The organism is Peptococcaceae bacterium 1198_IL3148 (genome assembly GCA_036763105.1).
Taxonomy (GTDB): Bacteria; Bacillota; Desulfotomaculia; order Desulfotomaculales; family Desulfohalotomaculaceae; genus JBAIYS01.
Window position 1 is genome coordinate 57,672 of the sequence record JBAIYS010000008.1, and the last position, 57,671, is coordinate 115,342.

At 42.9% G+C, this 57,671-nt stretch carries 61 protein-coding genes, 1 tRNA gene, 1 riboswitch and 1 other annotated feature (2 of these 64 cut by a window edge); of the genes, 17 read left to right on the plus strand and 45 right to left on the minus strand.

Translation table 11 applies throughout. The annotated features are described in order from the left end of the window. Both V6C27_09055 and V6C27_09060 read left to right on the plus strand, forming a co-directional pair. Nucleotides 1–202 carry the 3' portion of a hypothetical protein gene (locus V6C27_09055; protein ID MEG6616560.1) on the plus strand. It extends 416 nt beyond the left edge of the window, so only the last 202 of its 618 coding nucleotides appear in the window; its start codon lies beyond the left edge, outside the window; its stop codon occupies nucleotides 200–202. 169 nt (nucleotides 203–371) lie between these two features. After that, a complete protein-coding gene (locus tag V6C27_09060) occupies nucleotides 372–611 on the plus strand; it encodes a hypothetical protein (GenBank protein MEG6616561.1) in 240 nt (79 codons plus the stop codon). Nucleotides 612–708: 97 nt separating this feature from the next. Here V6C27_09060 and V6C27_09065 read toward each other — a convergent pair whose 3' ends face one another. Then, nucleotides 709–1,581, minus strand: a complete 873-nt coding sequence (locus tag V6C27_09065) for a DegV family protein (GenBank protein ID MEG6616562.1) — start codon at nucleotides 1,579–1,581, stop codon at nucleotides 709–711. Between the two features lie 25 nt (nucleotides 1,582–1,606). After that, nucleotides 1,607–2,662, minus strand: coding sequence for a type 2 isopentenyl-diphosphate Delta-isomerase (fni, locus tag V6C27_09070; protein MEG6616563.1), 1,056 nt, complete (start codon nucleotides 2,660–2,662; stop codon nucleotides 1,607–1,609). 194 nt (nucleotides 2,663–2,856) lie between these two features. On the opposite strand from fni, the gene V6C27_09075 reads away from it, so the two are divergent. Then, nucleotides 2,857–3,120, plus strand: coding sequence for a ribbon-helix-helix domain-containing protein (locus tag V6C27_09075; protein MEG6616564.1), 264 nt, complete (start codon nucleotides 2,857–2,859; stop codon nucleotides 3,118–3,120). A gap of 328 nt (nucleotides 3,121–3,448) precedes the next feature. Then, the gene (locus V6C27_09080) at nucleotides 3,449–4,216 is read left to right on the plus strand and encodes a hypothetical protein (protein MEG6616565.1); all 768 of its coding nucleotides are present in this window, start codon (nucleotides 3,449–3,451) and stop codon (nucleotides 4,214–4,216) included. A 56-nt stretch (nucleotides 4,217–4,272) separates the two neighbouring features. On the opposite strand, the gene V6C27_09085 is transcribed toward V6C27_09080, so the two are convergent. From V6C27_09085 to rarD, 4 genes are all read right to left on the minus strand, one after another. Beyond that, nucleotides 4,273–5,688 carry an HD domain-containing protein gene (locus V6C27_09085; GenBank protein MEG6616566.1) on the minus strand — a complete coding sequence of 472 codons (1,416 nt, stop codon included), beginning with the start codon at nucleotides 5,686–5,688 and terminating at the stop codon, nucleotides 4,273–4,275. A 33-nt stretch (nucleotides 5,689–5,721) separates the two neighbouring features. Next, nucleotides 5,722–6,789, minus strand: coding sequence for an endospore germination permease (locus tag V6C27_09090; protein MEG6616567.1), 1,068 nt, complete (start codon nucleotides 6,787–6,789; stop codon nucleotides 5,722–5,724). 144 nt (nucleotides 6,790–6,933) lie between these two features. Then, on the minus strand, nucleotides 6,934–11,253 hold the full coding sequence (locus V6C27_09095; GenBank protein ID MEG6616568.1) for an acyl-CoA dehydratase activase-related protein: 4,320 nt from the start codon (nucleotides 11,251–11,253) through the stop codon (nucleotides 6,934–6,936). 160 nt (nucleotides 11,254–11,413) lie between these two features. Next, complete coding sequence (rarD, locus tag V6C27_09100; GenBank protein ID MEG6616569.1) at nucleotides 11,414–12,361, minus strand: EamA family transporter RarD; 948 nt, start codon at nucleotides 12,359–12,361, stop codon at nucleotides 11,414–11,416. 163 nt (nucleotides 12,362–12,524) lie between these two features. Here rarD and V6C27_09105 point away from each other — a divergent pair, with 163 nt between their 5' ends. The 3 genes from V6C27_09105 to V6C27_09115 are packed head-to-tail and all read left to right on the plus strand — an operon-like array spanning nucleotide 12,525 to nucleotide 14,420. Further along, on the plus strand, nucleotides 12,525–12,977 hold the full coding sequence (locus V6C27_09105; protein ID MEG6616570.1) for a MarR family transcriptional regulator: 453 nt from the start codon (nucleotides 12,525–12,527) through the stop codon (nucleotides 12,975–12,977). Nucleotide 12,978: 1 nt separating this feature from the next. Further along, on the plus strand, nucleotides 12,979–13,593 hold the full coding sequence (locus V6C27_09110; GenBank protein MEG6616571.1) for a hypothetical protein: 615 nt from the start codon (nucleotides 12,979–12,981) through the stop codon (nucleotides 13,591–13,593). Nucleotides 13,594–13,616: 23 nt separating this feature from the next. Continuing rightward, the gene (locus V6C27_09115) at nucleotides 13,617–14,420 is read left to right on the plus strand and encodes a glycosyltransferase family 8 protein (GenBank protein MEG6616572.1); all 804 of its coding nucleotides are present in this window, start codon (nucleotides 13,617–13,619) and stop codon (nucleotides 14,418–14,420) included. Nucleotides 14,421–14,466: 46 nt separating this feature from the next. Here the strand turns inward: V6C27_09115 and V6C27_09120 are convergent, their stop codons facing one another. Then, entirely contained in the window at nucleotides 14,467–14,832 is a 366-nt protein-coding gene (locus V6C27_09120) for an ACT domain-containing protein (protein MEG6616573.1), read from the minus strand. A gap of 99 nt (nucleotides 14,833–14,931) precedes the next feature. Next, nucleotides 14,932–15,681 carry a hypothetical protein gene (locus V6C27_09125; GenBank protein ID MEG6616574.1) on the minus strand — a complete coding sequence of 250 codons (750 nt, stop codon included), beginning with the start codon at nucleotides 15,679–15,681 and terminating at the stop codon, nucleotides 14,932–14,934. A gap of 453 nt (nucleotides 15,682–16,134) precedes the next feature. Between V6C27_09125 and V6C27_09130 the strand changes: the two genes are divergently transcribed. From V6C27_09130 to selB, 6 genes are all read left to right on the plus strand, one after another. Then, nucleotides 16,135–17,247 (plus strand): ABC transporter substrate-binding protein, encoded by a 1,113-nt coding sequence (locus V6C27_09130; GenBank protein MEG6616575.1) that lies wholly within the window; start codon nucleotides 16,135–16,137, stop codon nucleotides 17,245–17,247. 87 nt (nucleotides 17,248–17,334) lie between these two features. After that, a complete protein-coding gene (locus tag V6C27_09135) occupies nucleotides 17,335–18,225 on the plus strand; it encodes an ABC transporter permease (protein MEG6616576.1) in 891 nt (296 codons plus the stop codon). Nucleotides 18,226–18,237: 12 nt separating this feature from the next. Continuing rightward, on the plus strand, nucleotides 18,238–19,023 hold the full coding sequence (locus tag V6C27_09140) for an ABC transporter ATP-binding protein (protein MEG6616577.1): 786 nt from the start codon (nucleotides 18,238–18,240) through the stop codon (nucleotides 19,021–19,023). A 33-nt stretch (nucleotides 19,024–19,056) separates the two neighbouring features. Continuing rightward, on the plus strand, nucleotides 19,057–20,205 hold the full coding sequence (locus tag V6C27_09145; GenBank protein MEG6616578.1) for a double-cubane-cluster-containing anaerobic reductase: 1,149 nt from the start codon (nucleotides 19,057–19,059) through the stop codon (nucleotides 20,203–20,205). 198 nt (nucleotides 20,206–20,403) lie between these two features. Beyond that, on the plus strand, nucleotides 20,404–21,096 hold the full coding sequence (locus V6C27_09150) for a hypothetical protein (protein ID MEG6616579.1): 693 nt from the start codon (nucleotides 20,404–20,406) through the stop codon (nucleotides 21,094–21,096). 51 nt (nucleotides 21,097–21,147) lie between these two features. Next, nucleotides 21,148–23,046, plus strand: a complete 1,899-nt coding sequence (gene selB, locus V6C27_09155; protein ID MEG6616580.1) for a selenocysteine-specific translation elongation factor — start codon at nucleotides 21,148–21,150, stop codon at nucleotides 23,044–23,046. A gap of 66 nt (nucleotides 23,047–23,112) precedes the next feature. On the opposite strand, the gene V6C27_09160 is transcribed toward selB, so the two are convergent. Together V6C27_09160 and yedE are read right to left on the minus strand one after the other, a co-directional pair. Next, nucleotides 23,113–23,325, minus strand: coding sequence for a sulfurtransferase TusA family protein (locus tag V6C27_09160; protein MEG6616581.1), 213 nt, complete (start codon nucleotides 23,323–23,325; stop codon nucleotides 23,113–23,115). Beyond that, nucleotides 23,285–24,391 (minus strand): YedE family putative selenium transporter, encoded by a 1,107-nt coding sequence (gene yedE, locus V6C27_09165; protein ID MEG6616582.1) that lies wholly within the window; start codon nucleotides 24,389–24,391, stop codon nucleotides 23,285–23,287. The genes V6C27_09160 and yedE overlap by 41 nt, the downstream gene beginning before the upstream one ends. Before the next feature lie 405 nt (nucleotides 24,392–24,796). After that, a riboswitch (guanidine-I (ykkC/yxkD leader) is annotated at nucleotides 24,797–24,893 on the plus strand. Between the two features lie 65 nt (nucleotides 24,894–24,958). On the opposite strand from yedE, the gene V6C27_09170 reads away from it, so the two are divergent. Both V6C27_09170 and V6C27_09175 read left to right on the plus strand, forming a co-directional pair. Continuing rightward, on the plus strand, nucleotides 24,959–25,300 hold the full coding sequence (locus tag V6C27_09170; GenBank protein MEG6616583.1) for a multidrug efflux SMR transporter: 342 nt from the start codon (nucleotides 24,959–24,961) through the stop codon (nucleotides 25,298–25,300). After that, on the plus strand, nucleotides 25,300–25,614 hold the full coding sequence (locus tag V6C27_09175) for a multidrug efflux SMR transporter (protein ID MEG6616584.1): 315 nt from the start codon (nucleotides 25,300–25,302) through the stop codon (nucleotides 25,612–25,614). Before V6C27_09170 ends, V6C27_09175 begins: the two co-directional genes overlap by 1 nt. Nucleotides 25,615–26,205: 591 nt before the next feature. Here the strand turns inward: V6C27_09175 and V6C27_09180 are convergent. The 13 genes from V6C27_09180 to V6C27_09240 all read right to left on the minus strand — a co-directional run bounded on the left by V6C27_09180 (nucleotide 26,206) and on the right by V6C27_09240 (nucleotide 35,699). Next, the gene (locus tag V6C27_09180) at nucleotides 26,206–26,781 is read right to left on the minus strand and encodes a hypothetical protein (protein MEG6616585.1); all 576 of its coding nucleotides are present in this window, start codon (nucleotides 26,779–26,781) and stop codon (nucleotides 26,206–26,208) included. After that, a complete protein-coding gene (locus V6C27_09185) occupies nucleotides 26,762–27,562 on the minus strand; it encodes an ImmA/IrrE family metallo-endopeptidase (protein ID MEG6616586.1) in 801 nt (266 codons plus the stop codon). The genes V6C27_09180 and V6C27_09185 overlap by 20 nt, the downstream gene beginning before the upstream one ends. After that, entirely contained in the window at nucleotides 27,555–27,905 is a 351-nt protein-coding gene (locus V6C27_09190; protein ID MEG6616587.1) for a helix-turn-helix transcriptional regulator, read from the minus strand. Before V6C27_09190 ends, V6C27_09185 begins: the two co-directional genes overlap by 8 nt. A 278-nt stretch (nucleotides 27,906–28,183) precedes the next feature. Next, entirely contained in the window at nucleotides 28,184–28,540 is a 357-nt protein-coding gene (locus V6C27_09195) for a YvrJ family protein (GenBank protein ID MEG6616588.1), read from the minus strand. A gap of 152 nt (nucleotides 28,541–28,692) precedes the next feature. Continuing rightward, complete coding sequence (locus V6C27_09200) at nucleotides 28,693–29,421, minus strand: hypothetical protein (GenBank protein MEG6616589.1); 729 nt, start codon at nucleotides 29,419–29,421, stop codon at nucleotides 28,693–28,695. Nucleotides 29,422–29,497: 76 nt separating this feature from the next. After that, nucleotides 29,498–29,572, minus strand: a tRNA-Thr gene (locus tag V6C27_09205). Next, nucleotides 29,563–30,156, minus strand: coding sequence for a hypothetical protein (locus tag V6C27_09210; protein ID MEG6616590.1), 594 nt, complete (start codon nucleotides 30,154–30,156; stop codon nucleotides 29,563–29,565). The genes V6C27_09205 and V6C27_09210 overlap by 10 nt, the downstream gene beginning before the upstream one ends. Before the next feature lies 1 nt (nucleotide 30,157). Beyond that, entirely contained in the window at nucleotides 30,158–30,670 is a 513-nt protein-coding gene (locus tag V6C27_09215) for a methylated-DNA--[protein]-cysteine S-methyltransferase (GenBank protein ID MEG6616591.1), read from the minus strand. Between the two features lies 1 nt (nucleotide 30,671). Next, nucleotides 30,672–31,604 carry a DMT family transporter gene (locus V6C27_09220; protein MEG6616592.1) on the minus strand — a complete coding sequence of 311 codons (933 nt, stop codon included), beginning with the start codon at nucleotides 31,602–31,604 and terminating at the stop codon, nucleotides 30,672–30,674. Nucleotides 31,605–31,934: 330 nt separating this feature from the next. Further along, on the minus strand, nucleotides 31,935–32,891 hold the full coding sequence (gene cysK / locus V6C27_09225) for a cysteine synthase A (protein ID MEG6616593.1): 957 nt from the start codon (nucleotides 32,889–32,891) through the stop codon (nucleotides 31,935–31,937). Between the two features lie 86 nt (nucleotides 32,892–32,977). Continuing rightward, the gene (groL, locus tag V6C27_09230) at nucleotides 32,978–34,603 is read right to left on the minus strand and encodes a chaperonin GroEL (protein ID MEG6616594.1); all 1,626 of its coding nucleotides are present in this window, start codon (nucleotides 34,601–34,603) and stop codon (nucleotides 32,978–32,980) included. A gap of 13 nt (nucleotides 34,604–34,616) precedes the next feature. Continuing rightward, a complete protein-coding gene (gene groES, locus V6C27_09235) occupies nucleotides 34,617–34,904 on the minus strand; it encodes a co-chaperone GroES (protein MEG6616595.1) in 288 nt (95 codons plus the stop codon). Nucleotides 34,905–35,207: 303 nt separating this feature from the next. Continuing rightward, a complete protein-coding gene (locus V6C27_09240; protein ID MEG6616596.1) occupies nucleotides 35,208–35,699 on the minus strand; it encodes a MogA/MoaB family molybdenum cofactor biosynthesis protein in 492 nt (163 codons plus the stop codon). Between the two features lie 93 nt (nucleotides 35,700–35,792). Here V6C27_09240 and fdhD point away from each other — a divergent pair, with 93 nt between their 5' ends. After that, nucleotides 35,793–36,581: a formate dehydrogenase accessory sulfurtransferase FdhD gene (gene fdhD, locus V6C27_09245; GenBank protein MEG6616597.1), complete on the plus strand. Its 789-nt coding sequence runs from the start codon at nucleotides 35,793–35,795 to the stop codon at nucleotides 36,579–36,581. Here fdhD and V6C27_09250 read toward each other — a convergent pair. Genes V6C27_09250 through V6C27_09265 form a run of 4 tightly spaced genes read right to left on the minus strand, consistent with a single transcriptional unit; the run spans nucleotide 36,571 to nucleotide 40,298 of the window. Continuing rightward, nucleotides 36,571–36,933 (minus strand): LysR family transcriptional regulator, encoded by a 363-nt coding sequence (locus V6C27_09250; protein ID MEG6616598.1) that lies wholly within the window; start codon nucleotides 36,931–36,933, stop codon nucleotides 36,571–36,573. The two genes, fdhD and V6C27_09250, sit on opposite strands and share 11 nt — an antisense overlap. Continuing rightward, nucleotides 36,917–38,851 (minus strand): molybdopterin biosynthesis protein, encoded by a 1,935-nt coding sequence (locus V6C27_09255; protein MEG6616599.1) that lies wholly within the window; start codon nucleotides 38,849–38,851, stop codon nucleotides 36,917–36,919. Before V6C27_09255 ends, V6C27_09250 begins: the two co-directional genes overlap by 17 nt. Nucleotides 38,852–38,866: 15 nt before the next feature. Continuing rightward, on the minus strand, nucleotides 38,867–40,090 hold the full coding sequence (gene glp, locus V6C27_09260; GenBank protein MEG6616600.1) for a gephyrin-like molybdotransferase Glp: 1,224 nt from the start codon (nucleotides 40,088–40,090) through the stop codon (nucleotides 38,867–38,869). 28 nt (nucleotides 40,091–40,118) lie between these two features. Further along, entirely contained in the window at nucleotides 40,119–40,298 is a 180-nt protein-coding gene (locus V6C27_09265; protein ID MEG6616601.1) for a hypothetical protein, read from the minus strand. A 247-nt stretch (nucleotides 40,299–40,545) separates the two neighbouring features. Here V6C27_09265 and V6C27_09270 point away from each other — a divergent pair, with 247 nt between their 5' ends. Beyond that, nucleotides 40,546–40,743 carry a hypothetical protein gene (locus tag V6C27_09270; GenBank protein MEG6616602.1) on the plus strand — a complete coding sequence of 66 codons (198 nt, stop codon included), beginning with the start codon at nucleotides 40,546–40,548 and terminating at the stop codon, nucleotides 40,741–40,743. A 55-nt stretch (nucleotides 40,744–40,798) separates the two neighbouring features. On the opposite strand, the gene tatC is transcribed toward V6C27_09270, so the two are convergent. From tatC to V6C27_09360, 18 genes are all read right to left on the minus strand, one after another. Further along, the gene (gene tatC, locus V6C27_09275; GenBank protein ID MEG6616603.1) at nucleotides 40,799–41,557 is read right to left on the minus strand and encodes a twin-arginine translocase subunit TatC; all 759 of its coding nucleotides are present in this window, start codon (nucleotides 41,555–41,557) and stop codon (nucleotides 40,799–40,801) included. A gap of 35 nt (nucleotides 41,558–41,592) precedes the next feature. Then, nucleotides 41,593–42,411: a formate dehydrogenase accessory protein FdhE gene (locus V6C27_09280; GenBank protein ID MEG6616604.1), complete on the minus strand. Its 819-nt coding sequence runs from the start codon at nucleotides 42,409–42,411 to the stop codon at nucleotides 41,593–41,595. Between the two features lie 77 nt (nucleotides 42,412–42,488). Next, complete coding sequence (gene hybB, locus V6C27_09285; protein ID MEG6616605.1) at nucleotides 42,489–43,637, minus strand: Ni/Fe-hydrogenase cytochrome b subunit; 1,149 nt, start codon at nucleotides 43,635–43,637, stop codon at nucleotides 42,489–42,491. Nucleotides 43,638–43,676: 39 nt separating this feature from the next. Continuing rightward, complete coding sequence (locus V6C27_09290; protein ID MEG6616606.1) at nucleotides 43,677–44,489, minus strand: 4Fe-4S dicluster domain-containing protein; 813 nt, start codon at nucleotides 44,487–44,489, stop codon at nucleotides 43,677–43,679. Between the two features lie 13 nt (nucleotides 44,490–44,502). Continuing rightward, nucleotides 44,503–47,541 (minus strand): formate dehydrogenase-N subunit alpha, encoded by a 3,039-nt coding sequence (gene fdnG, locus V6C27_09295; GenBank protein MEG6616607.1) that lies wholly within the window; start codon nucleotides 47,539–47,541, stop codon nucleotides 44,503–44,505. A gap of 35 nt (nucleotides 47,542–47,576) precedes the next feature. Then, nucleotides 47,577–47,786: a twin-arginine translocase TatA/TatE family subunit gene (tatA, locus tag V6C27_09300; protein ID MEG6616608.1), complete on the minus strand. Its 210-nt coding sequence runs from the start codon at nucleotides 47,784–47,786 to the stop codon at nucleotides 47,577–47,579. A gap of 449 nt (nucleotides 47,787–48,235) precedes the next feature. Beyond that, complete coding sequence (locus V6C27_09305; protein ID MEG6616609.1) at nucleotides 48,236–48,667, minus strand: ACT domain-containing protein; 432 nt, start codon at nucleotides 48,665–48,667, stop codon at nucleotides 48,236–48,238. 21 nt (nucleotides 48,668–48,688) lie between these two features. Further along, nucleotides 48,689–49,984 (minus strand): phenylacetate--CoA ligase, encoded by a 1,296-nt coding sequence (locus V6C27_09310; GenBank protein ID MEG6616610.1) that lies wholly within the window; start codon nucleotides 49,982–49,984, stop codon nucleotides 48,689–48,691. Nucleotides 49,985–50,150: 166 nt separating this feature from the next. Further along, nucleotides 50,151–50,400: a binding site (T-box leader), on the minus strand. Between the two features lie 61 nt (nucleotides 50,401–50,461). Further along, the gene (locus tag V6C27_09315; protein MEG6616611.1) at nucleotides 50,462–51,823 is read right to left on the minus strand and encodes a DUF512 domain-containing protein; all 1,362 of its coding nucleotides are present in this window, start codon (nucleotides 51,821–51,823) and stop codon (nucleotides 50,462–50,464) included. Between the two features lie 83 nt (nucleotides 51,824–51,906). Next, nucleotides 51,907–52,929, minus strand: coding sequence for a tRNA (adenosine(37)-N6)-threonylcarbamoyltransferase complex transferase subunit TsaD (tsaD, locus tag V6C27_09320; protein MEG6616612.1), 1,023 nt, complete (start codon nucleotides 52,927–52,929; stop codon nucleotides 51,907–51,909). 17 nt (nucleotides 52,930–52,946) lie between these two features. Further along, nucleotides 52,947–53,408, minus strand: coding sequence for a ribosomal protein S18-alanine N-acetyltransferase (gene rimI, locus V6C27_09325; GenBank protein MEG6616613.1), 462 nt, complete (start codon nucleotides 53,406–53,408; stop codon nucleotides 52,947–52,949). Beyond that, nucleotides 53,398–54,129, minus strand: a complete 732-nt coding sequence (tsaB, locus tag V6C27_09330) for a tRNA (adenosine(37)-N6)-threonylcarbamoyltransferase complex dimerization subunit type 1 TsaB (protein ID MEG6616614.1) — start codon at nucleotides 54,127–54,129, stop codon at nucleotides 53,398–53,400. The genes rimI and tsaB overlap by 11 nt, the downstream gene beginning before the upstream one ends. Beyond that, on the minus strand, nucleotides 54,110–54,583 hold the full coding sequence (gene tsaE, locus V6C27_09335; protein ID MEG6616615.1) for a tRNA (adenosine(37)-N6)-threonylcarbamoyltransferase complex ATPase subunit type 1 TsaE: 474 nt from the start codon (nucleotides 54,581–54,583) through the stop codon (nucleotides 54,110–54,112). The genes tsaB and tsaE overlap by 20 nt, the downstream gene beginning before the upstream one ends. 115 nt (nucleotides 54,584–54,698) lie before the next feature. Continuing rightward, nucleotides 54,699–55,106 (minus strand): response regulator, encoded by a 408-nt coding sequence (locus V6C27_09340; GenBank protein MEG6616616.1) that lies wholly within the window; start codon nucleotides 55,104–55,106, stop codon nucleotides 54,699–54,701. Nucleotides 55,107–55,236: 130 nt separating this feature from the next. Further along, complete coding sequence (locus V6C27_09345) at nucleotides 55,237–56,364, minus strand: amidohydrolase (GenBank protein MEG6616617.1); 1,128 nt, start codon at nucleotides 56,362–56,364, stop codon at nucleotides 55,237–55,239. A gap of 101 nt (nucleotides 56,365–56,465) precedes the next feature. Next, nucleotides 56,466–57,194, minus strand: coding sequence for a gamma-glutamyl-gamma-aminobutyrate hydrolase family protein (locus V6C27_09350; GenBank protein ID MEG6616618.1), 729 nt, complete (start codon nucleotides 57,192–57,194; stop codon nucleotides 56,466–56,468). Nucleotides 57,195–57,286: 92 nt separating this feature from the next. Continuing rightward, entirely contained in the window at nucleotides 57,287–57,637 is a 351-nt protein-coding gene (locus tag V6C27_09355) for a type II toxin-antitoxin system PemK/MazF family toxin (GenBank protein MEG6616619.1), read from the minus strand. Further along, nucleotides 57,638–57,671, minus strand: partial view of a ribbon-helix-helix protein, CopG family gene (locus V6C27_09360; protein MEG6616620.1) — the 3' end only. 233 nt of this gene lie beyond the right edge of the window; the window shows 34 of its 267 coding nt (coding positions 234–267); the start codon falls outside the window, past its right edge; its stop codon occupies nucleotides 57,638–57,640.

Here is a 57,671-nt window from a genome sequence, read left to right on the forward strand (position 1 = left end):
CATTCAACAACAACGTCAGCCACAGCAACAACCCTTTAGCCAATATAACCAGATGGGATTGCAAAATCAACAGCAGTATGGCATTCAACAACAACCGCGTCAGCCACAGCAACAACCCTTTAGCCAATACAATCAGTTGGGCCAACAGCAAAGGTTTGGCACCAACCAATACAGCAGTACCGGTTATGGTTATCAATATTGATAATTAAGCCCGCGAGGCCCTAGGCCTCGCTTTATTTTTTTATCCCGCACTATCTCAACAAAAGCTATTAGCTTTTGACATTTATTCCCCCTTAACAATTTTTTCCATAAATCTTATAATTGTTGTAATAAATTAAAATAATGAAGTAGCCGACTTGGGAGGGGATAAAATGGCCAAGGTTTTAAAGGAAGGGGTAACCTATAATCAAAAGGACGTGATTGATGTTTTATCAGAATTCTCTAATTTTAAAGATCGGGTGGATAAGCGGTATAAGGATGTGTCTCACGAATTAAGGGGAAAACCCAATGAACATGAGCTTTGGGTTAGCATTTATTTAATTGCCAGCGAGTATGCCGAAGAAAGCCACAACAAACGTCAAAAACAGGACGTGGTGCAAAAGATTTCTTAAAGATCATTTGAACTACTATAAGAGGGCGGTCTCCAAAAGACCCGCCCCCTTATTTAAAAACTAGCCATTCAAAATTCAAAATTCCAGCAATTTCCGCTTACTCCATGGCTTCGTAAAAAGCCACGCCAATTAGGCCTGGGCCGGCATGAACCCCCATCACAGGACTAATTTGACCGAAACCGCGAATGTCTATGTTAGGCGATGTAAGCTTTTCCTTCACTCCCCGGGCTTCTTCCTCGGCATCGCCATGCATCACTGCAGCGATAATGTTTTTACCCGCTGCCTGTTCTTTAATGATTTGCACCAGCATATCTAAGGATTTCTTTCTGCCCCGCACCTTTTGGTAGGTATAGTATTTGCCTTCCTCATTGATGGAGATAATTGGTTTAACATTAAGCATTTCACCAATGGTGCCAGCCACATAGCCAATGCGGCCACCTTTTCTTAAAAACTCCAATGTTTTCACCACAAAAAACACCTTAATCCGTTGTTGCAGTTGGCGCACCCTGGTGACAACTTCTTCAAAACTGCGGTCGCTACTGATCATACTTTGGGCTTCCAATACTAAAAAGCCTAAACCCAAAGAAAGTGCCTTGGAATCAACAACTTCAATATTAATTTTATCTTTCATCTGCTGGGCCACCGCTTTAACCATTTGATAGGTGCCACTTAAACCACTGGATATGTGAATGGAGATCACATCAGTGAATCCCTCTTGGGCCAATTGCTCAAACATTGCCCGCGCTTCGCCCGGTGATGGCATCGAAGTTGTGGGAATTTCTTTTTCAAAGCTGGCATACACCTCATCCGGTTGAATGGTCACTCGGTCTATGTATTGTCTATCACTATATACAACTTTTAATGGTAACAATTTAATATCATATTCCTTTATTTGTTGCTCTGAAAGATCGCCGGTACTATCTGTGACCACAGCTATTTTTTGTTTGTTGTCAGTAGTCAAAAGATTCACCTCCTTAATGTTTTTGCCTGTGAAACTATTTTTGTGCATATTTGTTTATGTCTATACCTCGCACCCGCAGCCATTGGGAGGTCTGGCCAGTAATAATGGCCGGCACGTTGGCTAACTCGGCAACATTTGCCGCCCCGCACATTAACATTATTTTACGCAACCCAATAATTAATTGTCTAACATGCTGGTTAAGTTGCTCCTCGCCTTTATCCATCAAGGTTTGTAAAAGCGGCCTCGAAATGCCAGCCACACGCGCGCCCAGCGCTAACGACTTGGCAATGTCATGGGAACTGCGCACCCCCCCAGAAGCCACCACTACCAGGGGCAAATCCGTCTCCATTGCTTCAATAATACTGATCACCGTTGGTATACCCCAGTCGCTAATATCACCGGCATAATCTGTCACGCAATCATTGTGGCGACCTTCCTCAATGGCAATAAAATTGGTGCCGCCGCTACCACTAATATCAACAATTCTGACGCCTGTTTGATAAATCTGGCTCACTGTTTCCCGGGACATACCAAAGCCTACTTCTTTAATAATCACCGGAACCGGCAGCTGGTTAGCAATTTCAGCCACATTGGCCAATATTCCTTTAAATTCTCTATCACCTTCGGGCATGGCCAACTCTTGGGGCACATTTACATGCAACTGAATGGCGTCGGCCTGTACCATCTCAACGGCCCTTTGGGCCTCTGCCAATGAACAGCCAGCACTTAAATTTGCTATCACCACACCATCGGGGTTTTCTTCCCGCACCACTTTAAAGGTGTTAGCAACGGAAATATCCTCCAATGCTGCCCGCTGTGATCCCAGGGCAATGGCAATGCCCGCCTGTCTGGCGGCCTTGGCTAAACTGCGGTTGATTTCTGTAACCGCCGGATGACCACCGGTCATGGCGTTAATTAGTATTGGCGCCGATAGTTTTTTGCTTAAAAACTGACAAGATGTATCTATGTCATGCCAATTTAGTTCCGGTAGTGAACAATGCAATAATTTAACATCAGCAAAACCGGCAGCCTGTTTATCTACGTTTGCTAGAGCAAAATTAATATGATCAATTTTACGGGACTGTCTCATAATGCGAGAACCCCTTTCCATCACTACACTGACAACTATTTTAACTTTTTTCTACTATATTTGACAAGGTTTTTGAAATAAGTTAACTGCGAAATATTCTAAAAATGATGGGTTTTTAATTAAAGGTTATTTTTTAATAGCACAGTTTCATATACCTTATATAAAGCAAGTAAATTTTGGAAAGGGAGGTACCGATGAGAAAAAACAAAACCATCACCATTAGCCTACCCATAGATTTGGTGGATTATTTAGACCGACGTATACAGGAAATCAATCAGGACACTTTTGAAGAAACTAACCGCAGTAAATATATCCGGCTGTTAATACGCAAAGATATGACTTCTACAGAGGATAAACCAGAAATAAAAAAAGCCGTCAATGGTGGTTTAAATAGTGGTACATCTGCCGACGAAGATTATTATAACTCCCTACTTCAGTTGGGAGGTTATAAAAGGTAGTGCTGTCAACAATCCCCTAACCATTAGTGGGCGGTAAATGTTCTAAAGCACTTTGTTTGGTCATATATTAAAATTAAGAAAAAGGGAGGTGAATCTATAGAGTAAAATTAAAATCATACCATATATCATTATGTAATCCTTTTAAATAACAATTAGTTAATGGTAAGTAAATACTACTTATATGAATATGTTAAATCAATGTGCAATGTGAGTCAATCAAAGGGGCCGTTCTGATTAAAGGAACGGCCAAATTAATGTTCATTTAATTACTCCCTCTGTAATAGATTTATAAAGGTATTTCATTATTATAGAGGGGTGTACAGCGTCAATGTTTTTCAAAAGAACGTTGGTCTTTGTGCTGGTACTGGTTGTACTGGGTGGCACTGGTTGTGTCAACTGCACCATCAACATAAAGGAACACCATGATCAGTCAGCAGATATTCAATATCAAGTCAGTATCAGTGCGTTGGCAACGAGATTAATTAGCGATCAAGGGGCCAATCCCATTGAAGATTTAAAACAATTGGCGTTGTTAAATGGCTTTTCGGTAAAGGATTTGGTGACGGATAACGCCGTTGGCTACACAGCCGAAAGACATGTGGATTCTGTGACACAAATTCCTGACTTAACAAGTGTTTTGGGTTTAGGTCGCACCGGCAATAATGCCCCCATTCAAATCAACAAAGGCCTTTTTTATCACTGGTTACAGTTAGATACCAATATTGATTTATCTAATATATACGGCCAAAGGGGTTCCGAAGAGGAGAAATTGGCAAGAATTTTAATTAAAGACGCCAATTTAAAATTGATGTATACCACCAGTAAACCTATGGTAAAGCATAACGCTACCCATGTGCTGCCGGGCAATGGAGAAGATAAGACCTATGTATGGGATATTCACTTGGGTGAGCAAAACAAAATTACCCTGACCACCAAACACTTACAGACAGGTAGCATTGCCGCCGTGGCAACACTGGGAGTGATTATCGGCTATTGCATATTAATGTACATTTATTTAGCTAAAAAGGAAAAGGAACAACAACCGGCTGCGCAAATTGATCAAGAGAATGCGTACCTTAATAGTACTGATATGTAAACAAGCGGGCATCTCTATGCCCGCTTGTTTTGTGTCATGTAGTATGATTTATTATTTTATTTAAGTTTAGTCTTGATATACGCCAAAGCCTGTTCTCTACTTTGGACAAGCCCTTCAACCTGGGCCAACGAAATCTCATCCAACAACTGTCCCACTTCTTTGGAACTGGTTAACCCCAGGTGCTGCATTAAATCGTGACCGGTCACCAGCTTAGGGGGGTGAACATATTTTTCCGGTTCATTGATGGCTAAGTGAAACATTTGCCCAATGTATTGCCGGTACTGATCCAGTTTTTCAAAATTATCGGTGGATAAATAGGTGCTGGTGACGTCAGCCAACGAGAGCAGTAGACAATGGTTAATCAAATTATCCAGTTTACTAAACAAACGGTACATGGCCCCGGCGGATACTTTAGGCTGGTTAAATAGCGCCAGCGGCCGCATGTGGTATTCCACCAATGTCAGTAGTGCACTTTTTTCTACCTTGCTGAGCTTAATCCGCTGGGCAAAATCCTTAACAAATTTAACCCCCGCTTTGTCATGGCCGTAGAAGGTAATGCGTCCGTCTGGGCGTCTGCCTTGGGTGATTGTCTTGCCCACATCATGGAGCAGACAAGCCAATTTTAACACCACTAAATAAGAACGATTTGCGGCCAGCTTTCTGTTTATATCTGCCGCCACTTCCGACCAGATGCTGTGGTTGAGGGGTGGCGAAGCAATAATCCCTTCTAATTGGCAAAGGGTCTTTAGACTGTGTTCCCAAACGTTATCCCGATGATAAAAATTTTGCTCCGTCCCCCTCATCTCATTTACCTGGGGAAAAATATACCGCCATAAATCTACGCGGTCGTTAGCCAGTCGTATATACTGATAACTGTCAGCATTTAACAGCAACTGACTTAGCTCTTCCCATATCCTTTCACCACTGATGGCACTGATTTTTTCCGCACTGACAGCCATGGCCTTTAATGTTGCTTCATCTATCTCCATATCTAAATGGGCTGCCAGCCGCAGGGCGCGCAATATGCGCAGGGGGTCGGCGGCAAAGGCCTGGGGACTGACCATCCTTATTTTTTTAGCCTTTAAATCACTTCTGCCTTGAACATCATCTATCAATTGGTTGCCATCGCCCATTAAAGGTATAGCCATGGCATTAATGGTAAAGTCACGATGTTTGAGATCCTCTTCAATGGTGGCACCTTTAAGGGCAGAAAAATCTAGGTGTAACGTTCTGCCGGACTGTTGTTTTATAGCCACCCGGGCCACTTGGTTTTCTCGATCCAGCACGATCAAGGTGCCGGCCAGCTTCTCTGCCACCGCCCGGGACACCACAAATACATCTTTATCCACCACAATGTCTAAATCATTGGTGTCAATTTGCAACAACCTATCCCGCACGAAACCGCCGACAATATAACCGGTGGCACCGTAATCATGCAACGCACTTTTTATAACAGTCATTATCCTTAGCATTGCCAAACCCTCCTTAGGGCCATTCTATCACATTCATGGTTTGGGTTGCTGCTTCTTTGTTATAGTAATCACCGCCAGCAGTACAAAGGGTAGTACAATATGTATAAAAACACCGACATAGGCGATATTGGTGCTTAGCTCTCCCACTTCCACCAGGTTTCGGGGCCAGACACCGATGGTCATCGCAATCACCGCTGAGGGCAATAGTATCGAACGATAATCCTTCAGTTTAAGAACCTCCTTTAGCGCCTCGCTGGCGATATACAAGCAACCGGCAATGACACTAAAGGCATTGGTTACCCACACCAGCATAAAGGGCGCGTCCATGGGAAATGGCGCCGCCCGAATAAAGGATATGGTGGGCCAAATTTCCCGGGACACTTCACAACTATTAAATAAAGCAATTGTAACCACTGTCATTTCCACATAGGCAATGGTAACCAGCAGTAGCGCCAAAGAGGCCATCTTCCCCGTGCCCCGGTGGCTATTTAGATAAGGATATAAAAAGGCCAAAATGATAAACCCCGAATAGGCTGATTGAATATTAACCAAACCCTCTGCCCAGGGTAACGATCCGCGATCCCAGAGGGGCAACAGGTTGTCACTGGCAAGCGCCGGTATGGTCAGTAGTGTTAATATTATTATTGCCATCAACTTTAGCACAAACAGCACTGTGTTGGTCCGGGCCAGCACTTCTATGCCCTGATAAACGGCATACACCGCCACTGCCATAACCAGCGCCATTAGCACCACAATGGGCGTTTGGGAATAAACCGAAGTGATGGCAATATTGACCACCCCTCTGGCCACATTTCCGGCCTCGAATATAAAGTCAATGCCAATAATTAACCCCACTAAAGTACCAATCACGCCACCAAAGACCCGCTTGTTTAAGTTGACAAAACTGGCATCTGGGAACTGGCGGCATACCTTTACCAACGCAATTACCGCCAATATAGACCCCAGACCCTGCAATAGTACAATTATCCAGCCACCGGGCCCTGCCAATCCCGCCGCCAGCCGGGGTAAAACGTTTAGTCCATTGGCCAGCATGGTGCTAAAAACCATAACCATTAGTTGGAAGTTGGAAATTTGAACCATCGGATACAATAACCCCCCATGGTTATCATTTCCCATCTTAACTTTAATTACTATATGTTGAAAATGTCAAAAAAAATCAACGGATCTAATATATATCCGTTGATTAGACAAATCTATTTATATAAGTAATCAGTTGATTGACCACTACAAAAGTTGTTCCTTAGCATTGGCCTGGGGCAGTAGGTTTGTAGTTAATTTTTGGCTAACTTTTTCGCTGTGATAGGTTGGGTTATTTTTTTGCCCCAAATTCTTAAAGGCCGTTGACAACATCAGTTTAATTCTGTTTAACTGATTGACTTCACTGGCTCCGGGGTCATAGTCTATGGCCGCTATATTAGAGCTGGGATACGACCTTCTCAGTTCTCTGATCATCCCCTTACCCACAATATGGTTGGGCAGACAGGCAAAGGGCTGTAAACAAACAATGTTATTGACCCCACTGTGAATAAGTTCTACCATTTCACCCACTAAAAACCAACCTTCTCCGGTCTGATTGCCCAGCGACAGGTGCTTTTCAGCATATCTGGCTATCTCATCAATGGTTTTGGGCGGTTCAAAACGTTTGCTGGCGGCCAGTGCCTTTCTCATTTCTTTGCGATAGGATTCCAAGCGGTAAATAGAATATTTGCCGCCAACCATTTTCCAAAAACCTCCTGATAATTGCTGGTACTTTATTTTCTGATCATAGGCGCCGTATAGGAAAAAGTCTAATAAATCCGGCACCACCGCTTCGGCTCCCTCGGCCTCCAACAGTCTTACTATATTATTGTTGGCTGTGGGGTGATACTTAACCAGAATTTCTCCCACTACCCCTACCCTAGGTTTAACCACATCTTCGTTAATGGGCAAGTTATCAAAGTCATTGACAATTTGATGAATATTAGCTGCAAATTGTTTTTTATCACTGTCATTTAATGCTGCAATACACTTATCAACCCAGTGATGGTATAACTGGTCGGCGGAACCAGGCACCTTTTCATAGGGCCGCACCCGATACAGCACCCGCATCAGCAAATCGCCGTACACAATCCCCATCAGTAAATCGTTAAACATTGGCACGGTAATTTTAAAGCCAGGGTTTTTTTCTAGCCCGGCGGTATTGAGGGAAATTACCGGAATATGCCCCCAACCCACGTCCCGAAGGGCCTTTCTAATGATGGCAATATAGTTGGTGGCTCGACATCCCCCACCGGTTTGGGTAATAATTACCGAGGTGTTGTTTAAATCGTATTTACCGGATTGCAATGCTTCCATCAGTTGACCAACCACAATGATGGTGGGATAACAGGCGTCGTTGTGCACATATTTTAGACCCACATCGACGGCCTCTTTGTCCACCTCCGGTAGCACCTCAATGTTATAGCCAGCCTTTCTAAAACCAGTTTTTAAAAACTGAAAATGAATGGGTGACATTTGGGGTGCCAAAATGGTGTGATTTTTCTTCATTTCTTCAGTAAAGATTGTTCTGGCCGGCAGTTGGTATAGCTTACGGGGTTGGAAGTTATTCTTGTCCCGTTCGTTAATGGCGGCAATTAAAGAACGAAGGCGAATTCTGGCCGCACCCAAGTTGTTGATTTCATCTATTTTTAACACAGTGTATATCTTGCCATAGCAATCTAAAATCTCTTTAACTTGGTCTGTGGTCACCGCATCTAAACCACAGCCAAAGGAGTTAAGTTGAATTAACTCTAAATTTTTATGTTGGGCCACATAACTGGCGGCTGCATAAAGTCTGCTATGGTAAACCCACTGATCCACCACCCGGATCGGTCTTTCAACCTTCCCTAGGTGTCTGATGGCATCCTCAGAAAGCACCGCAAAGCCGTAGGAGGCAACCATTTCCGGCACACCGTGGTTTATTTCTGGGTCGATGTGATAGGGCCTGCCCACCAGCACAATCCCTTTAATGCCATGCTCTTCAATGTATTTAATGGTTTCTTCCCCTTTGGCCCGCACATCTTGCTTAAAGCGTTCCAGTTCAGCATAGGCTTTGTGAACGGCCTTAGCCAGTGCAAGGCGGGGTAAATTTTCCGCTGCCAATTCTTCCGCCAAACGTTTGATCATGCGCTTGGGCATATCAATGGGTAAAAATGGCTTATAATAAGTGACATTATTTTCGCGAATGATATCCATATTGGCGCTAATGGTTTCTGGATAAGAGGTTACAATAGGACAATTGAACTTATTATCCGCCTCTGGATCTTCCGGAATATTGTAAGGTATGCAGGGGTGGAAAATCTTTTTAACCCCTTTATTAATCAAGTCCACCACATGTCCGTGAACCAACTTAGCTGGATAACAAGTCGATTCCGACGGAATGGTATCCATACCCAGTTCATAAATTTCTTTGGATGACCGACCGGAAAGCACCACCCGATATCCCAGCTCGGTAAAAAAGGTAAACCAGAAGGGATAGTCCTCATACATATTTAGCACCCGGGGTATACCGATGGTTCCCCGGGGGGCGTCCTCTTCCGCCAGCGGTTTGTAGCTAAATAGGCGCCGATACTTATATTGATAGAGGTTGGGAATGTCACTTTTAACCCGTTCTTTGCCTTCGCCCCGCTCACAACGGTTGCCAGAGATAAATTCTCCGCCGTTGGAAAAATGTTTAACGGTCACCAAACAATTGTTGCCGCATAAGCCACAGCGTCTCATGGTGGTTTCGGTGGTTAATTGTTTTAACTCCTCACCCTGTAAAAGATCTGTTTGATAACCGGCTTGATAACGCTCCCGGGCAATTAGTGCCGCTCCAAAGGCACCCATAATACCCGAAATATCCGGGCGAATAACCTCTTTACCAATAATTTGCTCCAACGCCCGCAACACTGTGTCATTGTAAAATGTACCGCCCTGAACAACTATTTTTTCACCCAGTTCTTCAGCGGTTTTTAATCTAATTACTTTAAAGAGTGCATTTTTAATCACCGATATGGAAATACCAGCAGAAATATCGTTAACGGTAGCCCCTTCCTTTTGGGCTTGTTTTACTTTGGAGTTCATAAACACGGTGCAACGGGTACCCAAGTCCACCGGGTTTTCAGCCCTAACCCCCAAGTGAGCAAAATCTTTAACTTCCATATTGAGGGAACGAGCAAAGGTTTCGATAAAGGATCCACAGCCCGAAGAGCAAGCTTCATTCAACATAATGGAATCGATGTTGCCATCTTTAATCACCAGACTTTTCATGTCCTGGCCACCAATATCCAACACAAACTCCACGCCCGGCAGGAAAAATTCCGCAGCCTTATAATGGGCCACCGTTTCAATTTCCCCAATGTCTATTTTGAGGGCCGCTTTAATCAAGTGCTCCCCATATCCGGTGACAGCAGAATTTACTATTTTAACAGCATCACTCTTTTGCTGATACAAATCAGCCAAGGCCTCGATGGTGGACTCCAGTGGCCTACCCTGATTGCTGCCGTAATGTGAATAGAGTAAAGCACCATCTTCACTAATCAAGGCCAATTTGGTGGTGGTGGAACCGGCATCGATCCCTAAGTAAGCATTGCCTTGATAATTGGCCAAATCCACCCTTTTTACTCGATGCTGGCCGTGCCGGTGTTGGAATTGTTGATATTCGTCCTGGCTGGCAAACAAAGCTGGCAGTGTCTTCTCTTCTTCATTTTCCCAGTTGTTAATTTCTGTCAATCTCTGGTATAAATCCTTTGGGAAAATAGGAGTTTCTTTTTTACCGGACAAGGCGGCCCCTAGGGCCACAAAGAACTGTGAGTAATCAGGATAAATTACTTCATCGTCCCTTAGCTTTAATGTCTTGACAAACAATTTTCTTAATTCAGGAATAAAGTGTAACGGACCACCCAAAAAGGCCACACGGCCTTTAATGGGTCTACCCTGGGCTAAACCACTGATGGTTTGGTTTACCACCGCCTGTAAAACCGAAGCAGCAATATCCTCTTTGTTGGCCCCTTCATTTAATAACGCCTGAATATCAGTTTTTGCAAAAACACCACATCTAGAGGCAATGGGATAAATGTTTTGGTGTTGAGCAGCCAATTCATTTAAACCAGCAACATCAGTCTGTAACAGGGCAGCCATTTGATCAATAAATGCACCGGTGCCACCGGCACAGGTTCCATTCATCCTTTGCTCCACCGAATCTCCCAAATATGTAATTTTAGCATCTTCGCCACCCAGTTCGATGGCCACATCTGTCTTCGGTATGATGCGTTCTATGGCATTGGTACAGGCAATGACCTCTTGTATAAAGGTAACCTTTAGCTTTTTAGAGGTATTGAAACCGCCGGACCCGGTAACCATCAAAGTTATCGGGTTATTCTTTAGCACCGATTTAGCCTCTTCAAATACAGCTACCACTGATTTTTTTACATCTGAAAAATGTCGGAAATAATTTTTGAAGATAACATGACCCTCTTGATTTAATACAACTATTTTTGTAGTTGTGGAACCAATGTCCAGTCCAACATTTAACCTTTTATCCATTTAGCTCCTCCAGTTGATTGCATACTAACTATTTGATTAGCTTTACCTTTTCCATATATTATCATCTATTCTTTACTAGGTTCAATAATTATCGTCAATTTTAACTATACTTAAAATGTTGATAAAAAGGAAGCATCTAAAATCTAGAAAAAGAGAAACCCTAGTATGTTTCCCTTTTCCCAGTCATTATTCTTTTTACAAGCAGCGATTCCAGTTGGATAAAATAATTTGTTTTGGACAGAGAAAAGATTATTAATGCTGCCCAAATAAAAACAAATGACACCAAATGTACCTTTGTAAAGGGTTCGTGATACAAGAACACCCCTAACAGCAGGGCAATGGTGGGGGCGATATACTGAATAAAGCCAACCACCGAAAGGGGTAACCGTTTGGCCCCGCTAGCAAACAAAATTAATGGTATCGCAGTCACTACCCCGGCACCCATTAATAAGGCTGAAATCTTTAAACCACCAAAGGCACCGCCCCCCTGATTGTGAACATAAGTTAAAAATATCAGCGCAAAGGGGGTGATAAATAGCGTTTCTAAGCCTAATCCGGTCAGCGCACCGTAGCTGATGGTCTTTTTAAGCAAGCCGTATAAACCAAAGCTGATGGCCAATGTTAAGGCAATCCAGGGCACACTGCCAAAATGAAGGGTAACTATTAACACTCCAATTAGTGCCAAACAAAAGGAAACCATTTGCCAAAGGGAAAGTTTTTCCCTTAGCACAATAACCCCTAACATAACACTAATTAATGGATTAATATAGTAGCCTAAACTGGTTTCGATTACATGATTACTGTTAACAGCCCATATGTATGTAAGCCAATTGACACTGACAATGGCCGAAGCGGCAAAAACTAAAAAAAATTTTTTGGGGTGGTGAACAATGTCCACAAAATCCGCAAAAAAGGCTTTTATCTGACCGCTAACCAATAAAAGGGCCAGCACAAAAATGAAGGACCAAAAAATTCTATGGGCCAATACCTGGGTGGCAGGGACGCTTTGGACAAACTTCCAATAGATGGGCAATATTCCCCAAAAAAAATAGGCAATGGCAACGGATAACACACCTAATGTTTGCTCACTTTGCTTTTGTAACTTCATAGCATTTACCTCAACATCTTTTAATTTTTAAAGCAATAAAGTTATTTTAATTTTATATCAGTATTATTGCAACCAAAAAACTTATATACCAGTCCCCAAATTTGACAGGAAATATATATTATATATACTATAAAATATATATAATTTCAAACGGAGGGGTCCAATGAAAGTTTCTGATTTCAAAAACACCATGTGGGATTATACCAGAAAAATTGCCGAAAGTATGAACAACGCCTTTAGCCCAGTGTGTGAAGAACATCACCTTACAATGATGCAGGCCAGAATACTTATGGAATTATATCATAATAAATCTCATACTGTGGGCAGTTTAGCCAATAGTCTCAGCGTTGCCGGAGCTAATATTTCCACCATGTGTAAAAAATTGGAGAGTAAAGGTTATCTAGAGCGGGTTAGAGATCAGGAGGATGAAAGGGTAGTTAAACTGGCATTAACCAACCGGGGCAAAAAAACGGTGCTCGCAATAGATAAATCCCTCAATGAAAAAATATCCCAACAAGTAGTTGGTGAAGCGAAAAAGGATTTTGATGATATTATCTTGGGCTTAAAAAAGCTTAACAGCTTATTACAAAAAATAAGTATAGTTGAGAAGGAGTAAAATGGGCAAATCTAATAAGAAAAATCTATGGATTTTTATTGTTATCCGTCTTTCAATAATAATTGCTGGACTAATAGCAATCATAGATAAAAATTGGACCTATTTGGCCATGGCCATTTTGACGTTACTGGTTATGTTACTGCCTTCTATTGTGGAGAAAAAATTTAACTTACAAATACCCAGTGAATTTGAGATAGTTTTGATTTTGTTTATTTACGCCGCCATCTTCCTCGGGGAGTTGCACCAGTTCTATGACCGGTTTTGGTGGTGGGACAAAATGCTGCACAGCTTTTCCGGGCTAATCCTTGGCAATATTGGATTCTTAATCGTTAGTTATTTAAATAGCAGTACCAAAATGAACATTCAGTTAAGCCCTGTTTTTGTGGCTTTCTTTTCCTTTTGCTTTGCGGTGGCCATGGGGGCCATCTGGGAAATCTACGAATATTTTATGGACAAGTGTTTTGGCTTCTTCATGCAAAGGGGCAGTTTAGATGACACCATGACGGATATTATTTTAGATACCTTGGGAGCATTAATATTTGCCATCTTAGGTTATTATCAACAAAAGGGCAAAATAAATATTATTTCTAAGTATTTAGTGAAATTTGATCAGTAAAGAATTATGGGGAGAGGGATAGCATGAATATTCTAGTGACATTGGATGCAAATTATATCAGGCCCTTGAAGGTAATGCTTAAATCACTGTTCATTAACAATCCTGAGGAACAATTCAACATTTATTTGATGCATTCCAGCATCAAAGAACAAGAACTGTCGGATATAAAGCAATTTGTTACCAAGCATGAACATCAGCTTTTTGTCATTACCATTGGTGATCAGTATTTTAATGACGCCCCCATCATCAAGCATTACACCAAAGAGATGTATTATCGGTTATTGGCCTTTAAATTCTTGCCGGAAAGTCTGGATAAAATTTTGTACCTCGATCCAGATATCCTGGTGATAAATAAAATCAGCCAGCTGTATCATACCGACATCAGCAATAGTCTGTATGCGGCAGCATTTCATAAAATCTCGGTGAAAGAAATCAACAAATTACGGCTATTTCCCTATGAAATCGAAGAATATTTTAACTCCGGAGTTCTTTTAATGAACCTCACTTTACAAAGGAAAAAAATAAATGAGCAGCAAATCTATGAATTTGTTGACAAAAATAAAAATAGACTGATCCTGCCGGACCAAGATGTCATTAACGCCCTCTATTCAAAGGACATTAGACAAGTGGATGAAATCTTATACAACTATGACCCTAGATATTACTGGTACTACAAAATTTCTAGCAAAGGTATCATTGATATGGACTATGTCATTAACCACACTGCAATTATCCACTTCTGCGGCAAAAGAAAGCCCTGGAAACAAAATTACACCGGCAAATTCCATTCATTATACAAACATTATGAAAAATTAGCATTGCAGTAGCGGGACAAGGGACTTTCCTTGTCCCAGCCGCTCTAATAAATTTCTTCTATATAAATCTATATCCCGCTGCGGTTAATACTTCAATGGCGGAAGTAAGGTTATCTTCTTTTACAAAAATATAATCTGTATTATATGTAGAAACAACAAAGATGCCAATTTTGTTGTCCGCCAATATTTTTGATATCTTTGATAGAATGCCAATCAAAGAAAAGTCCAACTCACCATTTATCCGAAAGGCGCTCCATCCCTTTTCACACTCAACACAATTACCTGGAACATATTTGGTTTGACAAACCAAAGAAATTTCTTCGTCAGTCTTTGCTAAGAAAACATATTCATCGTTAAAATTCACTTTTGAAAGATCTATTACTTTACATATTGAAAAGCTTTTTTCTATAAGTTTTAGTTCCACCTTGACACCTCACTAAATTAATAATATACAGGACAAGGGGACAGGCTCCTTGTCCCACCCGCTCTAATGAATCAAATATCTATTAAAGCCAAAACAACACTACTCATAAGTTTGAAATTCAATTGATTTTGCTTGGTACATTTCATCTTTATATTCATACTTGATAACAACATCGCCTATAAAACTCGCTGGGGAAACCTGTGCGCCGATATTAGCGATAAGTTGATTGTCTTTTACATGATACCTAATTATACTACCGAAACCCACTTCATTATTTAAGTATTCTGGTTCCGCTTCTAAACCTACAGCTACCTGTTTATCCGCTATATTAATTTTCGCTTCATTAGGCAATAAAGTAGATTTTACATTTTTGAGCACAATAGCCATTGGATTATCCACAAGTAACTCATTATGAAAGTTATTTTCCATATGATATACATGTGCTTCTTGTATCAGCGTACCGGTACCATATCCATGCGTTAAAATAATAATTAACTCCTTTGTCCCATCGCCACTTATATCTTCAACGATAATTTGCGGTGGCCGACTTGGACTTGTTACATTCATCCAAAATGGTTCATTAAATGAACTATTATTATGGTCAATCTTAAAATCATAATATAGACCATCCATTTCTTTAGCGTAAATCGTTATACCTTCTTCATCCAAACTTGCTACCACTTGGTAATCCTCATTTATTGTTTTATTCGCTTGTTGTTCTTGTTCTGTGATTACACCTTTGTTTTCGCTGGCTTTAACAGTTTCTTCTGATAAGCCAATTTGATTACATGCAGTTAAAATGCTCGCTGTGATTACTGCCGTTATTAACAAGAAAAATATCCGCTTCATACTCCACTTCCTTATCACCATAATTATGAGCTATTTATTAACGTATTTACTATCTAATGGGCAATTCACTATTGCCATTGAGCATGATTACACCTCATCCTTGGGGCCAACTAGTTAAAATTATTTACTATTATTCAGGTTAAACAAAAGTAAGAAAAAACCTCTATTTATTAGAGAAAGTATAGGCATGTTTGGTTTCAAACATTTCCATATTAAATACTTTCATAAGGTCACGGTCACATTCATAAATTTACCTCCTAGATATTCACGTCTTTTGTATGAAGCAACTTTATAACTAACTAAATTAATGGTTATATAACAAAATATTATATTTGGTATAACGTTTGTTATGGTAGAATGTTTACAAATAATTGTTTATTCCATAATTTACTTAAAAGGGTGATTAAAACTTAATCGGCCTAAAGCTAAAAATTTAAGATTAGGAGGTTACCCATGAGCAAAAAAGTACTAATTTTAACATTGTTGGTTTTTATGTTGATGATCAGTGGCTGTGGCGGAAGTGATACCGCCGCCACTAATGATGAAAACCAGGTGCCAACACTTAACGTTGGGTACATATTTACTAACCACCAAACCCCTTTGATGGTGGCAGCCAATAAAGGGGAAGCATTTAGTAGTAACGGTACATATTTAAAACCAATAGTTGAGAGAGAGAAATATGAGTTAATCGCTGATGGCGAGAAAGTGGCAAATATAAATCTAGTTGTTAACAAAAGTGGTTCAGAAACCACCACACTGTTTGCCCAAAAGCATCTAGATTTGGCCCTGGGCTCGATCACCGCTATGATCACTGGTGTTGATACTGATGTGCCCATTAAAGTAATTAGTCCACTGCAAACCGAAGGTATGGCTTTGATCTTCCCTCAAGACAGTGCGATTAATAATTGGGATGAATTTTTAACCTTGGTAAAAGAGAGCGATCAACCGGTAAAAATAGGTTACCACTCACCCACCAGTGCACCAAAATTTGTTTTAGAAGGTGCCCTTGATGCTGCCGGTTTAAAAATAACCGGTGATGCCACCGATATGTCTGCGGATATTTTGCTGGTTGACTTAAAAGAAACCTCTAACTTAATTCCCGCCCTGCAGAGTAAACAGGTTGATGGTTGGGTTGGACCATCCCCATTTCCAGAAGTGGCTGTAACCGAAGGTGTGGGTAAAGTAATTATTGAACTGCGCGACTTGCCACCGGAAGGTCATTGGCACGATTTCCCCTGTTGTGTATTGGCAGCCAGGGATGAAATTATTGCATCAAACCCAAAGGAAGTGCAAGCCTTTGCTAACTTAATTACCGAAGCCAGTAAATGGTGTAATGAAAACAAAGAAGAAGCAGCCATTATTACCGCTAACTGGATTGGTATTCCCGAAGAAGCAGCTAAAGCATCCACACTTAATTACACAACCGATCCTTCTGAAAACTGGCTGCGTGGAGCAGGTATCCACGTTGAAACATTGGGAGCTTTAGATAAGCTGAGTGGAAAACTTAATGGCAAAAACTTTGCAGATGTGGAATCTGAACTATTTGATTTCCAATTTGTTGATTAATTAGCATAACAGTTACTAAAGAGGTTCCTTACGACTGTGGTCCTGGGGAACCTCTATTACTGTATCCCTTTAAAAGGATGTGATTACTTGCAAAAGGAAACAACGACCGTTCCCCCGACCAGCCACTATGATTTTTCGATATTTAAAAGGGCCATTACTGGTTTTGGGTTAGCAATTATCGTACCCCTGCTTTTTATTGTTACTTGGAATATGATTGCCCAGAACTTAGAAAACCCAGTTATACTGCCGGAAGTGGGTGCAGTAGTAAATTTGCTACTGCACCCCACTGAAAGTTTAATTAGTATGGGTTCATTGCTGCAAAACATTTTTGTAAGTATCACCAGAGTGCTGGCTGGCTATTTGCTGGCAGTGATCATTGCCATTCCCCTAGGGGTGCTGATGGGTTACTACAGCCTGGTGTATAAACTGTTAAATAACTTTTTGGGCATGTTTCGACCGATTCCACCACTGGCCTGGGTGCCACTGGTTTTAGCCTGGTTTGGAGTATCCAGCATGGCCACTGTAACCGGAGTTGAATCTGGGACCTTATATGTATACCTAAATAACTTAAAGCTATCGATGATCTTTATTATTTTCATTGGGTCTTTTTACCCGGTGTTAACCAGTACAATCTACGGTGTGCGAAGTGTGAAAAAAACATTAATTGATTCTGCCCGCGTGCTGGGTGCCAGTGAATACGATATCTTTCGGAAAATATTGTTGCCCGCAGCAGCGCCTTCAATAGTAAACGGCATGAGAATAGGCCTGGGAGTTGCCTGGATGTGTTTAGTTTCGGCCGAGATGTTACCGGGTAGTTTATCCGGAATAGGGTATTTAATCACCCACGCCTACACCATTGCCAGGACAGATATTGTAATCGCCGGCATGATTTGTATTGGGGTTGTGGGTACTTTGCTAGACTTAGGCTTTGGCTACTTAGAAAATAAAAAGTTTGCTTGGCAGCGTCTGGCCAGATAAAGGGGTGAAAGCATGAAAAAAGCTATTATCGCAATTGAAAACTTAAACAAAACCTATGTTACCGATAGAGGAAATAATGTAGAAGCACTGCAAAACATTAGTCTAAACGTACAAAATAATGATTTTGTATGTATTGTTGGGCCATCGGGCTGTGGCAAATCGACGCTATTAAGAATAACAGCCGGTTTAGATACCGCCACATCGGGTTTTGTCTATTACCAGGGAGAACAGGTTAATAAACCAAATAAGGAAATTGGCATGGTATTTCAAGAATACTCTTTATTGCCCTGGCGATCTGTTTTAGACAATGTTGCTTTGGGCTTGGAATTTTCCGGCAAGTCAAATCAAGAATGTCAACAGTCAGCTAAAGAATACTTAAGCCTAGTGGGATTGAATGCCTTTGCCAATGCGTATCCCTACGAGCTTTCCGGTGGCATGCAACAACGGGTGGCCATAGCCCGGGCATTGGCTAACAATCCCCAGGTGCTACTAATGGATGAACCCTTTGGTGCCCTTGATGCCCATACCAGAATACTGATGCAAAGGGAACTGCTAACCATTTGGCAAAAGAACCGTAAAACAATTCTCTTTGTTACCCACAGTGTAGATGAAGCCATTTACTTAGCTGATTATATAGTTGTTATGTCTGCTCATCCAGGGAGAATAAAAGAAATAATTAAAGTTAATATGCCACGCCCTCGGGATCGAGCTAATCCTTACTACGGGCAACTGTCTGCAAAAATACTGGACATGTTGGAAAAAGAATCACAGTCAGCTAAAGCAATTGCCTGTAGTTAACACAGATGTTTAAAGGAAAAGGAGGTTGTGTGCGTGCGCCCAGAATCGATGTCAATTATTGGAGATATGCGGGATCAAAATATTTTAGCATTGGAACATGCTAAGAAAAACAACCATAAAATAGTGGGTATGTATTGCGCCTATTCACCCCAGGAGTTGATTATAGCTGCCGGTGCTGCCCCGGTTAGCCTGTGTGGCACTAAGCAAGAACCGATAGCCCAGGCAGAAAAACATTTACCCAGAAACCTCTGCCCATTGATTAAATCCAGTTTTGGGTTTGCTGTTTCCGATACCTGTCCCTATTTTAGACACTCTGACTTTTTAATCGCAGAAACAACCTGTGATGGCAAGAAAAAAATGTATGAGTTGTTAAGTCAATATAAACCAATGCATGTAATGCATTTGCCCCAGGGCACCAATAGATCTGGCGCTCTGCGCTGGTGGCTAGAAGAAATATATATCCTGAAAGAGCAGTTGGAAAAGAACTTAAATGCAACCATTACCGAGGATAAATTGCGCCAAGCGATTAAGCTAGTTAACCGCGAACGGGTGGCAATGAGAAAACTGCATGAAGTAAGTAAACTAAAGCCCTCACCTATATCGGGTATAGATATGCTCACTGCCATTTGGATGAAGGGTTTTAACGTTGATAAAGAGCAAGGCATAAAACTGATTAATGAATTAACTAGTGAAATAATGGAGCTGGTTGAAAAGGGTCAATCACCGTTTACACCAAATACACCAAGGCTTTTAATCACTGGCTGTCCAGTCGGCATTGGCTCGGAAAAAGTGGTGCGCATTGCTGAAGAAAGCAGCGCCAATGTAGTGGCCTTTGAGAACTGTACCGGTTACAAAACACTGTATTCGCTGGTAGATGAAGATGAAAACAGGAATCCCTACGAGGCAATAGCTGAACGGTATCTTAACATTCCCTGCTCCTGCATGTCACCCAATGCCGGTAGATATGAACTAATCAAAGAAATGGCAGCAGAATACCAGGTAGACGGTGTCATCGACCTGACCTGGCAAGCCTGCCACACCTACAACGCCGAGGGCAAACTGCTGCGGCACTATGTAGAAAATGAACTGGACTTGCCCTACTTGCATATAGAAACCGATTATTCCCAGGCAGATTTAGAAACGCTGCGGGTGCGGATAGAAGCATTTCTTGAGATGCTCTAGTGGTTGAAGAATGTCCCTCTGTTATACTAAACAATTGTCATATGAAAAACAGAATAATGTTGTAGGGGCGACCTAAGGTCGCCTTCTTTGGAAAACGTTTCCCCTTGTCATTATTTAACAGCCAATGATAACACTTTGTTATTTATAATATTACATGTGGTAATATATAATATAAATATGTCGAAAGGGGGCGCAGTTTTGGAAAGAATAGCTTTATCCACATCAGCTTTTTGTTTGTGGGATATTGGAGCGGTTGATAAGATAAATATTTGCCAAAGGTATAATTTATCAAGAATTGAGGTAGCGATAAGTACTTTTAAAATGTTAAAACAATTATTAGCTAACGAGCAAGCACTTAATATGCTTAAGTCCTTTGACAATGTAACTATCCACGCCCCATGGTGTGGAATAAAATATGGCAACAATAAAAAAAGTAGAGAAGCCATTGCTTTAATAAAGGAGTTAGACCGTTATCTCAATGTGGAGGCCTTTATATTTCATCAAGACACTATAAAAAACTTTAGTGAATTTAGTAAAAACAATTTTAACTATTATATTGAGAATTCCGCCATACCCGGTTCCTGGCCCGAATTTAACCAGTTAATGGAAGAATACAAATTCCCCTGTGTTTTAGACATTAACCGGGCCACAAGAAACGACAACTATCTGGAACCATTCCTAGACAAATATATGGAAAATATTACCGAGATACATGTGAGTGGCTTTGCAACGGAGTGCTATCGACTGCCTATAACCACCACCAATCAAAGTTCTTCATTAAATAGTATCACAAATTTAAGCGTACCAATTATAGTGGAAGGGTTATTTAAACCCTTGGATTACAAGGGCATAGCTGAGGAGATTAATGTGATAGCAGAAAAAATATCTTAAATAGACAATTTATAGTGCTGGAAGGCGGGGATAAAAATAAAACATGTCATTATTGGTACTGCCGGACACGTCGATCATGGAAAATCAAATCTTATTAAAGCGCTGACCGGCATTGAAACCGACAGACTGCGGGAAGAAAAGGAACGGGGCATATCGATTGAACTGGGGTTTGCTTACCTGACACTGCCTGGAGGCCGCCGGGCAGGCATAGTGGACGTGCCGGGGCACGAGCGTTTTATTAAAAATATGCTAGCGGGAGTCAGCGGTATTGACTTGGTACTGTTGGTGATAGCGGCAGACGAAGGTGTAATGCCCCAAACCCGGGAGCACTTTGATATTTTACAACTATTGCGGGTAAAAAAAGGCATTATAGTGCTGACAAAAGTAGATTTGGTAGACGAAGATTGGCTGGAACTAGTGAAGGAGGAAATTAAAGAATTTTTTTCGGGCACATCCTTTGAAAATGCCCCGATGATCCCTGTTTCCTCAGTGACAGGGGAAGGCTTACCAACGTTACTGGAAACTATAGACAGCATGGTGCAGAATGTTGAGGAACGGACAGATATTGGCAAAGTGCGGTTGCCGGTGGACAGAGTTTTTACCGTGCCTGGCTTCGGCACAGTGGTCACTGGCACCATGGCATCGGGCAGACTGAGTATTAGTGACGAGGTAGTGCTGATGCCAACCAATATTTGCAGCCGGGTGCGAGGCTTGCAGGTGCATGGGAATAAAGAGGAATTTGCTCAAGCGGGGCAGCGACTAGCGGTAAACCTGGCCGGTGTTGAAGTGGCAGAAATACAGCGCGGTAACGTGCTTTGTACCCAAGGCGCGTTAAAACCCTCCTACCGACTGGATGTAAAAATACATTTGTTGGCTAATACCGTAAAACCACTGCTACACCGGGCCAGGGTGAGACTGCACATTGGTACAGACGAAATAATTAGCCGCGTGATTATGTTTGATCGAGATCAACTGCGACCCGGCGAAGACGCATACGTACAACTCCAGCTAGAAGATACTGCTGTGGCCAGCAAGGGCGATCGATTTGTAATTAGGAGACTATCGCCGATGCAAACCATTGGCGGCGGCGTGGTCATTGACCCTTTGGCGCAAAAACATAAGCAATACAAAAAAGATGTTATTGAAATATTAAGAACTAAAGAAAAGGGTACTGCCGATGAACTGCTACAGCAATTTTTAGCAACACATCCTCTACCGGTAACTGAGGCTATAGCCGCTGAAGAAGCCAACGTGGCAGCAGCAGACTGGGACGATGCATTGCATAAACTACTAAAAGAAGACAAGGTTAAGCTGGTTTTAGCAGACAACGAAAATATGCTGATTTATAAAGAAAGATATCTTTGCTGGGTGGAGCAAATAACTGTTGCTCTTAAGGAATACCATGATAAATATGCATTGCGGGAGGGTTACCCTAAAGAAGAATTGCGATCTCGCATGTTTGATAAGCTTAACACCAAAGTTTTTCTGTACCTGTTACAACAAATGGACAACGATGGCTACATTAAAGTCAATCCGCAAACTCTCAGGCTACCAGAATTCAGCGGTTTGCCGACAGGCAAGGATGCCGAATTGATCACTACTATAGAACATATATTAAAGAAAAATATTTTTCAACCGCCCAACTGGAACGAGATAGTCAAACAATTAGTGCTAAAGCCAGATCAAGCTGCAGAGTATCAAGCATTCCTGCTGCGGACTGATAAGATAATAAAAGTGGAAGATAATATCTACTTTCATATTGATGGTATCAACAAGGCTAAAGATGTAATTGCCCAGTATATTAACGAGACAGGAAAGATTAACTTGGGGGAAACCAGAGACCTATTGAAAACCTCCAGAAAATACGCTCTACCGTTGTTGCTATACCTTGACCGAATCCGCTTTACTCGCCGCATAGGGGATGACCGTGTTCTGGGCGCTAAGGCGTAATGCTAACCAGATTACAAAAACCCCTATAGTAAACAGACTATAGGGGTTTATAATAGCTATATCGCCTTACTTGCTAAGATTTAATATAATGTCTGTGCCTTGCATTTCTACAACAACCTGCCAACCCATACTTTCCGCAGCACGGGTTACATTTTCTTTGGCTGTATTATTATCCACAAGTACTTGCACTTTACCTTCTGTGGTTTGACTTAATAATTGACGAGTTAATATTACCGGCTCAGGACAGGACAGACCCCGAGCGTCTACTGTCTTTAGCATCCACATTACCTCCTAATGCTTTACTTCCTTGCAATCCAATTATTGCAATTGCCAGCACCACTAATAAGCCGATAATTACAGCTATCTGACCTGAACCAGGAACCCCTGATCCACTGGCAGCTAAACCAAAATTATGAGCAAAGGCGGCACCGGCTATAAAACCTAAAACGGTAATAACAGAATCGGTGTTACCTTCACTGGCAGAAATAATTTGACGCAGTGGGCAACCTCCCAGCAGAATAGCTGCAAAACCTGCTAGCGTCATGCCTAAGAAATTCCACAATCCATCATTATGAGCTATGGGCTGTTGTTCAAAACCTAGGGTGAAATTGCCCATTATTAAATTTCCAATGGTGGCAACCACTAACATCACCACAAAACCTGACAATAGGTGGGTGTCCCGGAAGAAAATCAAATCACGAATGCCGCCAACCATGCATAAGCGGGAACGCTGGGCTAAAACCCCAACCAGTAAACCTGCCGCTAAAGATATTATTATTGGTGCGTGCATAGAAGCGGGACCTTCTTGACTGAAAAATATAAAGGCTGGTTTTATCAATAAAAAACCCAATAAAATAATAGCTATAATCGGGAATATGTAACCTGCACCTTTATTTTGTGGTATAGCCCTGCCCAAAGAATAGCCCTGCTTTAAGAACATTGTGCCAATGACTATCCCCACTATTAAGCCTGCAAAACCAACCAAGGCATTTAAATCTCCGCCCGCTAACCTGTATACCATGCGCAAGGGGCACCCTAAAAACACTAACATGCCAATTATACCAAAAAAGGCTAGTGTAAAGCGGGCTAGCGTATTTGAGCCTCCCACAACTCTAAAGTCTCGACTGACAAGGGCAGAAGCAAAGGCGCCCAGTACTAAGCCAATGATCTCGGGCCGTAGATATTGAACTGGTGCTGCCCGGTGTAGTCCCAGAGCCCCCGAAATATCCCGCAAAAAGCAGGCAATGCAGTAGCCCATGTTAGCTGGGTTTCCTAGGGCGACCAGCATTACGCCTAAAAGCCCAACAACCCCCCCAGCAGCTACAATAAGTATTTTGTTTCTCATTAGAAACCTCCTTTGGAAAATATTTCTTATAATCCATTAGACATTTATACTTAACCTCCTGTTATATTATGTATAAAATATTGTAATATGTAAGGCCGGTTAATACTATGTATGCCAATTGGTAATATCAATGGTTTGCCAATTGCTATAGGGAAACCCACCGCAATAATAAAGGTGACAAGACAGATATTTTTGATTTGGTTTAGCATTTTTCTGCTCAATAAGTAAAACTGTTCGGCATTAGTTTCGTTTAACCGTTCAGGGTAATTATGCACCTCAGGATATTTTTTAAATAGTTGCATGAAAATGATTATAGAGTGTTATTTATAGCATCCGTTAGTTTTTAAGGTTTTTTCTCTTCAAATTTTAATTAAAATTGTGTATAATCTATGATAATTGCATATGTAAAATGTTTTCTAGGGTTCCGCAACAAATTGTTGGTCTGGTCCGAGAGAAAACTCACAGCTTTGCTGTGACACGGAGGGATAAAAGCCTGGGAGATAACCGATAAACTGTTCTCTTAGGCTTTTTTGTTTTGGAGTAAAATATATTGGGGGTGTCATTTAGATGAGTAGAAACTGGCTTAAAGTATTTGTCGCAGCCTTTTTAGAAGTTTTTTGGGTGATTGGATTGACTCACTCCTATGATTTTTGGACATGGTCCGGGACTATTATCGCTATTATAGGCAGTAATTATTTAATGATTACCGCAGCACAAGTACTTCCAGCGGGAACGGTCTATGCCATTTTTGTGGGCTTAGGAACTGTAGGTACTGTCATTGCAGAAATTCTTTTCTTTGGCGAACCATTCAAATTGGCAAAAATTCTTTTAATAACAATACTATTGGCCGGTGTCATTGGTTTGAAACTAGTCACAGACGATGCGGTCGAGAGAGGAGCTGAGTCTTGATGGCTTGGTTTGCTTTAATTTTAGCAGGTTTATTGGAGACCTTTGGTGTTGCAATGATTAATCAATTGTCTGTAAAGCGAAATTGGCAAACTGTCATGTTATTGATTTTGGGGTTTTGCGCAAGCCTTGCATTACTCAGTTATTCATTGCAATTTATTCCTATGGGAACCGGTTATGCTATTTGGACAGGAATTGGTGTCGTTGGAGGCACCTTAGTAGGGATGCTATTTTTTAGAGAATCAAAGGATTGGAAAAGGATCGTCTTCATAGCTATGATTCTAGGTGCTGCGGTTGGACTAAAACTTGTTTCATAATTTAAGCAATGTACTGCGCCAACAAACCGCACCATACAATTATTTAAAAGAATATAACTGCACCCTGAAGCACAGATTAGAGCTCTAAGTCGGAACGAACATAAGTGAACGCTAGAAGTGACATGCAACTACAATGAAGGACACACATTGTACAGCCAACCCCAGATAGTGCTAACATTAGGGCTGTACTATGTGTGGTTACCGTTTACTGCATCTAAGGCAACAGCCTTTTTAACCTTAAGCGGCAACTGCCGCTCACCCACCAAGAACGCAACCGCTTACAAAACATTAAAGAAATTACGTTACCCATTTTAAAAAATTATGGAATCGCTAAGGCATATATTTTTGGTTCGGATTACCGCAAGATTTAAGCAGAAGCCAGCATGACCATTTAAGAGAGCAGTTGGAGAAAATTCTTAACCTAGTAAAACAGTAGGACACTACAGTCATCAGTAACGCTATGGAAAGGTCACTGGCCTCTGGCACCTTTGGATATGGCATCCTAAAGAGGATAATCGACAAACAAATCAAAGCACCCCATAGCTTATCTAATCCCCAAACACGTTAGTCATTAGGCTATTGACTACCCTTTTAGATTAATCCAAGTTGAGTAAACTTTTTCTTCGTTCTTTTAACTATTTCTTCAAAAGTTAGTTTAGTTGGTCGCCTTATTGCATTAATTTCATCAAATATTAGTTTTCCTTCTTCTAGGTTTAAAATGTTAACAATACAACAGAGGCTAATTATTTCAAATAGACTTATACAGTTAATATCCGTAAATTCTTCTATGTATTTTTTAGCTTCTTTATCATCACTAACCAACCAATTAATATTCTTTTCGTTAGCAAGAGCAGCTGCTTTTAATTCACCAGGCCCAAGAAAGCAATCGTAAGATTCGCAAAATATTTTAATACTATTTAACTCATCAATTGTTAGATCTGAAGCAGTATCTATATTAATAACTTGAAGCCACCGTTCAAGCTGTGCATCTCTCAATGACATTCCTTTTCCCCGGGTAGCAATTTTCTTTTGGGCTTCCCTTAGAACCTTATCTGGGATAAGCACCTTATCAAACACTTTCCCCATTAATTCTAAATGCCCGGTTAAACTTAAGTTAACCAAGACGTCTGCATCACTAACACATATTTCAATCATCGTAGTAGTCATGAGGCTCCAAACCATAATCACTTGGAGTTTTGCCCCAAAGTTCCAGAAGGCTTTCGAGCTTTCCATAGGTGATTATGCCATTTTCAAAATTGCTTGTTACTGCTTCTAAAAAAATATGAGGAAAGTAAGGGGAAGTTGGTTCATTCAGTTCAGATGTATATCCTAGCCTTTTAGTTTGAAATTTTAATTCCTCGGTATTTTCGATATTGCCGAGTTTTTTGAGTTTGCCATATATAGAACCATTTTTTAGTATGCCTGCTTTAAACAAGGAATAAGCCATAGCAGCATAGCTAACCTTAAAGAATTGTTGCATTTTAATAATATGCTTCTCAGTTATAATTGTAGGATGACCAAAAAACTTTCTGAATGAATCTTCTAAACCTTCAATAGGCATTAAAAACTCACCTGCAAAAGCATCAGCAATAATTTCTATTTCATCATCGTTATTTTTACTGTTTCCTGGGTCGCAATAAATGCCTTTCAGACTATTTCTATCATAGAGAAAGTGGCAAAACTCATGTGCAGCCGAAAAATATTGTCTGCCTAATGGTTCATCTGAATTAATAAATATAACTGGATGACCTTTGATTTCAGCAAAAAAGGCATGAAGCCTAGGATCTGAAGCTTTATGCCTTAGTAGTAAAATCTTATGCTGCTCAATTATACTAAATATGTCTGATATTGGGCCTTTTCCTAATCCTAGGGCACCTCTTGTTTCTCTTGCCCTTTGAATACCAATTGATTCCAATTCCTTGCGTTTACTACTCTTTAGCCTAGGCATTATTATTACTCCTTAAACTTATTTGTGTTATCATGGTTTTAAAGATATATTCTATGCTATTTACTGCTTGTAAGAAACTTGCATCATCATGGCCCTGGCGAAACTTAGCAACCAAAGTTTCTTCTTCTACCGGCCTTGTTAATTCATCTACAGATACAGCTAATAAGTCTGCAATTTTTCTTAGTTCGATGCTATTAATGGCTTTGTTGCCATTTTCTATCTTTGTTACGACTGGGCGGGATACTCCCAATTCCTTAGCTAAGTGTGCTTGGTCATAACCTTTTGATGTCCTTAAAGCTCTTATTCGTTCACCGATCTCCATGAACGTAGGCATCCTAGCCATAATCTAATCCCCCCTTTATTAGTTTATTCTATACGTAACATATTCAACATTATATTTAAAAAAGCCTTTATTTAGGTTCTATTTTGTTACCTTATATTATATGGTTAATTTGCAATTTTGTATACCTAATTTTAGTTTATTATTGTCAAGCTCATTGTTTTTATTTTTAAATTTCCTAAATCTAATACTAGCACGCTCCAGCATTGTGATTAGCTTAATATTTATCCGCACCATGCCACAACAGCGGCAGGCAAATTTCTGCTCGCTAAAATGATCACTCAGGCGCCGCCCCTTTTAATGTCCAGTATTTGCTGCATCTGCTCCATGTCTATGTCGGATTGCTTGGCCACTACCATGGTCAGTAAAGTGATGGACTTCTGCAAATCTTTAATTACTGGTTCCAACCGTACTAAAAGATAACCCGCCATCACCATCGGGAAGCCGTAGTTTGCCGACAAAGTGTGTTGCTGCAATCCGCCCAATACCTGGGATACATCGTACATGTCCTGCTCGGTGGCGTCCGCCTTAATGTTCCTGTAGGTAATCTTACCTAAGATGAAGTCCCCTAAGGCATTTACCCCCTTTTTCACTTGCAACTGCAGCGCCGAGGTTACCAGATTTTTGGTAATCCCCATCCTACCATTCTCCCTTTTAGTTTATTTGTCTGTGGCAGGGAGGCTGGACCCTGCCACAAACAGAAATGGCCAAGAAACATCTAATATTTCCCAGCCAATTCAAACATACCATAGGTGGTATAACGTTTCAAGGGTTAGTTTTAATAAATTACCTAATAATGAGTTTGTCCCCCAATATCCCCTGCTCTTAGATGTTCATAGGTTTCTACCAACATTAAGTCCATTAGTGTTTCTCTAAATTTCTCATCATCCAAAATCCGCACAAAGAACTTTTGGTTTTGGCTCATTCTGTCCACTGTTTTATCCATGAACTTTTTATAATAGCTATATTTAAAGTTATCTAACGTGTTGGTTTTAGCCTTTCTCGCCAGTTCCTCATCCTGGAAGAAGTCTTCTTTTAGTTGTTCAACAGACAGTTGGTCTGCAGGAGAAAAGTCTGTGCCAAACCGATCGTTTAACTTTTCAATAATGCTAGACAGTGGTGCCTTTTCCAGGTCTTTGGCGGTTCCTCCACCATCTCCCGGTTTTTTTAGTTCTGTAGCATCTTCCTTGACCAATGAAATACTGCCGTCAAAGGTTTTTTGGTTGCGATAGTATTCCAGTGCCACATCATCTGCCAGGTTTACTGTCTCGCTGATACTCCTAGGCAGTTTCTTCAGCAGGAAGGTCAGATAGATGTAGAGTTTATGCAAATCCACATCTGCAAAGGGGCCAATTTGCAGGATGAATGAATACAGCCGCACATATTTAGCACCGGCACTTTTAAATTCATCCTGTTCAATGTTGGGGCATAGTTCAACTAATATTACAAATGACATATATTCCCACGTTTCAGTTTCCATGCAGGATGAAGCCGCCAGCATAGTCGGCGGCGCTCTCAAAAGAGCCAGATTGCCCGTAGATTGCCCGCGATAAGAAAATTTGGTTCCGAGAAAACCCCGGAACCCTTGGCATGTATGGAGCCAGAGAACGGATTTGAACCGTCGGCCTACGCATTACGAGTGCGTTGCTCTACCACTGAGCTACTCTGGCAGCTTAGCACAATATATTTTATGATTTTTTAGTTTTGCTGTCAAGAGCAACTGACTATATATCTCATCCCAGTTGCCACAGCGTTTGCCAGGCCAGGGCCAATGTAAATTGTGGGGAGCGTTAAATAATATCACTTCAATCCCCGCTGCTGCCAACTGGACTGCGTTGTGGTAGTTATCTTCCACCATCACGTCCACCACCAGTTCTTTGCAAATATCTACCTTGTCGTGGCTGTTTAACAAGTGCAGACCGTGATAGGGAAACTGGTGTTTCTCTAACCACCGCCGGGTACAAAACTCATGCATTTGGTTGCGGGCGGTGATGATATGCAGTTGATGTTCATTAACCAGTTGTTTGAAATACCGGGCAGCGCCTGCAATCTCAGGCGATTTTTCAATAATGTTTGCTTCTCGCTGCTGCATCAACTGCGTAAACTGTTCCCGCGTCAGATCATAAACCTTGGTCACATCATAGTCCTTAATGTCATTTATATTAATAACCTGCCCGGTGAAATTATTTAACTCCTCAATTAATAAGGGCAGGTTGTCGCATATTGTGCCATCTAAATCACAGCCAATAATCATTTTAATCCCTCTCAATAGCTAAAAACTTTCGTTTCCAATCACTGTTTTCGATGCCGCCAAAGCCACCCAGCGAACCATCACTTCTGATTACTCGGTGACAAGGTAATACCAACAGCACGCGGTTGTTACGCAATGCGCCGCCAACGGCCCGGCTGGCAGTTGGTTTACCAATCATTGCCGCCACTTGCTGATAGGAGCGGGTTTCACCATAGGGTATGGTGCTGATACTTTCCAACACCTGACGTTGAAAGGGGGTACACCAACTCAAGTCTACTGGAAAGTTCAACTGGCACCGCTGACCACCGAAATATTTGCTCAGCTCTCGCCGTAAGCATAAAACCTGTTCGGTATCAGCGTCCCCTGCGATCAGTTGAGTTGGGTCCACATAGTCATGCAATTGTTCCAAAGCGGCTTCTGGTGACGGGTAAGGCAATGTTAAAACCGCTAGCCGATTGTTAGACCAGGCCACAGCAATCCAACCAACATCTTTAATCTGTATAATATTATATTTCATGTTAACTCACCGGAGGCCTTTCTAAATTGTTTTGATCTACCATGTTTTGTTCGGTCGTTGGCTGTTCCACCACTGAGGTAATGAAGATATACAAACCGGTAATAATAATTAAACCACCGACAACTTGCAACATGGTGGGGATTTCTTTAAATATAAAGCAGGCGAGAATGGTGGCCCCCACCGATTCGCCTAAAATGCTTACCGAAACCACCGCCGCCTTTACATAGCGTAACGCCCAGTTGAACACAGTGTGACCAAATATTGTTGGTACAATGGCTAACAATATAAACCACAACCAAGTTAATTTAGGGTAGGGGTATAGCGGCAGGTTAAAAAACAGGCTACAGAGTAGCAAGGTAACGGCAGAGGCACTATATACCATAATTACATAGGGAAACAACGACAAATGATTGCGTAAGCTACGACCAATGAGCATGTATCCAGCAATAAAAATAGCGCCGGAAAAGGCTAGCAGGTCACCAAACAGTGCTTGGCCGCCCACTTGAAAATCGTTAATGCCAATGATGATACTGCCGCAAAGGGCCATAGCCGCACCCACCATCCCTTTGGATGAAAACTTTTCTCGGTATAGAAAATATCCCCCGGTGATGACAAACAGCGGTTGCATGGTCACCAGTACGGTGGAACTGGCTACGGTGGTGTAGTTTAATGAGGTAATCCAAACAGCAAAGTGCATAGCCAAAAGTATTCCTGACAGAGCTGCTAACATTAGGTCCCTTTTCGATACCCGACGCAATTCTTGGCCACCGGATATAAAGGTAATGGGCGCCAATAACAGCACCGTAAAGCCCAATCGATAAAAGGCAATAATTAACGGCGGTGCTTCCGCTAATTTGGTAAAAATAGATGAAAAAGCAGCCGCCAAAACCCCCAATACCACTGCTAGGTAGGGATTGATGATTGGTTTATCCATGGATTTTTGCCACCTTAGTTGATTAAATAGCTGAATTAACTAATTCGCTGTTGAGGAGGTAATTCCTTTTGGGAAAGAGTAGGTTTTGTAGATTGAACAGAGCAACGGTTCTTAGGTGGAGCCAGACACCATGCAAATGTAGGGGGGCGATTTATCGATCCCATTAACGCAACCTATATGTATTGAGAAAAGTTGTGCTCTATACACATAGATTGCTTAGTGGGCTCAATGAATTGAGCCCCTACAAAAATCACATTGCCTAAAACCATACAAATTGTAAATCACTAGCCATTCAAAATTCAACATTCTTAATTCATAATTGCTTTTACCCTACTGATTGGCTTTAAAACTCTCTTGTGGTTCTGCTTCTTTAAACAGTTCTGTTGACAGGTAGCGCTCGCCGGTGTCCGGCAGTAGTACCACCACCAGCTTGCCTTGGTTTTCTGGGCGTTTAGCCACCTCAGCGGCAGCGTAGGCGGCGGCACCGGAGGATATTCCCACTAATAAGCCCTCATCCTTTGACAGATTGCGGGCAGTTTCAATTGCCTGTTGACCAGGGACCTGGAATACTTCATCTATTAATTCCATGTTGATCACCTTGGGCACAAAGCCAGCACCAATGCCTTGAATTTTGTGAGAGCCGGATTTACCACCTGATAGTACAGGGGACTCCGCTGGTTCCACAGCAATAATCTGCACATCGGGCTTTTTTTGTTTTAACACTGTAGCTACTCCGGTAATGGTGCCACCGGTGCCTACTCCGGCCACAAATATATCTACTTTACCATCGGTATCCCGCCAAATCTCTTCGGCGGTGGCGGCTACGTGAGCTACTGGGTTGGCGGGGTTTTCAAACTGTTGGGGGATAAAGGCTTTGGGGTATTGCTTGGTCAATTCATTGGCCTTTTCGATGGCCCCTTTCATCCCGGTGGCCCCCGGAGTAAGTACAATCTCGGCTCCATAGGCCTTTAGCAGGCTACGGCGTTCTACGCTCATGGTCTCCGGCATAGTCAAAATTAAACGGTAACCTTTAATGCTACATGTCAGGGCTAGACCAATGCCGGTATTACCACTGGTGGGCTCAATAATTACCGTTTGCTGATCCACTAAACCCTGCTGCTCTGCCTTTTCGATCATTGAAACAGCGATCCGGTCTTTGACACTGCCACCGGGGTTAAAGTATTCCACTTTAGCCACCACCTGAGCTGCTGCTTTGGCGGACGCTTTGTTTAAACGCACCAGTGGGGTATTACCAATCAGTTCTAACAAATTGTTTCTGATATTCATACAGGGCACCAACTTTCCTACAAAATAAATGTATTGTACCTAGTATAACAAAAAACCTTGCGGGTATTCCGCAAGGTTTTTGTTTTTTACATCATAGGAGGCATTCCGCCGCCCATGCCAGCTGCATCGCCCTTTTCTTCAGGTAGATCTGATACCAAAGTTTCGGTGGTCAGAATCATAGCTGCGATACTGGCAGCGTTTTGCAGAGCAGAACGAGTTACTTTAGCTGGGTCTACAATGCCGCTTTCGATCATGCTTACAAATTCACCAGTCAACGCATTGTAGCCAACGCCAACTTCTAAACCGCGAACCTTTTCTACAATAACAGACCCTTCTACACCAGCATTGTTAGCGATTAAACGCAGAGGCTCTTCCAGCGCCCGCTTAACGATGTTAATACCGGTTTGTTCATCGGCAATATCAGAGCTTACTTTTTCCAGTGCAGGAATTAAGTCTACCAAGCAAGCGCCACCACCGGATACAATGCCTTCTTCAACTGCAGCCCGGGTAGCGTTCAAAGCATCCTCAATCCGTAGCTTTCTGTCTTTCATTTCTACTTCAGTGGCAGCACCAACGTTGATCACTGCTACACCGCCGGCCAGTTTAGCCAAGCGCTCTTGTAGTTTTTCTTTATCAAATTCGCTGGTGGTATCTTCAATTTGTTTTCTAATTTGAGCAACGCGGGCAGTGATCTTTTCTTGCTCGCCTGCACCACCAACGATAATGGTTTCTTCTTTCTTAACCCGTACTTGACGAGCAGTACCCAGCATTTCAATAGTGGCTTTATCCAGTTTCAAACCGATGTCTTCGGTAATTACAGTACCACCAGTTAAAATAGCGATGTCTTCCAGCATAGCTTTACGACGATCACCAAAACCAGGAGCTTTAACAGCCACAACGTTTAAGGTACCACGCAGTTTGTTCAGCACTAGAGTAGCCAGTGCTTCGCCTTCCAGGTCTTCACAAATAATCATTAGGGGCTTGCCTGTTTGTACTACTTTTTCTAACACAGGCAAGAAGTCAGCCACCGCACTGATTTTTTTGTCAGTGATCAATATGTAAGGATCACTCAAGGTAGCTTCCAGTTTGTCAGTGTCGGTAACCATGTAAGGAGAAATGTAGCCGCGGTCAAAATTCATACCTTCAACTACTTCCAATGAGGTACCGATACCTTGGGACTCTTCAACGGTAATGACACCGTCTTTACCTACCTTTTCCATAGCATCTGCAATTAACTCACCAATTTTAGCTTCGTTGGCAGAGATAGATGCCACTTGAGCGATGGATTCTTTACTTTCTATGGTTTTAGCTTGATTTTTAATTTCCTCAACGGCCTTTTCCACAGCCAGTTCAATACCACGCTTAACCAGCATTGGGTTAGCACCAGCAGCTACGTTCTTTAAACCTTCCCGTACCATAGCTTGGGCGAGTACTGTGGCAGTGGTGGTACCATCACCAGCTACGTCGTTGGTCTTGGTAGCAACTTCTTTCACCAGTTGTGCACCCATGTTTTCAAAGTTGTTAGGCAGTTCAACTTCTCTTGCAATGGTGACACCATCGTTAGTGATTAGTGGTGAACCAAACTTTTTATCCAATACAACGTTACGACCTTTAGGGCCAAGGGTTACTTTTACAGCATCAGCCAGCGCGTTTACGCCTCTTTCCAGCGCTTTGCGAGCATCTTCGCCAAAAATAATTTCTTTAGCCAAAATGACAACCTCCTTATTAGTCTACTATTGCTAAAATATCCAGATCGCGTAAGATGAGATATTCTTCTCCATCAACCTTAACTTCGTTGCCAGCGTACTTAGAATATAGTACTTTGTCACCAACTTTAACATCCATTGGTTGACGTTGGCCGTTTTCCAACACCCGGCCTGGTCCCACCGCAATTACTTCAGCTTGTTGCGGCTTTTCTTTTGCAGTATCCGGTAATACGATACCGCTTTTGGTTACTTCTTCGCTGGGCAGCGCTTTAACCACTACCCGGTCTGCTAATGGTTTAATAGCCACAAATACCCCTCCTTGAATTGAGAAATATATAATTACTTGATTTCTGTTAGCACTCAATAGGTGTGAGTGCTAACATCCAAGTAATATAATATAGAACGAAAAAATCAAAAGCAAGCATCCTCGGCCCTAAATAAAAACTGAAAATGCCTAAATTGTGAAAAATAAGGATAGATAGCTTTAATTTTCTCCTTCTATATCTTTTTTACTTGGTTTCTAATTTTTTAATGTCTAAGCATTACTATTTTTACCTATCCATTACAGGTTTATACCATAATCTTAAAAAATTTCCAATTAATTTTTCCTTTATTCTTTACCACACTCTCCCCCTTGGCCGGATAAAATCTCCATGCCATGGGGTAACACCGGAAGCACCACCTCTAAGCATTCCCGAACCCCTTTGGGACTGCCCGGCAGGTTAATAATTAAGGTTTTGTTGCGAATGCCGGCCACCGCTCTGGAAAGCATCGCTTTGGGGGTTTTGCTCATGGATTCTCTGCGCATTGCTTCCGCTATCCCCGGCACCTCCCGTTCTATCACTTCTTTGGTGGCCTCCGGGGTGTTGTCCCGGGGGCTAAAACCAGTGCCGCCGGTGGTCAACACTAAATCAAGTTTCAATACATCACAACACTTTAGCAATTGTTCTTTAATTTTGTCAAAGTCATCAGAAATTACGTTGTAGTATTCAACTTGGCCATCTATTTGAGCCACCATGTCCTCTATTAATTGGCCACTTTTGTCTTCCCGCTCACCCCGGGCACCTTTGTCGCTTAACGTTATCACGCCTACTTTAATCAAACTACATCACCTCGTCTATAAAAGTTATTTATGATATTATTAATTTAACAACATCCTTAGTAATTTTCCAAATATTTTACTCGGAGGTAATTTATGAGCCAACCGAAAAATTTTATACCCGTCACCGTCACCAGAGTAATAAAGAACGAGGTTTACCAAGAGCAGGATAACATCGTACAGGAAGTACCAGTTACGCTATTTTTAAATGACAAAGAGTTTGTTACTTTAGTATGTTCTCCTCAATACCTGAAGGAATTAGCCGTTGGCTTTCTGTGTTCAGAGGGCATTTTGCAACTGGCTTCAGACCTCTATGACATCACCATTGATGAAGAAGAGGGTATTATCAAAGTAAAGGCCGCCGCAGGTGAAGCAGAAGATAAATTTATGAAGCGTTATATCACTTCCTGCTGTGGACGGGGACGTTCTATTTTTTACTTTGTTAACGACGCCAAATCAATGTCTATGATTAAATCACAAATCAGTGTAACCCCTGAACAAATATGGCACTTAACCTCGCAGTTGGAAGATAAATCAACTCTGTTTAAAGGCACCGGTGGTGTTCACAATGCCGCCCTTTGCACCGCTGCTGACGTTTTGGTCTTTTTTGAAGACATTGGTCGACATAATGCAGTGGATAAAATATTTGGCCACTGTTTTTTAAACAATATCGACATGACCGATAAAATTTTGGTTTTTAGTGGTCGCATTTCTTCCGAGATCTTAATTAAAGTAGCTAAAATGGAGGTTCCCATTTTAGTATCCCGCTCGGCCCCCACCGCCCTGGCCATAGAAATGGCCGAAAAATTGGGCTTAACGGTGGTGGGTTTTGCCCGGGGTAATCGGATGAACATTTATTGCCATCCCGAACGGATTAGTCTTTAGTACCAAAACAATTGGCAAATAATTTGGGAATTATGCTATCCAATTCATCGATAAAGCGGTCGTAACGTTTTATTAGTTCTAAGGCAGGGTCGGTTAATTTTGCCCCACCGCCCTGCTCTCCGCCTATTTTTGTCTTCACAAACTTTATATCCCAATGTTTTTCCGCTTTCTTTATTTTTCCCCAGGCTGCCCGATAGGACATATTCATTTGCCGGGCAGCCCCAGAAATACTGCCAGTTTCATTTATCAGTTTCAGTAAGTGATACAGCCCATCACCAAAAACGGTGTGATCCCACTCCAACCAAACCTTGTACCCCACCTTTAACCGGTCAGGGTCAATCAATTTTTTCACCCTGCCACATTATCTTGCCACAGTCCCGTAGGTCGTAGCCCCCCAGGTTAGCCACCTGTTCTTGAAACTCAGGCAGCGCCATTACCTGCAGCATTCTCTGAATCACCGGGCTGTCCCAATATTCGGCTGGAATGCATAGATCATAGCGCTCTTCCACCACCGGAATAAAGTCCAAGTCCAACGCCTTGGCTGCCGCTTTAATACCTAATCCTGCATCCGCTGCCCCACTGACCACCGCCGATGCCACCGCCATGTGGGTGTACTCTTCATGGTGGTAACCATGGATTTGTTCAGGCTCTATGCCCAGTTCCTTTAATTTATAATCTAACAGGATCCTGGTTCCAGCCCCACGTTGACGATTGACAAAACTGGTTCCCTCTTTAGTCAAGTCTGCCAGACTGGTAATGCCCTTCGGATTGCCCTTGGCCACTATTAAGCCCTGTTCACGATAGACCAAGTTCACCAGCACCATGTCACGGTCTGGCAACAGTCTTTTGATATAGGAAACGTTATAGTCACCGGTTTCTTCATCCAACAGGTGGGTGCCAGCGCAATGGGCTTCTTTGCGCTTCAAAGCAGTTAACCCGCCCAGGCTGCCAACGTGGGCAGAGGCCAACGTGGCTTCTGGATAAAGTTTGCGCAACAAGTTAGCCAATACATCAAGGGCGATGTCGTGGCTGCCAATGATCACCGTGGTTTCATTAATTTCTTCCTTAGAGCGCAGCAATTCAATGGTTACCCTTTCTCCGGCCTGATAGCCTTCGGTCTGCCGTGGTACCCTTAAAATGCCGTCTGCCCGCACCATAGACATAATCATCCCTGCACCGCGGGAGATGGGTGTGGCAATGGTTTTTTCACCCACCCTACCTAATTTTACCCGCACAAACTCCTCTACCCCTAAAGGTTTAACCAGTTTGCGAGAGATGGTGGCTGACACCTTTTCTCTGGCAGGTGGTACCGCGCCTAGTTTTTTGTAGACTAAGGGCTTAACAAACAGCTCACAAGCCAGTGATGCCGACACTGGATACCCCGGCACCCCCACCACCGGTTTGCCGTTGATTTCACCCAGGATCACCGGCTTGGCAGGTTTGATGGCCACGCCATGGGTAATAACTCTACCCAGTTCCCGCACCAAATCCACGGTGAAGTCCTCTCTGCCTGCTGAAGAACCGGCATTAATTACCAATATCTCTGTTTCTGCCACTGCCTTTAAAATATTTTGTTTGAGCAATTGGTAATCATCTATGGTGATGCCATAGCGAATAGGGTCACCGCCCCATTCTTTAATATATGACCCCAACACCCGGGAGTTATATTCAATAATATCCCCTGGTTTTAAATGACTGCCCGGTTGCACCAGCTCAGTGCCGGTGGGCATAATGGCCACTTTGGGCCGCGGGTGAACAGTTATTTCGGTCAAACCGCCGGCCAAAATGCCCCCAATATCTACCGGTCGAATGAGGTGATTACCAGGTAAAATCATTTCGGTGGCCACAACATCTTCGCCAATTACCCGCACATGTTGCCACGGGGCCACTGCAGCGGTAATTTCAATCAACTCTGGATTTATAAAGTGCACATCTTCAATCATTACCACCGCATCACAACCCGCCGGAATGGGATCACCGGTATCCACCATGATGGCTTGCGCGCCCATTTTAAGTTGTTTCGGGGTGGTTTCAGCGGCACCAAAGGTATCTATGGCTTTCACCGCCACTCCATCCATAGCCGACGCATTGTAGTGGGGCGATGACAATTTGGCATAAATTGGCACCGCTGTCACCCGACCCAGGGCCTCATCAACTTTAATCTTTTCTGGCACACCGGGTGCCAGCGCCTCTACTTCCTTTAGATAGTGTAAATATTCCTCCAAAGCCTGTTCCCAAGGCTTGTCATCCAAATAAACATCTCTTTTCATGGGGGGACTACCTCCTTAGAACAACTTTACTTCTACATATTCTCCGGCCTCTACTCCCTCTTTACCTTCGGGAATGCGAGCCAGCCCATCGGCCTTCACCATGGTGCTAATTAATCCGGATTTGCCCAGCACTGGCTCAGCAAATAGCTCACCCTGTTCAACATAAACCCGTACCCGTAAAAAATCCTCTCTACCGGCAGCAGAACGCATATTGCGGGTAATCTTGGCCCGTACTGAGACTTCTCTTAAAGCGTTATCATAACTACCCCAGCGCACCAGCGGGTCTACCAACAGGCTATATACCACCATGGCGGAAACCGGGTGACCTGGCAGTCCAAATATCGGTTTACCATCGACCACTGCCCCAATGGTGGGCTTACCGGGCTTAATGCCGATACCGTGAAAAAGTACACCGGGTTGGCCCAAGTCTTCGATAACCTTAGCAGTTACATCCCGGGCCCCCACTGAACTGCCACCGGAAACCAGCACCAAGTCGTTCTCGTTTAAGGCGGTGGAAATTGTCGCCTTTAGTGAATCAAAATCATCTTTGACAATGCCATAGATCGTGGGTATAGCCCCTCCTTGCCGGGCTAATCCGTATAAGGTATAAGAATTGATATCCCTAACCTGACCAGGTTCCGGAGTATTTTCGGGCGATACAACCTCATCCCCTGTGGAAACTATACCTACTTTCATTTTGGGTCGCACCGGCACCTCCGTCACCCCGGTAGCTGATAAAATGCCCAAGTCTTGGGGCCGGATTTTGTGGCCGGCTGTTAATACCGTAGCCCCGACCGGCACGTCTTCACCTTTGCGCACCATATTTTCACCAGGAGCCACCGGTTTGGTCACGCCAATGGTGCGGTCATCCAACTCTTCGGTGTACTCCACCATCACCACCGCATCGGCACCGGGCGGCAACATACCACCGGTGGGAATAGCCCAGGCCTGTCCTGGTTTTAATTCACCCGGCGGTTGCTTGCCCATTAACACCTGCCCACCAACATCAATATAAGCCGGCAAACTTTCCGATGCCCCAAAGGTGTCCTTTGCCTTCACTGCATAGCCATCCATAGTGGAACGGTCAAAACCAGGCACATCTTCCTTGGCAGTTACATTCTGGGCCAGAACCCTATCTAAAGCAGATAGAATGGGCACATTCTCAGCCATGGGAAGCTTTAAATTGTCGGTAAGGAGTTTTCGCCCCTGTTCCACCGTCAGTACGTTAAAGAGATCCATTTACATTCCTCCAATTAGAAAACTTGCCTTAGAAGCAACCCAACTCACAGGCTTTAATTTTAATATCCAATTGGTCGGCCGCTTCCCCTATTACTTTGACAGGAACCTGTAGCTCAGCGGCTAGTTTACGGGCCATAGTACATGATAAACGGTTATCCGTTGCTGCCTTTTTGACAGCTTCTAAAATATTTTCAGATATATTACTCAAGTCAATCAACTCCTAGGTTTTTATAATTTATCTTTATTATCTTAATATTTTGCACAAAATAGCAATAATCCTTCAAATATTAAAAAGATGTGCTTGAATTTACATAACGGTCTAAAAAATAATTGCCTTGCCCAGACCAATTAAAATTTATGTTGAATGTGCTAAAAGGCACTTTCACTTTAAAGCAAGATGTTATATACTATAATATAAATGTGATATTTTTCTCAAGCACAGGGGGTGAGCTGCGATGACATTGATTAATGCACTGGAAATTTTTAAGTCCGCCGGAGTAAGGGTTTTGCCAATACCAGGAACAAGTAAGTTTAACCTGACCCTTCCGGGTGGTAAAGTGGCAATAATAAAGAGGGAACAACTAATGGGATTGGCGGCAAAGCTAGGCAGCAATCCCGACGATTTGCAAGACGCATTACTGAGAGCTATATAATGATATAACATTTTATGCAAGAATAAATGTTCTCAAAAAAGAGGCTTGAAATTAATCAAGCCTCTTCATTCTCTTCTTCTGCCTTTTTAGCTTTTTTGCGTTTGCGCCATTCAATAAACCGAATGATTTGGGCACTAAATTCATATAACAAGTACATCGGTGAAGCCATTAAAAGTGGCGTGATCATATCGGGCGTTGGTACAATGGCCGCTGAGATAACTACAGAAATCAGTAGGGCGTATTTACGGAATTTAATCATCAGTCGATAACTTAAAATTCCCAATTGGCCTAAAAAGAATGCCGCCAGCGGTAGTTCAAAAACTAAGCCAAAGGGTAGTAAAAATGTCAACGTAAAGGACACGTATTTGCCAATACTGATCATTGGCAACAATTCCTCGCCACCGTATCCCAGCAGGAACCTAATGGCTAAACCGTACACTGCAAAAAAGCCAAATAATATACCGGCAATAAACATCACAAAGGATATCACAATAAACAGTGTAAAATATACCCTTTCGGTTTTACGGAGCGCTGGGATCATAAAACTCCAAAACTGCCACAGCGTGATGGGCAGAGCAGTTAAAAAACCCAAGAAAAAAGATATACCGATCTTAGTCATCAGTGCTTCGGTCACATGTATATAGACCATCTCGTTACCAGTACTGGTTACCGGCGATAAAAGGATATCTAAAACCCGGTCAGCAAATGCCAAACAGACAACGGTCATTACCAGGGTCGCCACTAGTGAAATTATAATTGCCCTTCGTAATTCTTCTAAATGTTCCACCATTGACATTTCTGTATCCTTTGACACTAAACGACCCCCTCTTTCGTCACCCAGCCAGAGGCCTATGCGCGATACCTTTTATTCCCACGCTGGTAGCCTTCGCTGCTAGCTAGCTTATCAAAATCGGCTGTAGCCAAATCTTCACAAAATAAGTCTACTTCACCACATTGACGTTCGTCAACTGTTTTCAAATAACTTTTACATTGGTCACACAGATAAAGTCGATACTGTTTGTTATCTTCTGAGGTAATAAAGGATAGCTTGTCAGCATCTTTAGTACCACAGTAGGGACACCCAACCCGATCATAACGCCACTGGGTTTCACAACGACCGCAATGCAACACTCTAAAGCCCACCTTACCAGTAAGTTTAGCCATTGTGGGGCTGTCGCCACAAATGGGGCAATAGCCATGCTTCCACTTTTCTAAATCCAATTGCTTAGTGACAGTGGCTGCATAACTGTTTAATACCAACCTAGCGATGTTAGTGGTTAAAAAGTCCATCAGTTCCTCGGACATTTGCAGTTGATTGGCCCACTTGGTTTTGTTAGTGGCTATGTCATTGATTGCTGTGGTGGCTAAATCCTTCAGTTCATCGTCAGTTAATTTTTTCAATAACTTCAGGGTTTCCGCCGGTAGTTTAGCTGGACCAGGTTGCCATTTGAAATAGGCTGCAAATACTTTAAAAACAATCTCTTGCAATAATTCCTGTTCTGTTTCGGGTTGTAGTTCCGTTAGCAGCGGTGTCCCTTGAAGCCAACTGTCTTTAACATGGGCCGGTAGCTCTAACTTCCACTCTATGGAGTTAACTTTATCCGTTAAATCCATTAGTTCCAGATAAAAGTTTGCCAGTTTTGTGTTTTCGCCTATTCCCATCTCCATAGGAGTAACCCCTTTCTCATTTAAACATACTTGATTAATCACAGTGGCGCACATAATGTGCGCCACTAATTGATTATTTATGCGGTCTCTGTCTGGTGTTCTTCACCGTGTCCTAAAATGTTAAAGTTTTCTGCAATGAACAGGTACACCAATACTGCCCCACTTACCAGACCGATGGTTACTGCAAACTCCATCCATGATGGGAAGTAACCAGGGCCAAGGGCTTGATACATACCGGTAAACACCACGTTCATGCGGTTAATCACTAGGCCAATGGCGGTTAGCACACCAAAGGTGAATAACCCTGCTCTGGTTTTGCTCCATGGCCCAAAGCAAATGATAATTGGAATAATTACCCCCACTACCATTTCCAACAGGAACATGTTGCCCTCCAAGCTACCAGTAAATATATAACCTAAGGCATCGCGATGTATTAAATCGCCGAACTTTAGCAGTAAATACAGAATCATCACTACGCCACTGATCCTAATTAAACTGCGCAGTATTTTAGGATCCACCTGGTGATTCAAAGCCTTGCCGGCCAATGTGGTCTCTACGCAAACCATTGCCGGTCCCACAAAGAAGGACGACATTAAAAAGAATACTGGCAGTAACATTGACCACCACAGTGGGTGCAATTTATCAACTGCAATGATGTATAAACCTCCCAGTGAGGACTGGTGCAGGGTTGGCAGTAATATGCCCAAAATAAACAGGAAGGGCATAATCTTCATCAGCGGTTTATGCCATTTTTTACCGATTCTTTCGGTGGCAATTTCACCAAATTCAATCATCTGTACTGTGGTATAAATAGATACACACCAGAAAACTTCAAACAGCACTGAATGGTAACCCCAAGATACGAAGGGACGCCAGAAGTTAAACCATTGCCCAATATCTAAGAATAAACCAATCAGTACTAACAGGTAACCTAATAAAGATGTTAGCATCGCACTGCGGGCAATCACGTTAAATTTCTCAATGTGTAACACATGTACCAGTAGGGCGGTACCGTAACCACCACCAGCCAGTGCAACCCCGGTTAATACGTCAAAGCCAATCCAAAGGCCCCATGGCCATTCATCACTTAAGTTTGAAACCGTCCCCAACCCGGTACATAATCGGTAAACAGCTATTGCTGCGGCCAGCGCAGCCAACGCCGCCATTACTATCCGTGCTGGGGTAATTTTATAGCTCCATCCTTTAACTTGCACTTGAGATGCCATCATTCAACCCCCCTAGAACCAACATTTGGATAAACACCCTTAAACATCAATACCCTGATCATGACTATCTTCTTTAACAATATTATTCCGACGTTTGGTATAGAAGTACATGGCTGTTAATAAGCCACCCCAAGTAATAATGACCGGGAATGTGTACTTTGAGAAATCATAGGTATACTCCGGCAGAGGCCGCTGAGTAACGTCGGTTTTGAAGCCAAAGTTTTCAAAGGGTACATCTGAAATATATAACCAGTTTGTTCCACCCACTTCTTTTTCACCAAACACATGCTTAATGTACCTAGAATCGCTGTTAATCCGGTTCCAAGCTTCTTTAAGCATTTCTTCACGGGTACCAAACATCATGGTCTGGTTGGGGCATGTGTCTACACAAGCCGGTGCTTGACCATGACCAGTACGGTCGTAGGTGCCTTCTGGATCAAAGCAAAACTGACATTTAGCAACTAGCGGGAAAACTTCATCCCATTCAAACTTAGGAACCCCAAAGGGGCATGCCAGCATACAATAACGACAACCTACACACAAATGTGGGTAATAAACCACTGGTCCCTCAGGTGTTTTTTGCAGTGCTTTTGCAAAACATGCGGAAGCACAGGCAGGTTCTAGACAATGGAGACACTGGGTTTTAGCAAATCTCATTACGTCTTGGTTATCCTTCTTTACCACCCGGTGTTGAACAACGGTATAGGTATTGCCGTCCATCTTAGGTGGAAAAGTCAGGTTATTATCAAACTCCGGTATAATGCCCGGCAGATCATTCCACTGTTTACAGGCTGTTTGACATGCCTTGCAACCAGTACATCTGGTTAAATCAACTAATACGCTCATTGTCATTGGCTAACACCCCCTAGGCCTTCTTGATATTGCACATGAATGCTTTGGACTCTGGTATAGTTGTATTGGCATCGCCCACAGCAGGTACAAGATCGTTTGCTGTGGCACCGGTCACAATACCTTGGTAACCAAAGCACCAGGGCATTCCCACAATTTCTACTTTCTTACCGTTAACGATTAACGGCTTGACAATAGGCAATACCGAGGCCTTACACTTGATTTTGCCGCGTATCGTTTCAACCCAAACATCATCTCCGGGCATAATTCCCCTTTCTTTAGCCAGGTCTTCGGAAATAGACACATACATGTAAGGTCCAATTTCCGATAATGTCGGGCTGTTACGGGTTACCGCACCACTCTGATAGTGCTCAATTGTACGGTGGGTGGTAGCTACTATTGGATAATTTTTGTCTCCCAATTTAGCCAGTTTAGCCCAGTCGCCTTTAAATACAACCGCTGCTGGGTTATTTTGCTGCTTAGACATAGCGTTTTCTGTTGGCGCTTCCATCGGTTCATAGTGCTCTGGGAATGGACCATCGGCCAATCCGTTGGCAAAGAATCTGCCGTGTCCTTCGGGTTGCATAATAAATGGTTTAGCCCCTGATTCTTCAGGTGGTACCGTTGCTGTAAAGTCAGGCACGTCATTGGCAAGCCACTTGGTGCCGTCCCAAGCAAATAGTGCCCGCTCTGGGTCCCAAGGCTTACCATTCATATCGGCACTACAACGGTTATAAAGAATACGACGGTTTACCGGCCAGCACCAGGAATATTTAGGATAGGTTCCGATACCATTGTCTTCTCTGTTGCGGCGTCTACAATTGGGTACCTTCAGGTCTGGATCTATGGCCATATAACCGGCATAAATCCACATACCACAAACAGTGGAGCCATCATCAGCTAAATTAGCAAAGGTGGCCAGCGGCTCATCTTCTTTACCGGCAACATAACCGTTAATTTCCACCGCAATTTTTTCGATATCCGGTTCTTCGTGTCCCGGCATATCATAGTCCCATTTGGCACCTAAAATTGGGTCAGGGAATTTGCCACCGGCTTCATACTGCTTACGGATGGCTTTAAACATTTGATAGGCAATCCATAGGTCACTCTTGGCCTCACCCGGCGGGGGCACTGCCATATAACGCCACTGAACCCAGCGTCCACTGTTACTAACGGTCCCTTCTTTTTCAAAGGAGAAGGCTGCTGGTAAGAAGAAACACTCGGTTTGAATCTTAGTGGGATCCACATCCGGCGCATGCCAAAAGGCAGCGGTTTCTGTTTCAAATAGGTCAACGGTAACCATCCACTCAAGTTTTTCCATGGCTTTCCGTGTAAAATTAGAACCAGCACCACCAACTGCAGGGTTTTGACCCCAGGCAATCAGTCCTTTGACGTTGCCATCCATCATTTCCTGGAAACAACCCATGTGGGTGCGGTTTTTACCGTCTACCTTTGGCAACCAGTCAAAGCAAAAGTCGTTTTCTTTCTTAGCGTTATCGCCATAAAAAGCTCTTAACTGACTAATTAAGAATTTTGGCTTATTGCTCCAGTAACCAGATTTAGGGGTTTCTTTATCCAAGTATTCCTGTAGATTTTTATGAATTGTGGCATTGGGCACATTTAAGTAACCAGGTAACAGGTGACTTAACATCGCCAAGTCTGTGGAACCTTGTACGTTTGATTCACCACGCTGGGCGTTAACACCGCCTCCTGGAATACCAATATTACCCAACAACAGTTGTAACATGGCACAAGCCCTAACGTTCTGGCTACCATAGGTATGCTGGGTAATACCCATGGCATAAATGATGTTACCAGCCTTATTGGGAGCCCCTGTGGAAGCGTAAAGTTCACAAACATTGCGGTAAACATCTTCTGGTACACCAGTGATGTTGCAAACCGTTTTAATGTCATAACGTTTAAGATGCTTTTTCAACAGTTGGAATACACAGTTTGGATCTTGTAAAGTGAGATCTCTTTTTACTGTTTCTCCATCCTGTTGGTACTGCCAGGTGCTTTTATCATAGGTGAACTTGCCGTCCTTTTGACCAGCACCGGTAAACAATCCTTCGGAAAAACCAAATTCTGGATTAATTAGATAACTAGCATTTGTATAGTTAACTACATAATCCTTGTGATAAAGATTATTATCAATGGCATATTTCATAATACCCAACAGGAAAGGAATGTCGGTACCAGGGCGAAGTTGGGCAAAGACATCGGCATATACTGTGGACTTGGTTAAACGCGGGTCAGCCACAATCATTTTAGCTCCACGGGTTGCTTTCGCTATACCAATCCATTTTTGTGCCTGTGGGTGGTTCTCCGCAGAGTTGGAACCGATCATTAAAAATACATCTGTATTTTTGTAGTCAACAAAGTGGTTTGTCATTGCGCCACGACCGAATGAGTTGGCCAGACCGGCCACAGTGGAGCTATGTCAGAGACGGGCGTGGTGCTCGATATTGATAATACCTAAAGCTCTGAACATTTTGTGCAACAAATAGTTCTCTTCGTTATCAAGGGACGCACTACCTAAGGTGTTAATGGCAGTGGTACGGTTAACAACGACACCATTTTTGTCCTTATGTTCAAAGGTGGCATCTCTGGTCTTTTTAATGCGTTTAGCAATTTCAGTTAATGTCCAATCCCAATCCTTTTCTTCCCACTGGGTGCTCCCTGGGGCACGATATAGTGGTTTAAGAATCCGTTTGGTGTTGACAATTCTTTTGGCGTGTTTTTTAGGTACAATATTATAGGTATCAATAATTGCATTACCCTTTGGACATAAAGTACCTTCGTTAATTGGGTGATCAGGGTCACCCTCTGCATAGACTATTTTGTTGTCATCATTAGAATACAGCAGAATACCACAACCACAGCCGCAATAAGCACAAACTGTAAAGGTTTCTTTCAGTTTGGTGATTTTGGTGGCTAAGTTACCCACTGTACCATTTGTTGCTTCAGCAGCAATGGCCGGTGTGGCAAATAGTGATAATCCTGCTGTACCCAGTCCTAAATTTTTAAGAAATTCGCGCCTGCTTAATTTTCTCATATCTAATTTTCAACCCCCTCTAGATACCAACAGCGTTACTTTTTGGTATCGGTAACCTCAGCATCTTTATTGGGCTCAGCTTTAGCCATTTGCTCCTTATCGCCTGATGTAGCACTTTTAAACTCGCGAATGGATTTACCCAATGCTTTACCTACATCAGGTAGTTTACCGGGACCAAAAATAATTAACACCACTATCAATATCAGTAATAGGTGCGTTGGTTGTAAAAAACCTGATCCAAACATGTTATTCCCCCCCCTTTCTGAACCTGTAGTCTGGTAACCACGGTAAACCATTTTAGCAAACTGCTTATAGTTAAATATTGTATTTAACTATAAATTATTACTTTGTGCACTGAATATTTTTCTCTATATATTATTACAGCACACATAGTTACCAGAGTAACTTCGGTTCGATGAATTCAGTTTGTACTACTGATATCATGAACCAACTTGTCTAAACAATCAATACTATGAATTAAAATTTTTAAAAACCTAGTTAATCTAGTTAATTCTACTCCAAACAATAGAAATCCTTCTGCTTATTGTGACATTTCTTAAAATAGTCTGTCAATAATGACACTTTCAAACAACAATAATTCCTCCATTACAGAGGAATTATTGCTTAATAATCTTATAAATACTATTTTAAAGTATAGCCAATTCATTGTCCACCCCATGGGGCTTACAATTTATTACATTGTATACACTTCATCACTGCCCATTAAAGTTACTCCATTTTTTTGCAACGTTAAAATGGCGTCATCAATTTGCTCTACCCTAAATACCACCAATGCCTTTTGCGGGTCCTTTTGAACAAAGGCGTACAAATATTCAATATTTATGCCCTGTTCATCCAGTGCCCTCATGGCATTACTTAGCGAACCGGGTTGGTCGTCAACTTCAACCGCCAGCACATCGGTTGTGCTAACGGTAAAACCAGCATTGCGCAGTGCTGTTAAGGCTTGGTCTGGGTTGTCAACAATTAACCTTAAAATACCAAAATCAGTGGTGTCAGCAATGGAAAGGGCCCTGATGTTAATGTTATTTTCACCCAAAACCTCGGTTACTTTAGCCAACCGGCCTGACTTGTTTTCTAAAAACACAGAGATTTGTTTAACCTTCATAGTTACCCCTCCTTTTAATTATTATACTCTTTTATCGATAATTCGCTTTGCCTTGCCTTCGCTTCTGGGGATTGATTTTGGCTCCACCAACTTGATTTTAGCTGATATGCCCAACACGCTCAGTATCCGTGATTTTAAACGCTTTTCTAGATCCTCTAAACCACGGACTTTATCAGAAAACATGTTGGCAGATACCTCTACCCAAATCTCTAAATCATCCATCGAGCCTTTGCGGTCCACAACCAACAGATAATGGGGTTCGGTCTCACCAAATTCCAACAGTATGCTCTCCACCTGGGACGGGAACACGTTAACACCACGAATAATCAGCATGTCGTCGGTACGGCCGGTAACCCTTTCCATCCGCACATGAGTACGCCCGCAGGCACATTGCTCAGGATACAAAACCGAGATATCCTTGGTGCGATAACGCAATACCGGAAAGGCTTCCTTGGTCAGCGAGGTGAATACTAACTCACCCTTTTGTCCGTAAGGTAACGGTTCGCCGGTGTCTGGATCGATAATTTCTGCGATAAAGTGATCTTCCATGATGTGCATCCCTTGCTTTTGTAAGCACTCACAGGCCACCCCTGGCCCAAGCACCTCCGACAGACCATAAATGTCAAGGGCGGTGATATTCCAACGCTCCTCCAGTTGCTTACGCATGGCTTCGGACCAAGGTTCGGCACCAAAGATACCCACCTTTAGCTTCACTTTATCCCAATCAACACCCCCGGCATGGGCCTCTTCTGCCATGTATAAAGCATAGGTTGGGGTACAGGTGAGCACAGTGGCCCCAAAGTCTTGCATCAACATCAACTGTTTAGCAGTGTTGCCACCGGACATGGGTACAACCGTTGCCCCTAAGGTTTCTGCACCATAGTGAACCCCCATACCACCGGTAAACAAACCATAGCCATAGGCGTTTTGAACTACGTCACTCTTAGTGGCCCCGGCCATAGTAAAACAGCGCGCCAGTAGGTTGCCCCAAGTATCAATATCCTTTTTAGTATATCCTACCACAATTGGTTTGCCGGTGGTACCACTGGATCCATGCAAACGCACCACGTCATCCTGAGGTACAGCAAACATGCCAAAGGGGTAGGTGTCGCGCAAATCTTGTTTAGTGGTAAAGGGGATATGTTTGATATCCTCTAAAGATTTTATATCCTCTGGCACGATACCCTTTTCCTTAAACCTTTGCTGGTAAAAAGGAACGCTATTGTAAAGTCGTTCAACCATCGCCTTTAGTCGCTGATATTGAAGTTGACTAAGTTCTTCCCTTGACATTGTTTCATACTTTTCTTGCCAATACATGGTAAAACCTCCTTAGTTATTTTATCTTTAAAAAAATAAAAACTCTCCATCCCACATGGGACGGAGAGTAATCCGCGGTACCACCCAAATTGGCCTAAAAGAGCCCAACTCTAAAGTACAGGAAAAAATAATTCAACCAGATAAATAAAAAAAGCACCTCTTCCCCTGTAGGGACGAAATGCTTTGATTTCGCGGTACCACCCTAATTGCTTAAAGCCGCTTTCTGGTTTGGAATTAGCTAATCCAATACCCTTTCCCTTTTAACGGCAGGAATACCCGGCTGCACCTACTGGATTTTTCAGCACAGCAACTCCGGAGGGAACTTCAATCATCCATCCCTTAAAGAAGCTTCCAGTCAAGACTTCTTCTCCCTGAAAGGTCAGCAATGACTTACTTTTCTCCATCATTGTCGTTAGTTTATTGGTATTAACACATAAAATAACATAAAGCTATTAAACAGTCAATAAAAACTTAAACTTAAATTAACTCCACCGGAATTCGCCATTTTTGCTGTAAATCAAGATAAGAGGCACCGGTTAAATCCCTGCCATGCATATCAAAGGCTATGGCCGGCATCAACACCACTTGCACTCCCTCTGCGTCGGCATGCCTAAAAGCACTCTCAAAATCAGCGGCCACCAATAGTCCCGCAGCCATGATGTTGCCCCCAAAATATTGGCTGGCCACCGGCCTCAGCTCTATTTCTGCTTCCCCCTGGTAAAGGCTGGCTAAAGCAACCTTTAAAACTGGAAAAGCCAACTGGGAACATAGCGCCAAAACCCTTTGGGCCCGGTGGCGGTTAACGGTCAGTTCCATGTCAGTTATGGTATCGGGATGCAAATCATAGGCCATTACCAATCCCGAAGGCTGGTGCTTCTTTTTCTGTAGTTTCAGGTGATGTGTCCGCTGACCCCGGTGGATACTAACGGTGGGATTTTCACAGGCCAGTACCCGATTAAAGGCCTGCACCCGGGTGACCACAGGCTGTCCGGTCACTTCGATAATCACGTCGCCCTTCTGCACACCGGCCTGGGCTGCGGGGCTATCTTTGATTACCCCCAGCACCTCAGCCTGTAAATCGGTAATCTGCTCCGGTTCACAGGTGAGCGGCACTGTAACCAGATTGCCCAAGTTTTCTCGCCATGCCCTCAATTGGCTCCACATAGACATGTCAAACTGTAACGCCGGCGGTGCCAGTTTGCTGTAACCCGGTAAAAACACCCGCACCGTTTGGGCACCATGTTGATCAAGATATTGCACCGTGTGGGTTAAATCTTCCCAACCTGTGACATGTGGCATAGCCACCATACTGCCGTGAAAGGGAATGCCATGCCGGTTCAGTAACGGCACGCAATCAATTGCTTGCTGGGCACGGCGATCCCCCATTAATTGATAGCGCATACTGCAGGAGGAACTATTAATTGATAAGTTAATAGTTATTGGCGCCAATGCCTTTAACCGGGTAATGGTGGTTTCATCTAACAGCGTACCATTGGTGGTTATTTGAATCGGTGTTTTAGGCATGGTACTGCGTATATGCTGCAATATTTGTAGACATTTAGGATGAGTAAATGGTTCTCCCTCCATGATCTTAGTTACCGATTCACCGATCACCACCGGTTTGCTGGCATCCATAAAGGAAAGGGCCTGTTTTACCTGGTCAATGGTTAAAGGGGCAACCCGATAACTCTCCACATTTGCCGGGTTCTGATGATGGCTACAAAAAACACATCTGACGTTACAGGTGGACGTTATTGGTAAAATATTAGATTTTGCTGCTGCATGATACAGTAAGCTTTCAATGTAAAATTGCTGATTGCCGTTCGCCCCGTAACCCACAAACAAATCCCTCTAATCTCAAGTTATTCACAAACTTATCCACATTACCCACAACCGAACATTCACAGCCCTTGGGATAAATGTTAATATTTATCTACACCCATAGTCAGGTTTGGGGTGGCGTTCAATGTCAGTGGGGCGAAATCCCCCCGCAAATATTTGTAGTAACCGGCACAGGCAATCATCGCTGCATTATCGGTACACAAAACCATCGGTGGATAGGTAACATTAATCCCTTTGGCTTGAGCCTTTAGCTGTAATTCACTGCGCAACAACCCGTTAGCCGCCACTCCCCCAGCCAGCATGATCTGCTTAACCCGATACCGTTCCGCTGCCAACACTGCTTTATCCACCAACACATCAACCACTGCCTGCTGAAAGCTTGCTGCCAGATCGGCCTTATTTACCTCGATATTCTTTTGTTGGGCTCGATTTAAATAGTTGAGCACCGCAGATTTTAAACCGCTAAAGCTAAAATCCAAACTACCTTCTTCCAAGTAGGCCCGGGGCATCGGAATGGCCTCAGCATTGCCACTGCGGGCCAGCTTGTCTATTAGTGGTCCGCCGGGGTAGCCCAAACCAAGGGCCCGGGCCACTTTATCGAAGGCTTCACCGGCAGCGTCGTCCCTGGTGTGCCCCAACAGCTTGTAACTGCTATGACTTTCGATCAGCACCAAATCTGAGTGACCACCAGAAACCACTAGACATAAAACCGGAAACTCTAAATCAGGTTTGTGTAAAAAGTTAGCGTGAATATGTCCTTCCAGGTGGTTAACAGCAATAAGCGGTTTGTCCAGCCCAAAGGCCATGGCTTTGGCCGCTGCCACCCCCACCAGCAGCGCCCCCACCAATCCCGGCCCGTAGGTTACCGCAATGGCATCTAGATCCCGGTAAGATGTGTTGGCTTCTTCCAATGCTTGTAATATTACATGATTAATGGTCTCCAAGTGCTTACGAGAAGCCACTTCGGGAACAACGCCACCAAACTTCTGATGAAATTCAATTTGCGAGGCAATGATATTTGATTTGATTTCTACCCCGTCAACAACCACCGCAGCCGATGTTTCGTCACAAGAACTTTCGATTCCAAGTATTGTCACACTCAAGCTAAACAAACCACCTTTTATTCTTCATTAGTTACCAAGTTATCCTGCCACATAATGATGGCATCTTCATGGGTATCGTTGTAGTAGTTTTTTCTCAGACCCCGCTCTTCGAAACCCAGTTTTTTATACAAGTTACGGGCAATATCATTGGACGGTCGCACCTCTAGCGTCATTCTTACCGCCCCAAATTCCACCGCCTTTTTCATTAAGTGCTTCATTAACATCAATCCCACTTTTTTTCCCCGACTGGACGGGGAAACCGCTATATTGGTGATATGGGCTTCGTCCAATATCAACCACATGCCACCGTACCCAACCACTTTGGCTCCATCCAGCGCCACAACGTAGTAACTAAAATTATTTTGCAAAATTTCATATATAAAAGCCTGTTGGGACCAAGGGGTGGGGAAGGACACCTTTTCTATGCTCAGCACTTCCGGCAGGTGGGATAAATCCATTTCGATTAATTTAATTTCCACAGCCGCGCTCACCACTGCCTTTGTGTTTTTCAGCCCACTTCACCTCTGCTTCTGACGGGCGAATATAATTCGGTTTTATTTCCAGCGGAGACGATACTTCTCCCAAGTTTAACTTAACCAGCCCCAATTCAGCTACAGTGGCACCCCGGGGCAATACCGCCGCATTGGCAGCAAACTGTGCCTTGGCGCCCAAATGAGATTTTAGTTGTTCCCGATAAATATCTATGGCATCACCTAAAAACAACACCTTTTTATCGGGCCAAGGGCTTAATTGCTGTAGCAGTTCAGACATCGGCACCGCCATTGGTGGTGCCAACCGCTTAATCTCTGTAGCACCACCTTGATAGATGGCACTGTAAACTTCATTTTTACGGGCATTTAAGATTGGACATACCAACCCATGGTAACCAATCAACGGAAAAGACATGGCATCCAGCGTAGACACCGCAATGATTGGTATACCCCACACCTGGGCCAATGTTTTGGCGGTGGTCATGCCAATCCGCAACCCGGTAAAGGAGCCTGGGCCAGCAGATACAGCAATGCCGTTGATTTCCTCCTTTTTTATCCCCGCATCCACAATCACTTCTTTAATCATCGGTAACAGGTTTACCGAATGGGTACGTTTATTGTTTATAAATCGCTCAGCCAATACCTTTTCTTCATTGACAACTGCCACCCCAGCCACCGGTGTAGCAGCCTCAATTCCCAGTACGTACACTCTTTAACAGCTCCTCAACTATACTATTATATCTTTCACCTATGCCATCAAATCTTAACAGTCGCTCAAATTCCCCTTGATTTTCAAAATGGATGTCAAGCCGTTCCTCAGGTAGCACGTCGGCCACTATATCAGCCCATTCCACCAACGTAACTCCGTCACCATAAAAATACTCTTCATAACCTAAGTCTTCCATATCCTCAGCACCACCAAGGCGATATGTATCCATATGATATAAAGGCAATCTGCCAACATACTCATTTATTAATGTAAAAGTGGGACTGGTGACATGCTCCTCAACCCCTAAGCCCTGGGCAACGCCCTGGGACAAATGGGTTTTACCAACACCTAAGTCCCCATAAAGGCAAAAAACATCCCCTGGCTCCGCCAGCTCGCCTAGCAATTTTCCCCATGCCTTGGTTTGCTGCGGTGATTTAGTCTTTACTTCTAACATATTTCCACCTCAATTAGTATTATGCCCCAAAGATACTGCGGGCTAAATTGCCCTTTAAAATAATAACATAAAGGATAGCCACTATAAATAAAAAACTCACCAACGGTGAGTCTATTTAAACACAATTATTGATCATTTCTATCTTTTTTTGTTCAGCATTCCATAAATGTTCTTCGATAATATCTCTAATATCTTCCACATCGAAGGGCTTAGCCATGCACTTTGAGGCTCCCTTTTGCATTGCTTTATCGATGGTTTCTTCGGTAAAATTAGCTGTCATCATCACTACATTCACCGAAGGGCTAATTGCTTTTATTTTTGTCAACGCCTCCAGACCATCCATTACTGGCATGCGTACATCCATAAAAACCAAATCAGGTTTAACCCTCTTGACAATTTCCACAGCCTCTAAACCGTTTTGGGCACTATAGGTGTTATGACCCATTTCTTTAATTAATATATCTAACAAATACCTTACCCCAGGTTGATCATCAACAATTAAGATATCTATTACCCTTTTCATCAATTATCCCCCCTTCGACATGTAATGACATTTATTAACTCCTGTGTATATATCTACCATTTGTTAATATATTCTCTCTTATATTTTCCAATCCTGCCATAAAATTGTTTATTATTTTATTAAATTTTTGTTAAGAAAAAATTATGTCGCCGTTAATCAATACTTGCTCAACCCGGCAGCGCACATCAAAGAAACTCCTATTTAAAATTACGATATCGGCATCTTTGCCAACTTCAATGGTGCCAATGTGCTCTTCTAACCCCAGGATTTCGGCAGGGTAAAGGGTGATGGCTTTGAGCACTTCTTCCTCTGGCAAGCCCCCCCGGGAGGTGAGGGCGGCAGATAAAGGCAAATACTGAACAGGAACTTCTGGGTGATCGGTCATAATGGCGAATTTTACCCCCGCTTGATATAGTTTAGCAGCATTTTCCATGGCTATACCCAGAAGTTCTACTTTAGACCGGGTAGAAATAACTGGGCCAATGATGACCGGTATATTTTTGGCAGCCAAGATATCAGCCACTTTATAGCCTTCGGTGGCGTGTTCAATGACAATTTTAATATTAAATTCCTCGGCAATGCGCACCGCTGTCATGATATCATCTGCCCGATGGGCATGCACCCGCAAAGGCAAGTCACCGGTTATCACCGGGACCAGTGCCTCTAATTTTAAGTTGCGCTCTCGGGAGGCTTGATTGATATAGTTGTTAGCTTCAATCAAAGATTGCCGCAATAATGCGGCATTGGCCATTCTGGTGGTCGGTGTTTTTTTCTCACCACCATAAATTCTTTTGGGATTTTCACCTAAAGCAGCCTTCATGCCCACCGGGCCCTTAATAACCATTTGATCCACCACATGGCCGTGGGTCTTTAAGGCCACCATCTCTCCCCCCAGAATATTGGCACTGCCAGGGGCCACCACCACCGATGTGACGCCACCGGCTAAAGCATCTTTAAATCCTTGATCCTCCGGGTTAATGCCATCCAACGCCCGCAGGTGAGGAGTAACGGGATCTGTGGTCTCATTGGCATCATCCCCTGCATTTTGGCACCCCTCTTCATATATGCCCACATGACAATGGGCGTCGATGAAACCGGGCGTTACTATTTTGTCGGTCACATCGATAACTTGGCAACCATCAGGGATTGCAATTCCTTTACCCACAGCCACTATTTTATTGTTGTCAATTAGCACTGTGGCCTTATCTATAACCGTACCGGTACCGGTATGTACTTTTCCTCCATTTATTGCCAACATTATAATATACACTCCATATTTTTACAATTATTGTTTAACGTTTTCTGATTTCGTGACAAATCGTCAGTTTCCTTCTTGGGGGCAAAACATCTAATATTATTCTATATATCGACATCTTTATTGTCACTGGCAGCAGCGATAAAGCAATCAAAGATGGCCTTGGCATTAGCATCAGTTTTCCACATTCCCTCGGGATGATACTGCACGCCCAATATAAAACGCTGCTGGTCAGCCATTTCTATCGCTTCTATGGCCCCATCCGGTGCATAGGCAGATACTTTAATACCCGTGCCCAACTTGCCAACTGTTTGGTGATGGTAACTATTGACTTTAACCGGTGCCGAACCAATTATTTTTTCTAACAGCGAACCGCTAACGGCAGTAATGGTGTGGGTTGGATACCACCTTGGTGCCTGCTGCATATGCTTTAGCGGCCGGTCTATCTCACTGCTAATATCTTGGCAAACTGTGCCACCGGCAACAACATTGATCACCTGGGCCCCTCTGCAGATGCCCAGTATTGGCATGCCTCGCTGTAGCGCTTGAAAGGTTATTTCCAGTTCAAAATCATCACACTGGGGACAAATCTCTCCATTTAAAGGATGTGGATCTTCGTTAAAAAGCAGTGGATCAATATCACCGCCACCGGGCAACAATAAACCACTGCACAGATTCAACATCTCTTTAGCCTTAGCCACCGGAGTCAATACCGGTAACACCAGCGGAATGCCCCCCGCTGCTATAACGGCATTTAGGTAGTGGTCACTTAACCACACGCGGCCCTTTTGTTCATCATAGCAACAGGTAATACCTATAAATGGTGCCGCTATTTAAACCACCTCCTTAATACTAACAGGACAAACTGCAACAAAAATGAAAAAGAACGCATTGGTTGCGTCCTCTGTCATAGTTATAACATTGTTTAGACATCTATTAAACCTAGACTTATTTCTATCGCTTTTTTTACATCAGTCATCATATCATTATTTAATGAACTAACTCTTTGCATCAGCCTGCTTTTATCTATCGTTCTGATTTGTTCCAGCAACACCACAGAATCCTTATTGAGCCCACTGATACCACTGCTGATTTCCACATGGGTAGGCAGTTTGGCTTTAGCGATTTGTGATGTGATGGCGGCCACAATGGTGGTGGGGCTGTACTGGTTGCCAATATCATTTTGTAGGATTAACACTGGTCTGGTGCCGCCCTGCTCAGAACCTACAACGGGACTAAGGTCGGCGTAGAATATATCCCCGCGCTTAATTTGCATTTAACTTCCCTCCGCAAAGGGCAAGTATTCCTCC

Bases quoted from the DNA above. Each gene is read 5' to 3' on its own strand.
- V6C27_09080 (MEG6616565.1), top strand. From the start codon at position 3,449: ATGTTTTTCAAAAGAACGTTGGTCTTTGTGCTGGTACTGGTTGTACTG.
- V6C27_09310 (MEG6616610.1), bottom strand. From the start codon at position 49,984: ATGTATTGGCAAGAAAAGTATGAAACAATGTCAAGGGAAGAACTTAGT.
- V6C27_09110 (MEG6616571.1), top strand. From the start codon at position 12,979: ATGGGCAAATCTAATAAGAAAAATCTATGGATTTTTATTGTTATCCGT.
- tsaE (MEG6616615.1), bottom strand. From the start codon at position 54,583: ATGTTAGAAGTAAAGACTAAATCACCGCAGCAAACCAAGGCATGGGGA.
- V6C27_09125 (MEG6616574.1), bottom strand. From the start codon at position 15,681: ATGAAGCGGATATTTTTCTTGTTAATAACGGCAGTAATCACAGCGAGC.
- V6C27_09305 (MEG6616609.1), bottom strand. From the start codon at position 48,667: ATGAAGGTTAAACAAATCTCTGTGTTTTTAGAAAACAAGTCAGGCCGG.
- tatA (MEG6616608.1), bottom strand. From the start codon at position 47,786: ATGTTTGGATCAGGTTTTTTACAACCAACGCACCTATTACTGATATTG.
- V6C27_09060 (MEG6616561.1), top strand. From the start codon at position 372: ATGGCCAAGGTTTTAAAGGAAGGGGTAACCTATAATCAAAAGGACGTG.
- V6C27_09220 (MEG6616592.1), bottom strand. From the start codon at position 31,604: ATGGATAAACCAATCATCAATCCCTACCTAGCAGTGGTATTGGGGGTT.
- V6C27_09185 (MEG6616586.1), bottom strand. From the start codon at position 27,562: ATGCCTAGGCTAAAGAGTAGTAAACGCAAGGAATTGGAATCAATTGGT.
- V6C27_09160 (MEG6616581.1), bottom strand. From the start codon at position 23,325: ATGCTAAAGACAGTAGACGCTCGGGGTCTGTCCTGTCCTGAGCCGGTA.
- V6C27_09095 (MEG6616568.1), bottom strand. From the start codon at position 11,253: ATGGATAAAAGGTTAAATGTTGGACTGGACATTGGTTCCACAACTACA.
- V6C27_09255 (MEG6616599.1), bottom strand. From the start codon at position 38,851: ATGAAAAGAGATGTTTATTTGGATGACAAGCCTTGGGAACAGGCTTTG.
- V6C27_09130 (MEG6616575.1), top strand. From the start codon at position 16,135: ATGAGCAAAAAAGTACTAATTTTAACATTGTTGGTTTTTATGTTGATG.
- glp (MEG6616600.1), bottom strand. From the start codon at position 40,090: ATGGATCTCTTTAACGTACTGACGGTGGAACAGGGGCGAAAACTCCTT.
- V6C27_09085 (MEG6616566.1), bottom strand. From the start codon at position 5,688: ATGCTAAGGATAATGACTGTTATAAAAAGTGCGTTGCATGATTACGGT.
- rarD (MEG6616569.1), bottom strand. From the start codon at position 12,361: ATGAAGTTACAAAAGCAAAGTGAGCAAACATTAGGTGTGTTATCCGTT.
- cysK (MEG6616593.1), bottom strand. From the start codon at position 32,891: ATGAATATCAGAAACAATTTGTTAGAACTGATTGGTAATACCCCACTG.
- V6C27_09090 (MEG6616567.1), bottom strand. From the start codon at position 6,789: ATGGTTCAAATTTCCAACTTCCAACTAATGGTTATGGTTTTTAGCACC.
- hybB (MEG6616605.1), bottom strand. From the start codon at position 43,637: ATGGCATCTCAAGTGCAAGTTAAAGGATGGAGCTATAAAATTACCCCA.
- fdhD (MEG6616597.1), top strand. From the start codon at position 35,793: ATGAGCCAACCGAAAAATTTTATACCCGTCACCGTCACCAGAGTAATA.
- V6C27_09215 (MEG6616591.1), bottom strand. From the start codon at position 30,670: ATGAAATATAATATTATACAGATTAAAGATGTTGGTTGGATTGCTGTG.
- V6C27_09190 (MEG6616587.1), bottom strand. From the start codon at position 27,905: ATGGCTAGGATGCCTACGTTCATGGAGATCGGTGAACGAATAAGAGCT.
- fni (MEG6616563.1), bottom strand. From the start codon at position 2,662: ATGAGACAGTCCCGTAAAATTGATCATATTAATTTTGCTCTAGCAAAC.
- V6C27_09345 (MEG6616617.1), bottom strand. From the start codon at position 56,364: ATGTTGGCAATAAATGGAGGAAAAGTACATACCGGTACCGGTACGGTT.
- V6C27_09290 (MEG6616606.1), bottom strand. From the start codon at position 44,489: ATGACAATGAGCGTATTAGTTGATTTAACCAGATGTACTGGTTGCAAG.
- V6C27_09180 (MEG6616585.1), bottom strand. From the start codon at position 26,781: ATGACTACTACGATGATTGAAATATGTGTTAGTGATGCAGACGTCTTG.
- V6C27_09340 (MEG6616616.1), bottom strand. From the start codon at position 55,106: ATGAAAAGGGTAATAGATATCTTAATTGTTGATGATCAACCTGGGGTA.
- V6C27_09280 (MEG6616604.1), bottom strand. From the start codon at position 42,411: ATGGAGATGGGAATAGGCGAAAACACAAAACTGGCAAACTTTTATCTG.
- yedE (MEG6616582.1), bottom strand. From the start codon at position 24,391: ATGAGAAACAAAATACTTATTGTAGCTGCTGGGGGGGTTGTTGGGCTT.
- V6C27_09210 (MEG6616590.1), bottom strand. From the start codon at position 30,156: ATGATTATTGGCTGTGATTTAGATGGCACAATATGCGACAACCTGCCC.
- V6C27_09175 (MEG6616584.1), top strand. From the start codon at position 25,300: ATGGCTTGGTTTGCTTTAATTTTAGCAGGTTTATTGGAGACCTTTGGT.
- V6C27_09075 (MEG6616564.1), top strand. From the start codon at position 2,857: ATGAGAAAAAACAAAACCATCACCATTAGCCTACCCATAGATTTGGTG.
- V6C27_09170 (MEG6616583.1), top strand. From the start codon at position 24,959: ATGAGTAGAAACTGGCTTAAAGTATTTGTCGCAGCCTTTTTAGAAGTT.
- V6C27_09105 (MEG6616570.1), top strand. From the start codon at position 12,525: ATGAAAGTTTCTGATTTCAAAAACACCATGTGGGATTATACCAGAAAA.
- V6C27_09140 (MEG6616577.1), top strand. From the start codon at position 18,238: ATGAAAAAAGCTATTATCGCAATTGAAAACTTAAACAAAACCTATGTT.
- V6C27_09195 (MEG6616588.1), bottom strand. From the start codon at position 28,540: ATGGGGATTACCAAAAATCTGGTAACCTCGGCGCTGCAGTTGCAAGTG.
- V6C27_09270 (MEG6616602.1), top strand. From the start codon at position 40,546: ATGACATTGATTAATGCACTGGAAATTTTTAAGTCCGCCGGAGTAAGG.
- V6C27_09115 (MEG6616572.1), top strand. From the start codon at position 13,617: ATGAATATTCTAGTGACATTGGATGCAAATTATATCAGGCCCTTGAAG.
- V6C27_09355 (MEG6616619.1), bottom strand. From the start codon at position 57,637: ATGCAAATTAAGCGCGGGGATATATTCTACGCCGACCTTAGTCCCGTT.